58 protein-coding genes and 4 pseudogenes (2 of these 62 cut by a window edge) are annotated in these 54,497 nt (G+C 60.1%); 24 read left to right on the top strand and 38 right to left on the bottom strand.

Going from position 1 to position 54,497, the window contains the following annotated elements; all coding sequences use genetic code 11:
- A protein-coding gene (locus GA829_RS33745; RefSeq protein ID WP_195180137.1) for a MobC domain-containing protein crosses the window boundary here: on the top strand, nucleotides 1-58 show its 3' portion. It extends 350 nt beyond the left edge of the window; only the last 58 of its 408 coding nucleotides appear in the window; its start codon lies off the left edge, out of view; the stop codon is at nucleotides 56-58.
- 317 nt (nucleotides 59-375) lie between these two features.
- Entirely contained in the window at nucleotides 376-2,292 is a 1,917-nt protein-coding gene (locus tag GA829_RS33740; RefSeq protein WP_195180136.1) for a relaxase/mobilization nuclease domain-containing protein, read from the top strand.
- Between the two features lie 133 nt (nucleotides 2,293-2,425).
- On the opposite strand, the gene GA829_RS33735 is transcribed toward GA829_RS33740, so the two are convergent.
- The 14 genes from GA829_RS33735 to GA829_RS33670 form a co-directional block, all read right to left on the bottom strand.
- The gene (locus GA829_RS33735; RefSeq protein ID WP_195180135.1) at nucleotides 2,426-2,926 is read right to left on the bottom strand and encodes a GNAT family N-acetyltransferase; all 501 of its coding nucleotides are present in this window, start codon (nucleotides 2,924-2,926) and stop codon (nucleotides 2,426-2,428) included.
- Nucleotides 2,923-3,213 carry a type II toxin-antitoxin system TacA family antitoxin gene (locus GA829_RS33730; protein WP_195180134.1) on the bottom strand — a complete coding sequence of 97 codons (291 nt, stop codon included), beginning with the start codon at nucleotides 3,211-3,213 and terminating at the stop codon, nucleotides 2,923-2,925. Before GA829_RS33730 ends, GA829_RS33735 begins: the two co-directional genes overlap by 4 nt.
- Before the next feature lie 64 nt (nucleotides 3,214-3,277).
- Nucleotides 3,278-5,401: a type IV secretory system conjugative DNA transfer family protein gene (locus tag GA829_RS33725; protein WP_195180133.1), complete on the bottom strand. Its 2,124-nt coding sequence runs from the start codon at nucleotides 5,399-5,401 to the stop codon at nucleotides 3,278-3,280.
- 38 nt (nucleotides 5,402-5,439) lie between these two features.
- Nucleotides 5,440-6,465, bottom strand: a complete 1,026-nt coding sequence (gene virB11 / locus GA829_RS33720) for a P-type DNA transfer ATPase VirB11 (protein WP_195180132.1) — start codon at nucleotides 6,463-6,465, stop codon at nucleotides 5,440-5,442.
- Entirely contained in the window at nucleotides 6,462-7,925 is a 1,464-nt protein-coding gene (virB10, locus tag GA829_RS33715; RefSeq protein WP_195180131.1) for a type IV secretion system protein VirB10, read from the bottom strand. The genes virB11 and virB10 overlap by 4 nt, the downstream gene beginning before the upstream one ends.
- Entirely contained in the window at nucleotides 7,925-8,806 is an 882-nt protein-coding gene (locus tag GA829_RS33710) for a TrbG/VirB9 family P-type conjugative transfer protein (RefSeq protein ID WP_195180130.1), read from the bottom strand. Before GA829_RS33710 ends, virB10 begins: the two co-directional genes overlap by 1 nt.
- Nucleotides 8,719-9,432, bottom strand: coding sequence for a VirB8 family type IV secretion system protein (locus GA829_RS33705; protein WP_195180129.1), 714 nt, complete (start codon nucleotides 9,430-9,432; stop codon nucleotides 8,719-8,721). The genes GA829_RS33710 and GA829_RS33705 overlap by 88 nt, the downstream gene beginning before the upstream one ends.
- Nucleotides 9,433-9,508: 76 nt before the next feature.
- Nucleotides 9,509-10,552: a TrbL/VirB6 family protein gene (locus tag GA829_RS33700; protein WP_195180128.1), complete on the bottom strand. Its 1,044-nt coding sequence runs from the start codon at nucleotides 10,550-10,552 to the stop codon at nucleotides 9,509-9,511.
- A 182-nt stretch (nucleotides 10,553-10,734) separates the two neighbouring features.
- Nucleotides 10,735-11,469 carry a type IV secretion system protein gene (locus GA829_RS33695; RefSeq protein ID WP_195180127.1) on the bottom strand — a complete coding sequence of 245 codons (735 nt, stop codon included), beginning with the start codon at nucleotides 11,467-11,469 and terminating at the stop codon, nucleotides 10,735-10,737.
- A 9-nt stretch (nucleotides 11,470-11,478) separates the two neighbouring features.
- Nucleotides 11,479-12,636, bottom strand: a complete 1,158-nt coding sequence (locus GA829_RS33690; RefSeq protein ID WP_195180126.1) for a transglycosylase SLT domain-containing protein — start codon at nucleotides 12,634-12,636, stop codon at nucleotides 11,479-11,481.
- A complete protein-coding gene (locus tag GA829_RS33685; RefSeq protein WP_195180125.1) occupies nucleotides 12,620-15,022 on the bottom strand; it encodes a VirB4 family type IV secretion/conjugal transfer ATPase in 2,403 nt (800 codons plus the stop codon). The genes GA829_RS33690 and GA829_RS33685 overlap by 17 nt, the downstream gene beginning before the upstream one ends.
- The gene (locus GA829_RS33680; protein ID WP_195180124.1) at nucleotides 15,019-15,312 is read right to left on the bottom strand and encodes a VirB3 family type IV secretion system protein; all 294 of its coding nucleotides are present in this window, start codon (nucleotides 15,310-15,312) and stop codon (nucleotides 15,019-15,021) included. Before GA829_RS33680 ends, GA829_RS33685 begins: the two co-directional genes overlap by 4 nt.
- Nucleotides 15,313-15,315: 3 nt before the next feature.
- Nucleotides 15,316-15,639, bottom strand: a complete 324-nt coding sequence (locus tag GA829_RS33675; protein ID WP_258052416.1) for a TrbC/VirB2 family type IV secretion system protein — start codon at nucleotides 15,637-15,639, stop codon at nucleotides 15,316-15,318.
- A 5-nt stretch (nucleotides 15,640-15,644) separates the two neighbouring features.
- Complete coding sequence (locus GA829_RS33670) at nucleotides 15,645-16,247, bottom strand: lytic transglycosylase domain-containing protein (RefSeq protein WP_195180122.1); 603 nt, start codon at nucleotides 16,245-16,247, stop codon at nucleotides 15,645-15,647.
- A gap of 138 nt (nucleotides 16,248-16,385) precedes the next feature.
- Between GA829_RS33670 and GA829_RS33665 the strand changes: the two genes are divergently transcribed.
- The 5 genes from GA829_RS33665 (at nucleotide 16,386) to GA829_RS33645 (ending at nucleotide 19,930) form a co-directional block, all read left to right on the top strand.
- Nucleotides 16,386-16,988, top strand: coding sequence for a hypothetical protein (locus GA829_RS33665; protein ID WP_195180121.1), 603 nt, complete (start codon nucleotides 16,386-16,388; stop codon nucleotides 16,986-16,988).
- Entirely contained in the window at nucleotides 16,985-17,533 is a 549-nt protein-coding gene (locus GA829_RS33660; protein ID WP_195180120.1) for a thermonuclease family protein, read from the top strand. The genes GA829_RS33665 and GA829_RS33660 overlap by 4 nt, the downstream gene beginning before the upstream one ends.
- Nucleotides 17,530-17,694 (top strand): hypothetical protein, encoded by a 165-nt coding sequence (locus tag GA829_RS33655; protein WP_195180119.1) that lies wholly within the window; start codon nucleotides 17,530-17,532, stop codon nucleotides 17,692-17,694. The genes GA829_RS33660 and GA829_RS33655 overlap by 4 nt, the downstream gene beginning before the upstream one ends.
- 69 nt (nucleotides 17,695-17,763) lie before the next feature.
- A protein-coding gene (locus tag GA829_RS33650) for an IS5 family transposase (protein ID WP_195179940.1) occupies nucleotides 17,764-18,521 on the top strand; the annotation gives its coding sequence in 2 pieces (ribosomal slippage) (nucleotides 17,764-18,103 and nucleotides 18,103-18,521; 759 coding nt in all).
- Nucleotides 18,522-18,616: 95 nt separating this feature from the next.
- Complete coding sequence (locus GA829_RS33645) at nucleotides 18,617-19,930, top strand: IS701 family transposase (protein ID WP_374940380.1); 1,314 nt, start codon at nucleotides 18,617-18,619, stop codon at nucleotides 19,928-19,930.
- A 133-nt stretch (nucleotides 19,931-20,063) separates the two neighbouring features.
- On the opposite strand, the gene GA829_RS33640 is transcribed toward GA829_RS33645, so the two are convergent.
- Together GA829_RS33640 and GA829_RS33635 are read right to left on the bottom strand one after the other, a co-directional pair.
- Nucleotides 20,064-21,404 carry an IS1182 family transposase gene (locus GA829_RS33640; RefSeq protein ID WP_195176772.1) on the bottom strand — a complete coding sequence of 447 codons (1,341 nt, stop codon included), beginning with the start codon at nucleotides 21,402-21,404 and terminating at the stop codon, nucleotides 20,064-20,066.
- A gap of 57 nt (nucleotides 21,405-21,461) precedes the next feature.
- Nucleotides 21,462-21,773, bottom strand: coding sequence for a hypothetical protein (locus tag GA829_RS33635; protein WP_195180118.1), 312 nt, complete (start codon nucleotides 21,771-21,773; stop codon nucleotides 21,462-21,464).
- A gap of 173 nt (nucleotides 21,774-21,946) precedes the next feature.
- On the opposite strand from GA829_RS33635, the gene GA829_RS33630 reads away from it, so the two are divergent.
- The 3 genes from GA829_RS33630 (at nucleotide 21,947) to GA829_RS33620 (ending at nucleotide 24,838) form a co-directional block, all read left to right on the top strand.
- Nucleotides 21,947-22,576 carry a response regulator transcription factor gene (locus tag GA829_RS33630; protein WP_195180117.1) on the top strand — a complete coding sequence of 210 codons (630 nt, stop codon included), beginning with the start codon at nucleotides 21,947-21,949 and terminating at the stop codon, nucleotides 22,574-22,576.
- 256 nt (nucleotides 22,577-22,832) lie between these two features.
- Nucleotides 22,833-23,816, top strand: coding sequence for a GHMP family kinase ATP-binding protein (locus GA829_RS33625; RefSeq protein ID WP_195180116.1), 984 nt, complete (start codon nucleotides 22,833-22,835; stop codon nucleotides 23,814-23,816).
- Entirely contained in the window at nucleotides 23,813-24,838 is a 1,026-nt protein-coding gene (locus GA829_RS33620; RefSeq protein WP_195180115.1) for a cysteine synthase family protein, read from the top strand. The genes GA829_RS33625 and GA829_RS33620 overlap by 4 nt, the downstream gene beginning before the upstream one ends.
- Before the next feature lie 70 nt (nucleotides 24,839-24,908).
- On the opposite strand, the gene GA829_RS33615 is transcribed toward GA829_RS33620, so the two are convergent.
- The 6 genes from GA829_RS33615 to GA829_RS33590 form a co-directional block, all read right to left on the bottom strand.
- Entirely contained in the window at nucleotides 24,909-25,640 is a 732-nt protein-coding gene (locus GA829_RS33615) for an amino acid ABC transporter ATP-binding protein (RefSeq protein ID WP_195180114.1), read from the bottom strand.
- A complete protein-coding gene (locus GA829_RS33610; RefSeq protein ID WP_195180113.1) occupies nucleotides 25,637-26,293 on the bottom strand; it encodes an amino acid ABC transporter permease in 657 nt (218 codons plus the stop codon). Before GA829_RS33610 ends, GA829_RS33615 begins: the two co-directional genes overlap by 4 nt.
- A 90-nt stretch (nucleotides 26,294-26,383) precedes the next feature.
- Nucleotides 26,384-27,127: an ABC transporter substrate-binding protein gene (locus GA829_RS33605; protein ID WP_195180112.1), complete on the bottom strand. Its 744-nt coding sequence runs from the start codon at nucleotides 27,125-27,127 to the stop codon at nucleotides 26,384-26,386.
- A gap of 152 nt (nucleotides 27,128-27,279) precedes the next feature.
- Nucleotides 27,280-28,557 (bottom strand): pyridoxal-phosphate dependent enzyme, encoded by a 1,278-nt coding sequence (locus GA829_RS33600; protein ID WP_195180111.1) that lies wholly within the window; start codon nucleotides 28,555-28,557, stop codon nucleotides 27,280-27,282.
- The gene (locus GA829_RS33595) at nucleotides 28,554-29,747 is read right to left on the bottom strand and encodes a M24 family metallopeptidase (protein WP_195180110.1); all 1,194 of its coding nucleotides are present in this window, start codon (nucleotides 29,745-29,747) and stop codon (nucleotides 28,554-28,556) included. Before GA829_RS33595 ends, GA829_RS33600 begins: the two co-directional genes overlap by 4 nt.
- Nucleotides 29,737-30,534, bottom strand: a complete 798-nt coding sequence (locus GA829_RS33590; RefSeq protein WP_195180109.1) for an IclR family transcriptional regulator — start codon at nucleotides 30,532-30,534, stop codon at nucleotides 29,737-29,739. The genes GA829_RS33595 and GA829_RS33590 overlap by 11 nt, the downstream gene beginning before the upstream one ends.
- 131 nt (nucleotides 30,535-30,665) lie before the next feature.
- On the opposite strand from GA829_RS33590, the gene GA829_RS33585 reads away from it, so the two are divergent.
- Entirely contained in the window at nucleotides 30,666-30,944 is a 279-nt protein-coding gene (locus GA829_RS33585; protein WP_195180108.1) for a helix-turn-helix domain-containing protein, read from the top strand.
- Between the two features lie 24 nt (nucleotides 30,945-30,968).
- Here GA829_RS33585 and GA829_RS33580 read toward each other — a convergent pair whose 3' ends face one another.
- Nucleotides 30,969-31,193 carry a helix-turn-helix domain-containing protein gene (locus GA829_RS33580; RefSeq protein WP_195180107.1) on the bottom strand — a complete coding sequence of 75 codons (225 nt, stop codon included), beginning with the start codon at nucleotides 31,191-31,193 and terminating at the stop codon, nucleotides 30,969-30,971.
- Nucleotides 31,194-31,321: 128 nt separating this feature from the next.
- On the opposite strand from GA829_RS33580, the gene GA829_RS33575 reads away from it, so the two are divergent.
- From GA829_RS33575 to GA829_RS33560, 4 genes are read left to right on the top strand one after another with little or no spacing between them, the layout of a single operon-like run.
- A complete protein-coding gene (locus tag GA829_RS33575) occupies nucleotides 31,322-32,071 on the top strand; it encodes an autoinducer binding domain-containing protein (protein ID WP_195180106.1) in 750 nt (249 codons plus the stop codon).
- Between the two features lie 39 nt (nucleotides 32,072-32,110).
- The gene (locus tag GA829_RS33570) at nucleotides 32,111-32,776 is read left to right on the top strand and encodes an acyl-homoserine-lactone synthase (protein WP_258052415.1); all 666 of its coding nucleotides are present in this window, start codon (nucleotides 32,111-32,113) and stop codon (nucleotides 32,774-32,776) included.
- Nucleotides 32,777-32,797: 21 nt separating this feature from the next.
- Nucleotides 32,798-33,460 carry a putative pterin-binding protein gene (locus tag GA829_RS33565; RefSeq protein ID WP_195180105.1) on the top strand — a complete coding sequence of 221 codons (663 nt, stop codon included), beginning with the start codon at nucleotides 32,798-32,800 and terminating at the stop codon, nucleotides 33,458-33,460.
- A complete protein-coding gene (locus GA829_RS33560) occupies nucleotides 33,457-34,770 on the top strand; it encodes a sensor histidine kinase (RefSeq protein ID WP_195180104.1) in 1,314 nt (437 codons plus the stop codon). Before GA829_RS33565 ends, GA829_RS33560 begins: the two co-directional genes overlap by 4 nt.
- Before the next feature lie 105 nt (nucleotides 34,771-34,875).
- On the opposite strand, the gene GA829_RS33555 is transcribed toward GA829_RS33560, so the two are convergent.
- From GA829_RS33555 to GA829_RS33540, 4 genes are all read right to left on the bottom strand, one after another.
- Nucleotides 34,876-35,628 carry a hypothetical protein gene (locus tag GA829_RS33555; RefSeq protein WP_195180103.1) on the bottom strand — a complete coding sequence of 251 codons (753 nt, stop codon included), beginning with the start codon at nucleotides 35,626-35,628 and terminating at the stop codon, nucleotides 34,876-34,878.
- A 504-nt stretch (nucleotides 35,629-36,132) separates the two neighbouring features.
- A complete protein-coding gene (locus tag GA829_RS33550; RefSeq protein ID WP_195180102.1) occupies nucleotides 36,133-36,531 on the bottom strand; it encodes a type II toxin-antitoxin system VapC family toxin in 399 nt (132 codons plus the stop codon).
- Nucleotides 36,528-36,794: an AbrB/MazE/SpoVT family DNA-binding domain-containing protein gene (locus tag GA829_RS33545; protein ID WP_059186960.1), complete on the bottom strand. Its 267-nt coding sequence runs from the start codon at nucleotides 36,792-36,794 to the stop codon at nucleotides 36,528-36,530. The genes GA829_RS33550 and GA829_RS33545 overlap by 4 nt, the downstream gene beginning before the upstream one ends.
- A 259-nt stretch (nucleotides 36,795-37,053) precedes the next feature.
- Nucleotides 37,054-37,560: a helix-turn-helix domain-containing protein gene (locus GA829_RS33540; protein ID WP_258052413.1), complete on the bottom strand. Its 507-nt coding sequence runs from the start codon at nucleotides 37,558-37,560 to the stop codon at nucleotides 37,054-37,056.
- Nucleotides 37,561-37,677: 117 nt separating this feature from the next.
- On the opposite strand from GA829_RS33540, the gene GA829_RS33535 reads away from it, so the two are divergent.
- The 6 genes and pseudogenes from GA829_RS33535 to GA829_RS37415 all read left to right on the top strand — a co-directional run bounded on the left by GA829_RS33535 (nucleotide 37,678) and on the right by GA829_RS37415 (nucleotide 41,166).
- The gene (locus GA829_RS33535) at nucleotides 37,678-38,280 is read left to right on the top strand and encodes a hypothetical protein (protein WP_195180100.1); all 603 of its coding nucleotides are present in this window, start codon (nucleotides 37,678-37,680) and stop codon (nucleotides 38,278-38,280) included.
- 51 nt (nucleotides 38,281-38,331) lie between these two features.
- Nucleotides 38,332-38,790 (top strand): hypothetical protein, encoded by a 459-nt coding sequence (locus GA829_RS33530; protein ID WP_195180099.1) that lies wholly within the window; start codon nucleotides 38,332-38,334, stop codon nucleotides 38,788-38,790.
- A 498-nt stretch (nucleotides 38,791-39,288) separates the two neighbouring features.
- Nucleotides 39,289-39,513 carry a hypothetical protein gene (locus GA829_RS33525; protein WP_195180098.1) on the top strand — a complete coding sequence of 75 codons (225 nt, stop codon included), beginning with the start codon at nucleotides 39,289-39,291 and terminating at the stop codon, nucleotides 39,511-39,513.
- A gap of 116 nt (nucleotides 39,514-39,629) precedes the next feature.
- Nucleotides 39,630-40,563: pseudogene (locus GA829_RS33520) on the top strand (Mu transposase domain-containing protein); the annotation flags it as partial.
- Between the two features lie 116 nt (nucleotides 40,564-40,679).
- A pseudogene (locus tag GA829_RS37420) lies at nucleotides 40,680-40,844 on the top strand (ATP-binding protein); the annotation flags it as partial.
- A complete protein-coding gene (locus GA829_RS37415) occupies nucleotides 40,798-41,166 on the top strand; it encodes an ATP-binding protein (RefSeq protein ID WP_308462359.1) in 369 nt (122 codons plus the stop codon). The pseudogene GA829_RS37420 and the gene GA829_RS37415, both read left to right, overlap by 47 nt.
- Nucleotides 41,167-41,303: 137 nt before the next feature.
- On the opposite strand, the gene GA829_RS33510 is transcribed toward GA829_RS37415, so the two are convergent.
- Together GA829_RS33510 and GA829_RS33505 are read right to left on the bottom strand one after the other, a co-directional pair.
- A complete protein-coding gene (locus GA829_RS33510; RefSeq protein ID WP_195180097.1) occupies nucleotides 41,304-41,657 on the bottom strand; it encodes a Rieske (2Fe-2S) protein in 354 nt (117 codons plus the stop codon).
- A gap of 11 nt (nucleotides 41,658-41,668) precedes the next feature.
- A complete protein-coding gene (locus GA829_RS33505; protein ID WP_195180096.1) occupies nucleotides 41,669-42,751 on the bottom strand; it encodes an amidohydrolase family protein in 1,083 nt (360 codons plus the stop codon).
- Nucleotides 42,752-42,878: 127 nt separating this feature from the next.
- Here GA829_RS33505 and GA829_RS33500 point away from each other — a divergent pair, with 127 nt between their 5' ends.
- Together GA829_RS33500 and GA829_RS33495 are read left to right on the top strand one after the other, a co-directional pair.
- The gene (locus GA829_RS33500) at nucleotides 42,879-43,736 is read left to right on the top strand and encodes a LysR family transcriptional regulator (protein ID WP_195180095.1); all 858 of its coding nucleotides are present in this window, start codon (nucleotides 42,879-42,881) and stop codon (nucleotides 43,734-43,736) included.
- A 96-nt stretch (nucleotides 43,737-43,832) separates the two neighbouring features.
- The gene (locus GA829_RS33495) at nucleotides 43,833-44,891 is read left to right on the top strand and encodes an FAD-binding oxidoreductase (RefSeq protein ID WP_258052412.1); all 1,059 of its coding nucleotides are present in this window, start codon (nucleotides 43,833-43,835) and stop codon (nucleotides 44,889-44,891) included.
- Nucleotides 44,892-45,057: 166 nt separating this feature from the next.
- On the opposite strand, the pseudogene GA829_RS33490 reads toward GA829_RS33495, so the two are convergent.
- Together GA829_RS33490 and GA829_RS33485 are read right to left on the bottom strand one after the other, a co-directional pair.
- Nucleotides 45,058-45,746: pseudogene (locus GA829_RS33490) on the bottom strand (IS6 family transposase).
- Nucleotides 45,747-45,847: 101 nt separating this feature from the next.
- Nucleotides 45,848-46,260 (bottom strand): annotated as a pseudogene (locus GA829_RS33485) (efflux RND transporter permease subunit); the annotation flags it as partial.
- Here GA829_RS33485 and GA829_RS33480 point away from each other — a divergent pair.
- Nucleotides 46,253-46,414 (top strand): hypothetical protein, encoded by a 162-nt coding sequence (locus GA829_RS33480; protein WP_195180093.1) that lies wholly within the window; start codon nucleotides 46,253-46,255, stop codon nucleotides 46,412-46,414. The pseudogene GA829_RS33485 and the gene GA829_RS33480 sit on opposite strands and share 8 nt — an antisense overlap.
- A gap of 110 nt (nucleotides 46,415-46,524) precedes the next feature.
- Here GA829_RS33480 and GA829_RS33475 read toward each other — a convergent pair whose 3' ends face one another.
- From GA829_RS33475 to GA829_RS33445, 7 genes are all read right to left on the bottom strand, one after another.
- Nucleotides 46,525-47,556 carry an IS110 family RNA-guided transposase gene (locus GA829_RS33475; RefSeq protein ID WP_195180092.1) on the bottom strand — a complete coding sequence of 344 codons (1,032 nt, stop codon included), beginning with the start codon at nucleotides 47,554-47,556 and terminating at the stop codon, nucleotides 46,525-46,527.
- Nucleotides 47,557-47,786: 230 nt separating this feature from the next.
- Nucleotides 47,787-49,397: an FGGY-family carbohydrate kinase gene (locus GA829_RS33470; protein ID WP_195180091.1), complete on the bottom strand. Its 1,611-nt coding sequence runs from the start codon at nucleotides 49,395-49,397 to the stop codon at nucleotides 47,787-47,789.
- A 131-nt stretch (nucleotides 49,398-49,528) separates the two neighbouring features.
- Nucleotides 49,529-50,257 carry an SDR family oxidoreductase gene (locus tag GA829_RS33465; RefSeq protein ID WP_195180090.1) on the bottom strand — a complete coding sequence of 243 codons (729 nt, stop codon included), beginning with the start codon at nucleotides 50,255-50,257 and terminating at the stop codon, nucleotides 49,529-49,531.
- 85 nt (nucleotides 50,258-50,342) lie between these two features.
- Nucleotides 50,343-51,596 (bottom strand): sugar ABC transporter permease, encoded by a 1,254-nt coding sequence (locus tag GA829_RS33460; protein WP_195180089.1) that lies wholly within the window; start codon nucleotides 51,594-51,596, stop codon nucleotides 50,343-50,345.
- Nucleotides 51,593-52,414, bottom strand: a complete 822-nt coding sequence (locus tag GA829_RS33455; protein ID WP_195180088.1) for an ATP-binding cassette domain-containing protein — start codon at nucleotides 52,412-52,414, stop codon at nucleotides 51,593-51,595. Before GA829_RS33455 ends, GA829_RS33460 begins: the two co-directional genes overlap by 4 nt.
- A gap of 157 nt (nucleotides 52,415-52,571) precedes the next feature.
- Nucleotides 52,572-53,633 (bottom strand): ABC transporter substrate-binding protein, encoded by a 1,062-nt coding sequence (locus tag GA829_RS33450; RefSeq protein ID WP_195180087.1) that lies wholly within the window; start codon nucleotides 53,631-53,633, stop codon nucleotides 52,572-52,574.
- A gap of 242 nt (nucleotides 53,634-53,875) precedes the next feature.
- Nucleotides 53,876-54,497 carry the 3' portion of a helix-turn-helix domain-containing protein gene (locus GA829_RS33445; protein WP_195180086.1) on the bottom strand. The gene runs 263 nt beyond the window's last position, so the window shows 622 of its 885 coding nt (coding positions 264-885); its start codon lies off the right edge, out of view; the stop codon is at nucleotides 53,876-53,878.

The following is a 54,497-nucleotide window of genomic DNA, read 5'->3' as shown; positions in this document are numbered from 1 at the left end:
AGAGGAGCTGAAGGTAATGGCGACCGGTTCTCGCAAGACGAAGGGAGCCAAGCCGTGAGCCGCCGTCTTGCCGGTTACGCAGCCGAAGTCGAGCGATATCTACGGGGCGCTTCCGACATGCGGCGTGAGGACTTGGATGGAGAAAACTTCAGAGGGGGCGGCCGAAGAGAAGCCGGCGAATTCCAGACGAAGCACATCAATGGACGCACTGGCAGCATCGGACGCGGGCCAGCCGACTCGACGGCGGGCGGTGGCGGAAGCGCTTCTCTTTCCACCCCGACGGGGATGACGGCGATGGTTGGGCGAACCCCATCCGGCTGGGCTCAGAGGTCTGGCGCGCCCGGACAATCGTCCAAGGCCACCAGCGCGCCAATCATGGTCTACGCCGCCACTCTCGCCGGGTTCCTGCCGGTAGAGGAGGAGGAAGACTGGAAGCGCCGCGGCGGTGGCGGCCGGGGCGCCGGCCAGCAGATTGGGACCGGCGCGGCGGCGCGGGCAGACTACCAGGCGCGGGCGGTGGCGGCACGAGCCGGCTCCGCAGCGGGCGCGCAGTCTGCCGTATTCAAGGTCATGCCCAATCCGCCATCGACCATGGAAGCCGCCGCGCGGCTGCTCAATTATCTCGGTACGCGTGAGAACGAAAAGGGCGAGAAGCACAACATTGAGGTTTTCGATGAGGATGGCCAGGTTCTGGCAACGCGCGCCGCACGAAAAGCGTTTCTGGAGACCTTTTGCGAGACGTTCGAGCCGCCGCTTGAAAACACCAATTTTATTGAGGTGCGTTTTGACCTGGCGGACGATGTCTCTGATGCTGTCCTGAGCGACGCGCTGAACAAGGCCTTTGGTTCGAAGCCGTTCATTTATGCCCAGGACGGTCAAACGGTGCAGGTCTACGCGCATACCGAAGAGCGGGCAGGGCCGCTTGCCAAGTTGCTTGCCGATGGTCGGGAAAACTCGCGCAGTAAGGCGCTCGACAGAATAGAGGCGAGGTTGTGCGAGGCCATGGGCGCTGCCGGCGTGGTGGCCAAGGCCGAGGTCACGGCTGCTGTCGGCCAGGAACGCAAGGCGCAATATTTCCTGCAAAAGTTCCTTCGCACGCACAAGGATGTGCGCCATGCGAATGGCGAGACCGTCCGCGGAGCGAAAAATCCCCCCAAGGCGGCGGCGTCGGTCTATGAACAATGGCGCCCCCAGCTTTCCGGGCGGGAGCGGCGCAACGCCTATCATCTGCTATTTTCGGCCAAGGCCGGCACCGACGCGAACGCCGTCATGGCGGCAGCGCGCGCCGTGCTCGAGGACCGGGCCGCCGGATACAAGTTCGTCCTGGCGCATCACAAGGACACGAAGCATGTCCATATCCATGCTATGGTCCAGGCTCGGTCCGCTGATGGAGAGCGACTGAAATTCTACAAGCCGGATCTTATGGCGTGGCGTGAGGCGTTCGCGGAGAAGGCGCGTGAGAACGGCATTGCTATGGTCGCGACGCGGCGCATGGATCATGCGATGACGCGGCCGTTCACGAAGGAGCATGCCGGTGCTTTCAGCCGTGCGCAACGTGATCCGCGCTATCAGGTCAGCGCGAAGACAATCGAGCGCGTGGAAGCCAAGCGGCAGCGCCTGATTGATCGGCAGGCGCTTGTCGTAAATGGCGATGCGATCGCCGCCGCATGGCGGAAGACTGCCACTACGATGCGCGCGGCTGGTGTGGTGGGCCAAGCGCTCACGGCAGCCGAGTCGATCAGAAGCAACCTTCTTCAGTTTCGTCGTGACCAGGCAGGGGAGGGGCAGCAGACCGGTTCTGCCACGGATCGCGAAGCCGACCAACGGGGGCAGGTGCCTTTCCTGTCCCACCCCGGTGTGAGAGAATTGAATGCACTGATAGGAGATTTGGACATGGCGCAGACCCCCCTGGAAATGCGGCGTCAGATGACCCGCGTCAATCAGGCGCTCGACAACATGCGCGAGACGCTGCCCCTGGCACATCAAGCGCAGTTCGAACAATATCGCGAAGAGGTCAACGACAAGATGCACGACCGGCTGGCTCGGCTGCAGTTCGAACGCCAGCAGCAGCGTCGCGGCGGTAGTGGTGGTGAGCCGATCCCCGAGCGCGAGGCGCGCGGGCGCGATCTTCCAGCCCGCGACGATTCCCGCCAGCCGGAGACGCCACGCGCCGGCGCGGGGCAAACCCCAGCGCAAGCCAAGGAGAAAGACGCCAACAAGCAAAAGGCCCGTCAGGCGGAGGAACAGGATCGCAAGACGCAGCGCTCAAACGACAACGACTACGAGCGTTGAGCTGGCGTCACGGCCGTTGGTTCTCAACAGCGGGAGCGCAGGCAGCAAATTGTTGCTCAGGCCTGCTCAAGTCGATTTCGTTGCCGCGAATAATGTTGAGGTTTATCGATGCGCCACATCCGACGCAGCATGATCAGGTTAAGGACAGGCTCGCTTTCAGGTCGGCGAGCGTGACCATCAGCGTCATTGGATCGAGCGGTGAGGGCTCGAAGCCTGTTCGCATGTAAAACGCTTTTGCCTCCTCCGAGAGTGCATGCACGATCATCCCACGAATTCCGATGGTGTCGGCGGCCTGGATGACGCGCAGGCCGGCATCTCTCACCAAGGCGCGGCCGAAGCCACTGCCCTGCCGGGATTGATCCACGGCAAGGCGTCCGAGGATGACTACCGGAATCGGATCGGGCATATTGCGGCGAAAGCGGCCAGGCGCGGCGTCGACAGTGATCGCGCTCGACGCCAAGGCATAATACGCCAGCCCGCGACGACCATCGCATGCAACAAATGTGCGGGACGCCCCTGTCGTCTGATTTTTCAGGGCGCGGTGCTTTAGCCAGTGATCCAGGCTTTCCACGCCCGACATGAACGATTGAATATCGTGATGCGCCGTCAACGGTTCCGGCGCAGCGACACTCATGCTTTCTCCCAAGGAGCCGAAGTCCGCATCGTCTCGCGCAAGCGCTCGTTGGGTTCGGGCGGCATGTCCAGTCGGGCCAGGAATGCGGCATAGGCTTCCGGGTTCGCTGCAATGACGGCCTGGTCAAGAAGCGCTTCTTCGGCCGCCATGCGCGCGGCTTCGAGGACGAAATCCGTTCGGTTTTTCCCCCGCGCCTTGGCGGCACGGTCGATCAGGCTCCGTTCTTCGGGCTTGATGCGGATATTCAGGGTTTCGCGTTTATTTTGCGGGGTGCTCAATGTGGCCATGGCTGGGATCTCCTATGGCTTCATCTAACACGAAATTGCGTAATGTCAATGTCATTACAGCAGCTCATCCGTCAACCACATCATTCAAGGTATCCTCGACGACGCCAAGATTGAGGTCGAACGTTTCAGCGTCGAATGCGTGGGCGCGGAAGGCTCTTGCCTTGTTCAGGATGGCGGCAACCGCCGCTTCCTTCTCCGGCGCTATTGTTGTTATTGCCGCACGGGCCGCAAGAGCTGAGAAATCGATGACCTCAGGATTTGCCGAGGCTGGAACAGTTGCCGCTTCCGACCGGCCATTGGCAGTCCCACGCCGGCGAGGCGGTGGTGGAGCCGCGCGCCCGACCTTGGCGGCAAATGTGGCGCCACGCCGTATGCGAGACTGAGCCAGGCCTGAGCGATAGCTGGGCGGCGTCGGCACGATGGGCGGTGTGGTAGGGGATGGGATCGAAGTTGACGGCACAGTAGGATTGGTTTTCTTTGAGCCGTCCGGAAATCCTGGCAGCGGCATGAAGGCGCGTTTGGCGAGCTGGCCATCGGCGAAATAGAAATTGCGCGTACCGAGGATCGGCAACTCGCCGCGCGGCAGGATGATGACCTTGTTCTTGTCGAGCATGCGGATTTCATCTGGGCGCATGAGTGGTCGGCGCACGTTCTTACGGTGGACCGAGCGCGTGTAATAGGTGTCGAATAGGGTCGCTTTGGTGCGCGTTACATCTTCCTGCGCTTCCGACGTTTCGCCCACTTGCTCGGATACATAACGAAGATCGTCGGTATCCTGGGCGCCGAAAAAAATCTGAACGCGCGCGGCGTTGATGAGCGTCACGCGTCCTTCCTCGCGGTAGATCTGGTCTATCGCCTTGAGCGATTGGACAAAGAACCACATTGAAACGCCGTTGCCGCCGAGAACGCTCGCCATCTCGGTGATGTTCTCGAGCTTGCCGAGGTTCTGGAATTCATCCAGCAGCACGAGCACCTGATGCTCGTCCGGGCGCGGCAGGCTTTCCGACATGAAATTCATCATCTGTGTGATGAGGACGTTGAATAGCGGGCCGAGCGACGCGATCTGTTCGCGCCGTACGTCCAGGTAGAGAGATACGCGATCCCGCTTGAGTCGGCGAATATCGAATGTGCTTCGCGACGTCGCCCGCATAAGCCTCTCATTGAGGAACGGGGCCATACCGGTGCGCACGCCGGCATAGATGCCGGAAAACTGCCGCTCGGACATCTCGAAATAGGGCAGCAGCGTTTGCAGCGTGAAGTGCGAGCATTCGCGCCGGCGTTCCTCGCGCAGCGAGCCGACAAATTCCAGGAGCGGCTGTTCGGCGCCGTTCATGATATCGAGGATGGTGGCGAAGGTTTTTTTCTCGTTCGGGATCGCCGGCGATTCCATGACGAAGGATGCTATGCCGGCGAACAGGAGGCGGGCGTCGTTGACCCAATAAGGATCTGCATTCGAGGGTGGACGCGGAAACAGCGCCGCGGCGATGTTGCGAAGATCGATGTCGCGCTGCCCCGAATCCAGCGAAATGAAATCCATCGGATTGTAGCACGCCGTGTTGCCTTCCGGGTCCGCCGGCGCGAAACGGACGACCTTGCTCATGGTCGAACGATAACCCGCGGTCGCCTCATAAGTCTCGCCACGCAGATCGAGCACGACGAGCGACTGCGGCCAGGTCAACGCGTTGGGGATGATGAGGGAAGCGCCTTTGCCGGAGCGCGGTGGCCCGATGACGAAGCCGCCGACATCGTCACCATCGACCCACAGTTTCTTGCCGCCGATCAGCTTGCGCTGCGTCACGCGGATCTTGCCGGAACGTCGATCACGGCCGGGCGACAGAACTTCGGCAAGCCTGCCGCCGGCCCGGCCGATGAAGATGCCGCCAGCTTTCGTCAGGCCGGCTTTCGAGACGTCGCTCATGGTCATGAAACGAGAATCATTTCGCTTCTTCGGCCGCATGAGGAATGCGCTGACCAGCGGCAGCATAAAGCCGAAGACGCTTGCCGCGAGAGCGTATTGCACCTTGCCGAAATCGCGTGCTTCCAGGTCGGCCCAGGCGAGGCGAAAGACCGGAAGAGGACTAGCGTTCAGCTGATCGAAGAGAAAATGCGAGCCGGTCCGGTGCCAATCCGCTGCGGCATAGGCGACCGTGAACAGCAAGGCGCCCAAGGCTACCGCCATGAGTGCCATAAAAATTGCTGTTGCGATTTTCTGCATGGATCGCCTCGCTAGATTGTCTCCGCCTTGGTGAACTTGATCTCGCTGATGCCGCGCCGTCCGCCTTCGGTGCGGACCATCTGGACGACCACCGGTATGACCTCGCGCAGGTAGTCGAGGATCTCGCTGCGTGAGAGCCCCGAACTGCCCTGCATGACCATCAGCGCCAGCCGCTCATAGGCGGACCGGGCGGAATTTGCGTGAACGGTCGTCAGCGAACCGGGATGCCCGGTATTGATGGCCTGGAGGAAAGCAAAAGTTTCGGCGCCACGCAGCTCGCCCAATAGGAGACGGTCGGGTCGCATGCGAAGGGAGGCCTCGAGAAGCTGTTGCGCGGAGACTTTGGCAAGGCCCTGGTCGCCTTTCGAAGCTATCAAGGTGACGTTGTTGGGAGCCGGCAGCCTCAGTTCGCGAGTGTCTTCGATCGTGATGATCCGTTCATGGGGCGGGATTTCCTTCAAGAGCGCATTCAAAAACGTCGTCTTGCCGGTCGACGTGCCGCCTGAAACGACAATCGAGACGCGGTTGCGCACTGCATATTGCAGGAAGTCGATCGGCGACGTGTCGTGCAACATCTCGACAAGTCGCTTTTCTTCGCCGGATAGCGCCAGGCCGCTGCCCATGGCCGTGTTGTCGAATGCGCCGAGATCCTTGTAGGCATCAAGGCTCATATCCCGGATGACCTGTTTGCGGATCGAAATCGCCCCGCCTTCGGGGGCCGCGGGCGGCAAGATGCATTGGATGCGTTCACCCGAGGGTAGAGTAGCCGACAGGACCGGCTTTTCTTCGTTGATGACCTGGTTTGTGGCCGAGGCGACGCCAGTCGAGATGTTGCGAATCCAGCCGTGCGTGATCTCGCGCCTGACGACGTGCTCCATTTCCTTCGCGCCGAGGCGCTCGATGAACAATTCACCCGGCCTGTTGATCGCAATCTCGGAAACCGAATCTTCGTTCAAATAGGGCCATATCGGTTCCAGATGAGCGCGCAGGACCGGGGCTCTCGCCCAAAGATCGGGGAGGGGATGCGCGGCATTCATTTAGCCGGGCTTCCATTGCCGGGATAGAAATGATCCTTCGGGGTCCAGTAGAGAGGCGTCGGATCGATCGGCGTCTTCGGCCGCCCACCTGCCTTCAGGCGTGCCACTTCTTCCTGGACGGGGTCGGCGTACAGATCCGAGAAATCGAGATCTCGACGCACCAGCACAACAACCGATGTGCCCTGGTCGACGTAAACTGTCGGGCCGATGTTTTGCGTGTCGCGAAACGCCTCTTGCGCGAGTTGCTGCAGGGCAGTCGACGATTTATCGAAGGCGATACTGCGCGCATCGCGCTGCGAGCCGTAGCCACCGTTGGTTACGGTCGTGGCCTGACCAGTCACCGGATCGATCGTCGTCACCTGGCGCTGTTGTCCACTCTGGCTGTTATCGGAAAGCGAGGACAGATATTCAGAGACACCGCCAACGACGGAAAGCATGATGGCGTTGCCGTAACGCTCAAGCCAGTGCGTATCGACACGGCCGCCCATGCCACCGCGCCCAAGCGCATCCGCACCAGGCGACTTGATATCGACAGAAATGCCATCCGAGCGAATGACCCTGTTCCAGACGATGAAAACTCGCTTTTGACCGCGCGCAAGCCCTGAACGGTATTCCCCCGTCAGGCGCGAGCCCTTCGGAATGAGAACCCGCCTGCCGTCGAGCGAAAGGACGTTCTCCCGCACGACAGCGCGCACGGCTCCCGGAAGGTCTGTGTTGATCGCCGTTTCCAAATAGCCGCGAATGATTGTTCCCTCAGGAATCAACGCGTCGGTGCGTCGGAAAACTCTGGCTTTGGCAGCGCCGGAAGAACTCGCCTCGGACTGCGCCAGGAATGCCTTGTTGGGATCGCTGTCAGCGCCAGGAACCGGGATGATCTGTCCGTCTGGCGCGATTTCGACCTGTGCCGCCGGGGCGCCGGCATCTGTCGAACCGGTTTCGCCATTCGTCACCATCTGGTTCGACCGCAGGCGTTCCCACACCGCTTTTTCACGCTCGGCGGCCTCAGCCTTGCGGCGAGCCTCTTCCTCAGTCGAGGCCTTGCGGCGTGCTTCTTCCTCCTCGGCCTTGCGGCGAGCCTGCTCGGCCGCCATTTGCGCCTCCAGCGCGCGCCGCTGCGCATCAAGGTCGGTGCCCTCCTGCACGGTCTGATCGACATTGTCAGCCTGTTGCGTGCTGCTCAGGTCGTCGGCCGGTGGCGGCACCACGATCTGGTCGATCGTGCCGTCGGCAGGTTGAGGCGGCTCGATCAACGCCGGCGGGTGGAACTCAGGCGGGTTGAAATTTTCCTCGCCATCGCCGCGAAGATCGCGCGATATCGGCTCCCGAGGCCAGTTCAGCCATATCAGCGCGGCTACGAGCACCAGGCCTAAGCCGATCAGAGCGATCTTGGTTCCCACACCCGCACCACGGCGCGCGACCGTCGGGCTGCCGTCCAGTTGCTTATAGTCGATCTGGGTCATCACCGCCCTCCGCTGGATCCGAACAGGGTGGAGCCGCGTGTTAGTTTCGTTGGACCGTAGACCTGCTCGACCGGATCGATGGCGTCCGGTCGTGCCCTGTTATAGAGGCAGAGCGTCTTGGCATCGGCTCGCAAAGTGAATTGCCGCGCAACCTTGTCGATGACGGTGTATTTGCCCTGAGTACGAACGTTGACCAACGACTCATGGCGCTTGTCGTCGACGACGAAAATGGCCGGAATGTCCCCCGTGAACTCCAAAAACACCTTCGAGCCGTCATCAAATACGGTGCGCGGCTTCAGGCTGTCGTCGCCCTTGTAGGCATAGTCGTAGTTGAGGTCGGCATAGTTCAGGTTTTTCAGATCCGGATCGGCGGCGCTCTCTTTGGCCTGTGAAAGCAGGCGCGCGTTTACATCCTCGTCCGGATATTTGAACCGAACCTGGAAGGATGCCCGGTCATGATCATTGTCAGTCGCCTGCAGCAGCAGGGAATAGACGCGCCGGTTTGTGACGACGTTGACGTTGGTCCACGCATCGCGCTCCAGGGGCTTGACGAACAGAAATCGCGATCCTCGTTTGGGGATGATCGACCAGCCTTTCGTGTCGCCGGCGGAGACGGTTTCGATGACTTCGTTTGGACTGAGCTCGACCATCGTGGAAATACCAAGAGCCGCGCGCACCGACGTCACGTCGTCGTTGTTGAAGGTGACGTATCGGATGCGGCCGTCGCGCGCGGCCGCGCCGTGAATCGTGCCGAGCAGAAGGGCGGCCGACAGCGCGAGGCCCGCGCGACGTCTCATTGCAGGCTCCCCGCGGCCGGGGCCGTTTCCTGGTCGCGGCGGTAATCCGTAACCTGAAATCCCAACGGGTTGTCGAAGCGCCATTCGTTCTTGAGCGGCGTTGAGGTGTAGCGGAATTTTATCACCGCCACCCAATTGTCGGTCACGGAAGAATTGTCCCGCCGCGTCGTCGTGGCAAAGCGCACCGAGGCCGTGTTGCGGTTAAGCAGGGAGACCGACTTGATCTCTACCGAGATGGTGACATTGCGGCCATAGATCTTGTCCAGCGATTGCGGATTCGCAGGGGTGTAAAGCCATGTCAGATCCTTGGACGCCGCGTCGGTCGAGTAGAGCTGCGCCAGGTCGTAATTCTGTTTCAGCTCACGAGAATCGTAGGTTTCGCGGGCGCGAATGTAGCGGACCAGATTTGCGGCTGTCACAGCCTCATTCTGGGACAAATCCCCCGGCTTGAGCGCGCGCACGATCTCGAGGTAGCCCGTCGATTTGTCGACCTCGACAACATATGGTTCGAACTGCCGGAGCGGCAGGATCAGCACGAGCGCCAGCAGCGACAGCACCGCAACCAGTCCGGAAATGCCGCTGACGATCCAGGCAAATGTACGGGATCGACGCATTGACCTGTGCGTGTCGTCCTCCCAGGTCGCGCCCGCCCTGTAATACCGCTTGTCGACGAGTTCGCTGCTGCGGTCAGCAGCTGTTTCCACTGGCATTGCCACGTTACCATTGCCTCGTTTGCGCGACGCATCCTGACACCAGCGCCGCGATCGGTGATCGTTGTTTTCTCGCCTAGGCCAGAGGTCTGGAGTTATCGCGTGCCCCTTGCTGGATGGCGGACCGAGCAGCGTCGTCCGCCCTTGCTGCTCGCGAAGATCGGAAGCTGTTTCCCACGAACTGCCGGGCGCCCCGAGCGGCGCGGCTGGCGGCCCATCGCGCACCGGAGTAGCGCACGGTGTTCCTGCCGAAGTTTCTATAAGGATTGTATGCTCCCACGGTGCTGAGATAGCCGCCGCCATTCAGGATCGAAGCAATCGAAGGTATCTGCATGAGAACGTAGATCCCGATGATCGTCACCAGCACCAGCGGCAGCACCAGCGACATTTTGCTGTCCATGGTCGCTCCGCCGGTCGTGGCGGTGTTCAGCGCCGCATTGACGAGCGAGAAGTAGAAACCGAGAAAGCCATAGATCAGGACTTGCTGGATCATCAGAAAGGTGGTGAGCGACAGGAAGCCTTCGCTCATGCGCGAGGACCATCGGTAAAGCCAAAGAATGATCCATATCGGCGCCAAGGCCAGAGTGATGAACAACATCACTTTGGCGGCGATGATCGCGGCAATGGCAAGCGCTGCGAAGATGATGGCCGACAGCAGGACGAGCAACGACAAGAGCGCGCCAAAAATGTCATAGAAGGATCCGCTGTACACCTGATTGGCGACGTCCTGCGCCCCTTGGTAGAGGTTGTCGATCAGCGCTGGAATTGCCGCTTGGTCGTTAAGCTGATTGCCGGTGGCCCGCGACACGGCGCCGACGATCACCTTACCGACCTCGTCGGGAATGCTTTGCACGAGCTGATAGATCGTGGCGGAAAATGTGCTCCATCCGGTCAGCAGCAGATAGATGATGACGGCGCGTCCGAGGCGATAGGCCGCTTCGATTGGCGAAATCGACTCTCGCCCGCTCAGGATCGAATAGCCCCACCACGCGATATAGAGGGTGAGCATGAGGGTGAAGACGTTGCCCATCGCATTGCCCAACTGCATATAGACGGTGCGAACGAAGTCCTCTCCGATGTTGTCAATGCCACCGAGGATGCTTGCGGCCAGACCGTTCATGGATCCTCGTCAATGATGCTGGCGAACGGCGTTGAATTGATCGGCTTCAGCGCGCCGCATTTGTCGGCGTGGGCATACGCCAAAGGCCCGCACGGCGCTTTCACTTCGCGATTTGCGCACCCGAAAAGCCCTGCGCCGAGCCCAATTACAACGCTTATGCGCAGCATCCACCTCGACAAGTGCTAACCCCCACTCTTGCCAAATTCCGCGAACGGATTGACGTTGCGCGGTGTCATCATCTTCTGCACCTGGCTCTGGCGAAGAAGATCTCCTTTCAGCTTCTCATTCAGGGCCGCGACCGCACCGTTCTGGACGCCGATCAGTTCGTTGACGGCGCGCGCGTTTTCAAGCTGCATTCGTGTGTTCTGGTCCACCGAACCCTTGACGTCCTGCGACTGCCCGATCTGCCCACTTGCGGACTGCAGTGACTGTTGGCGCTGGGTGACGCCCTGCGAGGCCTGCGAGGTCAACGCGCTTAGCAGCGAGGCCACGTTGACGCTGCCGCCGTAGGCTTTGTTGACGGCGCTCGTCTCTTTGCCGGCAATCTGCTGGAGCTGCTTCACCAGCTGGAGCCCGTTGATGACGGCACCGGCGATTTTCTGGATTTCGGGCGACAGGCCACCAAACGAAAGTGCGCCGCCGTTCAGGATCGATCCGAATGATGGAGCCTGGGCAATCGACATATTGCCGCCGAGACCCATTTGTCCGATTCCCAGGGAACCGTCACGACTGCCGCTGAGAGCCTGCAGGATTTCCTCGCTCTTTTTCAGAATATCCTTGTTGGAGTCCATGATGGAGTTGGTGTTCTCCGCATTCTTGCGGGCTACATCGAGATTGGCGCCATCGATGACGGCAATCTGTGCAAGGGCAGTGCTTGCCCAAAGCGCGATGCTGGCCGCAATCGCGAATTTCTTCATGTCAGCCTCCTATTGCTGTAGAGAATTGATGACACTGGCAGCACCAGCAGGGTCGGTGGTGATGATCATCGAGCGGCTGTCGGATGAGCTCGACCGCGCGTTCTCAACTGCGCATGGTAACCACCGGCCGCGATCGATCTTAAACCGTTCCAGTTCCGCGGGATTACAAGAGAACGGGTTTGGAGAACCGCTCTTCGGCCGCTGCACCAGCTTGGCCGACTGCGATGCCTGAACGTTCTGCATCGAAAGAATTTGAGCCAGCAACGCCGTGAAGTCCCCCGACTGAGCCAGGTACTGGTTGGTGACATCGGCGTTGATCCCACGAGCGGACGAGTTCAGCTCCCAGGCGTCCTTGTATTCGGTCACCTGGCCAACAGTGCCCGTCAGCGCGTCGATTGCCGCATCGTTGGCGCCAAGCTGCGATGAGCTTGCATCAAGGCCGCCAGCCGCCTTCCTCACCGTGCCCATGGCCGTGTCCTGGGCCGCGCCGCCCGCGCCGTCGGCCGTTACGATCGAGAATGGTGGCGGCGCGGCGGCCGGCGCCTTGCCGCTCGACACATAGTCGTTGAAGTAGCTGTTCCAACGGCCGACGCCGCCTGCCCACTCACTTTGCTCGGCTGCGTTCGATCCGTTGTAGAAGGAAGCGAGACAGCTGTAATTCGTCGCCCCGCATTGCTTCACGCCCATACCGAGATACTTGACGCCGCCTTCGACATTCTGCTCGTTCACGTCGCGGTCCAGTCCCATGGAATTGCCGGTGCCCTTGGTCAGCTGCATGACGCCTTTGACGCCGGTGTGGCTCCCGGCGCATGTGTCGAAGCGCGATTCCTGATAGGCGACGGAAAGCGCCAGGCCTTCCGGCACGCCGTACTTTTGCGCATAGTAGCGGATCATCTTCACGTTGCCGGCGTCGCGCTGCAACGCGTCGGCCGGTGACCGGCGAAACATCTGTGAGCGGTATTTGTTGGAATAGGTGCAGACGACGCTTTTCTTCTTGTCGGTTTCGTCCCTCTTGGCCTCATCCGACTTGTTGCTGTGCTGCTCGTCCTCTTGCCGCTTGTCGAGGTTCGGCCCGTCGATGACCGCGATTTGAGCGACAGCCACGGTCATGCTTCCTGACGTCGCGAGAGCCACGGCCAGGCAAGCGTTGCTAAGCCGCTTCGTCATGCTCGTTCTCCCATCCGCAGAAGTACGGCAGCCATGCCTCCGGCTCGTCGCCGAAGGTTTCCCGGAGCCGTGCGCATTCCTTGCTGTTGGCTTCGTTCGAGGACAAGACCTTGATGAGATCGGGCATCGCCGACAAATCGAGCTTCGCTACGATCGAGTCGCTGTCGTGCTTGACGAGGAAGGTGCGTGTTTCCTTCGCGGTCCGGCGCACGAACTCGAATTCCTTCGCCGTCAGCGAGAATCGCTCGATGTAGGAGTCCTTGCTGGCCTTCGGGTTGGGAAAGAAAATGTTGGTCTTCGTTTGCTCGATCAGCGACGACGAGATGGAGGAATTGACGACGTCTTCCGCTGTCTGCGTCCCAAAGCCGACCACGCCATTCCGGCGACGAATGGTTTTCAGCTTTTCGTTGATGAAGGCGGCGAAAACCTCGTCGTCCAGCAGCTTCCAGCCCTCATCGAGGAAGAGCATGATCGGCGAGCCGTCGATGACGTCTTCGAGACGATGGAAGATGTAGAGCAAGGCCGCCGAGCGCAGCTTTCGGTCGCCCAGGATCTTGGTCATGTCGAAGCCGACGACGGGTTTCGAGAAATCGACCAGATCGACAGGATTGTTGAAAAGCCAGCCCTTGTCCTTCGGGTCGAGCCAGGGTTGTATCCGCGCCGCCAGATCGTTCATGCCTGGCATCAGCGAACCCCGCAGCACTTCGGGCAGCAGGTCGAAGGTCCGCTGTTCGCGCGGGATCTTGTAGATCATGTCGACGGCGGCGTTGATGACGCGCATCTCCGCCACGTCCAGCGCACCGCCTTCCGGCGTCAGAATGTAGATAAGCAGATCTTCCAGGAACGAACGGTTTTCTGCCGTGTCATCAAGCTGCAATGGCGCGAACCCGGTCGGCTGGGAAGGCTCCATCACCTCGTAGCGACCGCCGAGCGCCCGAACGAAAATTTCAGCGCCGCGCATGTAGTCGAAATAGACACATCGCGGCCGCGGCATGATGCGCATGGCCTGCGCCATCAGGAACGACAGCACCACGGTCTTTCCCGAGCCGGTCGGGCCGAACACCGTGAAGTGCCCGACATCGTGAACGTGGAAATTGAAATAGTAGGCGGTCTGGCTGGTCGTTTCGAGCAAAGCGATAGGGCGTTTCCAATGCAGTCTCTCGCGTTGGCCGGACGGGAAATTGTGTCCGGAGAAAAGGCCGGCGAAGTTAAGCGACGAGATCAACGCACGTCGCGCGATGTAGCTGAAATTTCCCGGCAATTGCCCCCAGAAGGCCAGTTCCGTGTTCAGTGTCTCGCGAACCGGCACGATCGACATGCGCGAAAGCTCAGCCGTGATGTCGGATAGCGCACGGTTGAGCCCGGTCATGTCCGGTGCCAAGGCCATGACGCTCATGTGATGTTGGCCGAAGACGACTTCGCCGCCGGCCAGCTTGTCGGCGCCGTCGTGGACGGACTCCTCGACCGTCGTCCCCGCCTCGTCGGAACCCTCAACCTGGTTAGCGATGGTGTTGATCCTGCGCATGGCCGTTACACGGTCCTCGATCGCGAAACTCTGCGTCAGGACAAACTCGTGTGGCAGGCGCAAGAGACCGTCCAATGAGCCCGGAGCGGTGAACGGTGGGTATTCCTTGATCGACACCATGGCGCCGAGCTTGCCTGCGTCCGGCCCGCGAAGTTCCAGCGCGGATTTGCCGAAAAACAGCTGTCGTGTCGCCAGCACATCGCCAAGGCTCATGCGCGGCAAAGGCATTTCCACGTCGACGCCGCCGGCAAGGATCTTCGCCAAGAATTCCGAGGGCTCGGAAAAGAAGCTGTCGCGGCGCTTCACGACACCGAGAAGACGCGCACCATAAGCCGTGAAATCCTTGACGACGCCGTCGAGAACGTCATGCAGTTCGGCGGCGGCCTCTTCGCGGGTTTCTTCGCCCGCGGTACTGATGCGGAACGCGTTCAGCGCCTTGTCCACCCAGCCAACGCGGCCGACCATCGGTCGCCGTATGACCGTCAGATACGCCTCGTTGACGAACAGGTTTTTCGCCCCAAGCTCATCCATGTAGCGGGCGTCGAGCTCGGCCACGAAAGCATTGTCAAAGTCGCCTTCGATCTCCGGCGTGACGTGGCGACGGATGATTGTCGTGTAGACGGCAAAGCGAGAGGTCGAGAGATTGCGGAACGTCGTGTTGCGGTTGAACATGCGGCTGTTCAGCTCGGCCTGGTCCATCGTCTGGAAGGGCAGGCCACTGAGCTGGATGACGCCGACAAGAAAGCCGCTCTTCGTGACGACCAAATTGTCATCGACATGGCGAAGGTAGGGGATGTGCATCGCCGCGGGCTTTTCACGCCGGCGCTCACGGCCAAATTTCAAGTCGGCATTGAGGCTCATGGCGAATAGCTCCTCGCGCCCCAAAAACTGAGGTTAGCCACCGCCCCGCGTTTGGAGACGCGCCGTTCGAAAATATGAAACATGTAGGGGTCCCGCTGGCACAGATATGCGCTGACCAGATGCACCACGCCGAAAACGCCAAGGCCGAGCATGAAGCTGCTCGTGGCGATAAAGCCGATCACCGCAAGGATGCCGTTCAGTGCAAAAACTTCATATCGCACCCCCCACTTCATCGGCGGGCGTGTTAGTGGCAGGCTGACCGGCTCGACATAGACTTCTTCGTCGTCCATGCGTCAGCTACCTCCCGCAGTCGCGCGAACCGCATCCACCAACTGGGCGGCGCCGAAGATCAGTGCGATGCCGATGATGATGGAGAAAGCCATCATCCACGCCAGCCGGCCCGTCATAGCGAGGAAGCCGAGAAAACAGACCGCGATGATGGCGAATGAGCGCGCTATGCTGCCCTGCAGAACGCCGACGAACCACTGCAGCACGTTTTCGACTGGGGCCGCCGACTGTGCATATGCAGTGGCCGGCGCGAGGGCCATTCCGACCGCCGACGCCAAGGCCAGTTTCAGAGCAAATTTGCCAGCTTTCCTACAGTTCACCCTTCTCATCCTTTTTACTTGCCGAAATCCATGACATGACCATCCTGCCAAGCGTCCTCGCTTGCTGGCGGAACGGCCGCGAGCATTTCGGATTTGGTCAGGGCGGATTTCTTCACGACACCGCCGAACTTCCAGCGGTTCAGTATTTTCGCGATGTATTCTGCCGTCTCCGGATTTACCGGAATGCCCCGCGCCTTGTAGACGTTGTTGGGCCCTGCGTTGTAAGCCGCTAGCATCAGCAGCGGGTCCTGGAACTCGTCATAGAGTGACTTCAGATAGCGGATACCAGCCCGGACATTTGCCTCGGTATCGCAACGGTCGCTCACGCCGAGATCGGCCGCCGTGCCCAGCATCAGCTGCATGATCCCCAGGGCTCCGGCCTTCGAGGGACCCTGACTGCCGCCGAGATCGCTTTCGGCCCATGCAATCGCCTCGGCCAGATCGGCGTCGAACCCTTCCTCTTGCGCGATTGAACGCACAAGTTGGGAGACCTGAGCACGATTTACGGTCTTACACGCTCCCGGCGCTGGCGCCCCGACTGCCGCAAGGGCTTGCGCCGGCGTTGCAAAGGCGACTGCTACGCGATCTGATGCCAGGTCCCGGCCGTGCGCTGCCATCGGCATTGTCGCGCCAAAGAGGGTGAGCAGGAGAGCGAATAGAGTGTTCATACTGTCGCCAAAATTTAACACTTTACTATGGCTACACGCAGCCCTAGTAAAGTGTCAACAACTTATGCACCGCAAGGACGGATTTCGATGAAACAGACGGCCCTTTGCACGGTTTTGCTGCTCCAAGGCGCCGTGGCTTATGCTGCCGGCACCGATGCCCCGGGCGCCTTCACGCAGCCGTCGGAACACTACCTGCTGCAGTTTGCGAAGCCGGGCGAGAAGCTGTTCGTCTATGAGCGCTACGATGCAAAAGGCGCGCTCATTCGGCGCGACGCGGCGACCCTCATCGCGCCGGTTAAGGTGCCATCGGCGACCGAGCGCATCATCAACGGCGTGGCGTATCGACTGCGTGGCCTTGCGGCCTGCCCAAAACCCATAATTACCTACAAGACGCAGCAGTGGGATTGCACGAAGGCCACGCAGGACTATGAAGAGGCAATCTACAACGAACGTGCATCTGTCGTGCTTTGCAAAACGCTTGTATTGCAAAGCACGATGGGCGAACCCGACGCCGTGTCGTGTTTCTCTCTCGTGGGTGCGGGCAACGCCAACGACCCGTATAGCGTCGCCTACGACGATGACGAGATGGTGTTTTTCGGCATGGCCGCAATCGGACGCAACAAGGATGGCAAGTCGCTGCGCCCTGATCTGGAGCATTCCGCCGAGCTCGGTGGACAGTTCCAGGAATGAAACAGGCGAGCTTTGCAGTCCTGGCGGCATTTACTGTGTGCGCCTCGGCACAGGCGCAGGATGCCACCGATTCTCCGGTACCAACGCCCTTTGCGGTATCGAAATCGGCTCAACTGCTGACCGGAGATACCTGGCGTGACGGAGATCACCTTTTCCGCCTCTATGGCGTCCAGGCATGTCTTCGAGGCACGTCAGCCGAAGAGCCGAATGGGAACAAAATCGATTGCGGGAATACCTCGCTGGCGCACCTTGCTGCGCTGTTTGATAGCGCCGCGGTCACATGCCAGCCAATCGGCTACGCCCTCGACAGGGCAGTGTTTGTCGTGTGCGGCGCGCAGCTGAATGGCGAAACAATCGACGTTGGCACCGCGCTCATAGCGACCGGATATGCGTTTGCCGCAACGACAGCAAATGGCAAAGCCGTCAATGAGAACTACCTGGTCGCGGAAATCACCGCTAAGATGAAACGCATAGGTCTGTGGGACACAACGTTTCAGCATCCTGTGCAACTGCTGCTGCACCAAGGGTCGGGGAGACAACAATGAAACACGACGATGAAGCGGACAGATATTACTATCCCGTGGAAGGACGGGGTGACGGCGCTATTGGCGGAGCCGCTGCGTTCATGGCGATCATCTTGGTGCCGGCCGGAATCTATGCGGCCTGGAATACCGTGGCTTCATGGATTTCAGCGCTCTTCTCCTAGGGCCCGGACCCATAAAGGTGTTGGCATCGCTTGTGGTTTGTGATTCACGGATTCTGAAAGGGAGACGTGATGAATCGGGACCATTTCTGGCTGACAGAAGAGCAGTTTCGCCGCATTGAACCTCATTTGCCGACCGACACGCGCGGCAAGGAACGGGTCGACGACCGGCGCGTGATCAGCGGCATTGTTCATGTGCTGAAGTCTGGCGGGCGCTGGGTCGATGCGCCGCCGGACTACGGGCCGCGCAAAACGCTCTACAATCGGTATGTCCGCTGGGCCGCCAAAGGCGTGTGGAGCGATCTCTTTCACGCGCTTGCCAGTGCCGGCGGTCCGCCCGAGCAGGTTCTGATAGACTCTTCCGCCGTGAAGGCGCATCGCTCAGCTTCGGGCGGTAAAGGGGGGAGCAAAATCAGGCCATCGGGCGCTCGCGGGGCGGCCGCACGACCAAAATCCATGCCCTGACCGACCGCTATTGTCGCCCGATTGCCTTCATGCTCACCGGCGGCCAGGTCGCTGATTGCACGGCGGGAGGCGAGCTTCTGAAACATCTGCCGGACACCCGCATCCTACATGCCGACAAGGGTTATGATTCCGATGCGATCCGCCGCCAGATCGAGGCCCGCGGCACGATGCCGAACATTCCACCAAAGGCCAACCGGCGCTGGAAAAACTGCTTCTCGCCCGTACTCTACCGCGACCGAAATGCCATCGAACGCATGTTCTGCCGCCTCAAGGACTTCCGCAGGATCGCTACACGATACGACCGCCTTGCCGTCAACTTCCTCGCCGCAATCTGCATCGCAGCGACCGTCAGCTATTGGTTATGAGTCCGGACCCTAGCACTACTTTGGCATTTTTTAGCAACGGGTGAGTTTTTGTGATTCCCAAGAGGGGGTTTGCGTGATTCATGGGAGGTCGGCTTATGGAGGGCCGATCAATGGAGGTGGACTGGCAAGCCGATCTGGATCGCTGGCTCGGGCCGTTTATCGCGGCGCTACGGCACAAGACGAGGGCACGGATGTGTCCGGCCTATATCGCTGGGTTGATTGGTCCAGGAGATCGCAAGAGCGTTCAGCCGATGGCGGCGCGCACTGGCGAGGTCGGCTACGATCAGCTTCATCATTTCGTCGCTGCCGGAGTTTGGGACAGTGCTCCACTCGAGGCTGCCCTGCTGAAGGAGGCAGATGGCCTGGTTGGCGATGAGGCTGGCTTTCTTGTCATCGATGACACGGCGTTGCCCAAGAAGGGACGTCACTCGGTTGGCGTCGCGCCACAATATGCCTCGTCGCTTGGGAAGACGGCCAATTGTCAATCGCTGGTCTCGGTAACGCTGGCCTCGCGCGAGGTGCCGGTGATGGTGGGCCTGCGGCTATTCCTGCCCGAGAGCTGGACGGATGATCCTGAGCGCATGGCGCGGGCCCATGTGCCGAAGGATAGACAGACGGCTCTGACAAAGCCGGAGATTGCGATCGAGGAGATCGACCGCGTCATCGCCTCCGGTGCGCGTTTCGGCTGTGTGCTTGCCGATTCAGGGTACGGCTCCAGTGGGCCTTTCCGACAGGCTTTGAGCAAGCGCGGTCTGCTGTGGGCGGTGGGTCTGTCGCGACGCCAGAACGTCTATCCCGCCGACGTTGCCCTGATTTTCCCCGTCGCGAAGACTGGAAAGCCCCGCAAATACCACATCCCTGATCAGCCCCCGGTCTGTGCTGAAGCGTTGTTGGCCGCAGGGAAATGGCAAAGGGTCAGCTGGCGGCGAGGCACCAAGGGTCGGCTGACATGTCTCTTCGCGGCCCGCCGTGTCCGCGTTGCGGATGGCCATAAGCACCGCATGCTCGATAATCGTATGCAGTGCATGCCGGGCGACGAGGTCTGGCTCGTCGGCGAGCGCCGGTCGACTGGCGAGCAAAAATACTATGTGTCGAACCTGCCGGCCGATGCGAGCCTCAAGATGCTCGCTGCCACGATCAAAGCCAGATGGGTCTGTGAGCAGGCGCATCAGCAGCTCAAGGAGGAACTCGGCCTCGACCACTTCGAAGGCAGATCCTGGACCGGGTTACACCGACACGCCCTGATGACCATGATCGCCTACGCCTTCCTCCAAGCCCGCCGCCTCAAAGCAGCGGGCCGGAAAAAAAAGAGTCGGAGGACCGCCGCCACAACCGAGCATGCCGGCCATCAGGCAAGCCATCCTCGACCTCTTCGCACGGCCGCCACCCAGGCGATGCCCCCACTGTGAGAAACTCCTCGCCGACGCCGTCGAACCTAAAGTGCCAAAGTAGTGCTAGGAGCCCGTCCAGTTAGCGTTCCGGTCGGGTTCATTTCATTAAGATAGTCTGATTGCGACAGGCTCTCGGGTGACGATAGCCTAGTCAGGAGGCCCTGAGGAGGCTTCCCAGCTTCACGAGGTTGTGGGCGGTGCAGATAATCGCCCATTCGGCGCGCACGTTTGCCAGTCCCCGCAACAGGAACTGGCGGAAGCCGCGTGCCTGCTTGATCTGTCCGAACACCGCCTCCACGATCTGCTTTCGCAGTCGGTAGGGGGTCTCGAAGCCGCCGTCGGCGATCTTTTTTCTCATTGCCTGTGTCAACGGTCCGCCAACCTTGCCGTTGTCGGCGGTGGGGTGTTTGGCGCGTCCGGTGGCGATGTAGCCATCGATCCCGCGTTGGTCGAGGCTGGCGAGGTTGACTTCGCTCAGATAGCCGCTGTCGGCGGACGCTTGCTCCGGTTTGCGGCCGAGATTGGCTTGGATGCCATCGACCAGCGGCACCAACTGGCCCTGGTCGCTCGTGCTCGGCGTCAACCCGTGTGCAACGATGATCTGCGCTTTGCCGTCGACGGCCGCCTGCGCGTTATAGCCCTGGATGAAACCATCCTTGGTTTTGAGAATGCGGCTTTCAGGATCGGTGAAGTTGCGCTGGGCCTTCGCGGCGGGCTCGTCGGATGGCGCAGCCGCGGGCTTGCCGGTCTTCTTGCGGCCCTCGGCCTCGCGGCTCTTCTGCTTCTCGGCCTCGATGCGGCGCTCCTCGTCGGCCGCGGCCTTCGCCTCGGCCTCCAGTTCAGCCTTGGCCTGGGCGATCCTGGCGATCCGCCTCTGTTTGTCGGCGACCCAGCCGGGCAGTTCGTCACCTCGTTTGTTGCCGTGCAGATTGTCCTCTTCGGCATCCGCCGCCTCAGCGGCGGCCAGCCAGCGATCGACCTCCGCCTGCAACTCGGCTTGGCGCTTCTTCATGTGCTGATAGCTCATCGCCTTGTGTTTGGACGCGTTCGCCTTGATCTTGGTGCCGTCGAGCGCGACATGCCCGAGCCGCACCAGCCCGGCCTTCTCGGCCAGCTTCAACACCTGCACGAACAGCCCGGCCAGCTGTTTGAGGTGCCGCTTGCGGAACTCGGAAATGGTACGGAAATCCGGCGCATCCAGCGCCGCGATCATCATGAAGTCGGCGCGCTCGACGCACGCCTTGGCGATGCGCCGGGAGGAATAGAGGCCGCTCGCATAGCCGTTGAGCAGCAGCGCAACCATCAGCCGCGGATCGAACGGCGGCTGGCCAAGCGCACTCCTATAGCTGCTGGTAATCTCGCTCAAATCGAGGCTCTCCCGCACCAGATCCACGATGAACCGTGACAGGTGGTCCCTCGGCACAAAATCCTGCACGCTCGGCGGCAACAACTGCGGCTGATCAATCTTCCACGCGCGAAAATGCTTGCTCATGGTCGCAATTAGAATCAGACTCGTGCCAAATTGAACAGCGACTACTCGGACAGGCTCCTAGGACTGCAGTTTCGCGAAAGAACCGAGCAACGCGCGAAAATCCTCGACATCAACCTCGCACCAGTCATGAGCCGTCAGCCGTTGAAAGTAAGCAGCCTTCATTTTCATTTCCGCGATGGTGGCTACTGGAGCAATGGCAGCACGCCTTCGCACCGCGGCCTCTTCCGCCATGACCGCGTCCAGCCTTTGACCCAGCAAGATCGCGTCCGTGCCCTCGGCCTCCATCGCTCGCTTGCCGAGACATTCAAGCTCGGCGATGCTCTGACGATGTTCCGCAATCAGTTTCGCGACGCCGTCAGTTGCTTCCATCACTCCGGTGCTACAAACCAATCGACTAGCCATCGTCTTGCTCCCTGGCGTATATCGTTCATATACAAATACCAGTGAAGGCGACGAAATCTAGGGATGCTCACATCCCTAGATTGTAGTGACCAATTCTGAAATACTTGGCTGGGGCGGCTGCGTAGAAGGATTGGCTTCCGATGTTTCGTGCCCTGGTGGTCGAAGACCAGACGCTTATGCGTCTGGCTCTGATGAATGAAGTGCAAGCAAGCTTCGAAAAATGCGTCGTCCTTGGCGCGGAAACGCTGACGATCGCCACTACCGAGCTTCAAAACAATCATTTCGATCTCGTCGTCATCGACCCTGGCTTGCCCGGCTTTGATCCCACCTCACAAGGCGATCGCATCGCTGTTGTCGATAGGATCATCGAAGCTTCACCCAGGGCAATCCATGTTGTCGTCACCGGCTCCGACAACCGTTGCGAGGCAGATGGTTTCCGGCGAATCGGCGCCGCCGCTTATCTCGGCAAAACGGGCCTTGCGCCCGGCGTATTCAGCGACGTGCTGGACGATATTTCCTGCAAGGGATTTTCCTTGCGCCTGTCCCGCGCTGTCATGACCAAGCCCGATTACCGATTTTCAGGCCTTACACCGCGCGAGCAGCAAGCAATCGACATGATGGCGCAGCGCGCACCCGGCACGAAACGAAAGGAGATCTTTTCTCTCATGGCCGATCGCCTCGCCGTTGCGCCCGGCTCTGCCGAGAAATACTACAAGCAGGCTCGCGCCAAGCTCTTGCGGCAAGGCCATCGGATCCCGCAGGGGCTGTGAGCCAATCGAGCCATGGTCATCAATGGAATCAAGGTTCCTGTCGCACCACAGGTGGTTTCGCCGATTATCTGGCGAGCGCTTCAAAGCCAGAGCTATGAGCCTAAGGACATGAAGTGGATCTTCAGGGCGGTCAAGGCGCGCGACCGCCGCCTGCCGCCCGCTCCCGCGCAACGTAAAATACCTAGAATTGGCGACAGACGAACGCACCCAATTCCAAGCATTGTTCGACGATGCCTCCAGCGAAGGAGATGTCGCAATGTCAAAGCTCGACAAGGGCAAAGCCAAACCAGTCGTCAGGAACGGTTTCCCGGTTACAGAGAGCCGTGAGCATCAACCACTTTCCGTGGGCACAGCTCGGGCCAGCGCCCATCACGGCGAGCTTTTGCAAGGCGTCTTTGAGGACGGGGAGGGGCGTCTCCACAGGGGCCTCATCACGCTTCCTCTATCCTCGCAAGAATCGACGGTCACTTTCTGGCCGCGAGAGGAGAGGGGTATTCGAACGCGCCCCGAGAACCGGACAAAGGCCGCGCGAGCCGCAGAACTGACGCTTGGCCACTTGGGGCTAGGCGGAAAAGGCGGTGATCTCACAATCGAGAGCGCGATCTTGATCGGACACGGGTACGGCTCTTCCACCGCCGACGTGACAGCCACGATCCGCGCTGTCGCCGCTTCAGCAGGAACCATACTCCGTCAGTCAACGGTTGGCCGGTTGGCGGTTGCGGCTGAAGGCGCCAGCGATGCCATAGCCTACCAGGATCAGGCGATCCTCTTTGCCCATCGGGAGGGCCGTCCAATCGAATATTTCGGCGGCGAATTCCCGCCTCTTTTCGCGGTGGGATTCCGTGGCGCCAACGATCAGCCCGTGGATACTCTGGCGATGCGGCGAGCCCGCTATGACAGCGAGGAAATCGAGACGTTTCGGACCCTTCGCGGTTTGGCCTGTCGTTCTGTCCGGCTGCAGGATCCGATATTGCTTGGTCGGGTCGCGACGGTGAGCGCATGCATAAGCCAGAGACATTTGCCGAAGGCCCATTTCGACACGGTGCTTGCCTTGTCTCAATGGTTCGGCGCCTGCGGCGTTCAGGTCGCCCACAGCGGCACTTTGATCGGCATCCTCCTTGACGCGAACGCACCCAAGGCGATCTCCCGTGCCGGCGAAATCGCGAAGACGGCGATGGATGCAGGCTTTGCTGACGTCCAGGTGTTTTCGCTCAACGCGGAAGGCGCGCTCCGCCAATGATGCAGAATGGGGATTACCTGCGCGCCTTCGAAACTCCGCTGTTCGCCAGGCTGGCGCCTAATCTGAACGCGGCATGTTTCTCGCTGATGAAGTTGATGCCGGCGCGGTTCATGGTTGATCGCGCGGAAGCCACCGGCCGCCTTACGCCAGGCGGCCATATCGTCGAAACGACATCCGGGACTTTCGGCCTCGCTATTGCGATGCTGGCTGCTGCCCGTGGCTATGATCTCACGCTTGTCACGGCCTCAAGCCTGATCGACGTCAGGCTCACGCGGCGTCTGCAGCAGCTGGGCGCGAAGGTGGTGGCAATCGCCGATCCCAAGGGAGACGGCAATCAGCGTGGCCGCCTCGAACATCTTCACCAGATGCTCTCGCAACAGGCCGATATCTATTGGCCACGACAGTACGACAGCCCTGAGAACCGGCTTGCCTATGCGCGCCTTGCGGACCTGATCGTGCGTTCGTTCGGCAGGATCGATTGCCTGGTCGGCTGTGTAGGCACGGGGGGATCCCTGTGCGGCACCGGTGGCTTTCTCCGGGAACTCTTTCCCGAGCTCCGGATCGTCGCGGTCGATACCCACAGGAGCATCCTCTTCGGCCAGCCTGTCGGGCGGCGCATGCTGCGCGGTTTGGGCAACAGCGTTCTGCCGGAGAATGTGAGGCACGATATGATCGATGAGGTCCACTGGGTGGGGGCCTTGCCTGCCTATGCAAAGTCTCATGATCTGTTTCGGACGCATGGCGTCTTCATGGGGCCAACGAGCGGAGCCGCCGCTTTGGTCGCTGATTGGTTCGCACGGAAAAACCCCGATGCCGCCACCATCGCGATCATGCCTGATGACGGGCATCGCCATGCCGACACGGTGTACAATGAGGATTGGCTCGCGACATTGGAGGGCTGGCCTTTGGCACTGCCGCTTGAGCCGACCCACATCGATCAAATCAGACCCGCCGCGGAAACCGCGTGGACCCGATTTTCGTGGAACCGGCGAACGCTGCAAGCGGTGCTGAGAGATCAGTAATTCGGTGGTGGTGATTGTTGGGAAGCCGCGGCAGCCCCATCGTCTTCAAAGCGCCAGCCTGTCTTGGGTTTCACATGGGATGCGTCACGCGCCGCAGAAAATCACGAGTGCGGTCATGCTTCGGCTCGCGAAGCAGTTCCCTGGCCGGACCCTGCTCGACGATGCGGCCGCCATCGAGGAAGAGCACTGTGTCGGACACTTCGCGCGCAAACTGGATTTCGTGCGTGACCACGAGCATGGTCATGTCGTCGTCCGCCAGGACACGCATGACCTGCAGCACCTCGCCAACCATCTCCGGATCGAGCGCGGAAGTAGGCTCATCGAAGAGAATGGCTTGCGGCCGCATTGCCAGGGCACGTGCGATGGCCACCCGCTGCTGTTGGCCACCCGATAGCGACGAGGGATATGAATTCGTCTTTTCGGCGAGGCCCACACGACTGAGAAGCGCCATGGCCCGCTCACGGACGTCCTGCTTGTCCTCTTTCAACACATAAACAGGGCCCTCCATGACGTTCTCCAGGGCCGTTCGATGCGGAAAGAGGTTAAACCTCTGAAAGACCATCGATACACGGGTGCGGATCGAATGAAGATGCGGCGAGGCGGCGTCGACAACGACGCCATCGATGCTGATGCGACCGCGCTGATAGCCCTCCAGCCCGTTGACACAGCGCAGGAGCGTCGACTTGCCCGATCCCGAAGGACCTATCAGGCACACGACCTGGCCTTTGGCAATTTCCGCGTCGATACCCTTGAGAACTTCGTGACACCCGAACGATTTATGCACGTTGTCAAACGTAATCATCCTGCCTGCTCCAAATGGATCTCAACGCGCCGCATCAGGAAATTCAAAGGAATCGTCAGGCAAAGATAGAGGGCGGCGACGAGGGTAAAAACGGTCATATTGTCGAAGGTCGACGATGCCAGCATCTTTCCTTGCATCGTCAATTCCTGCACCGAGATCACCGAGACGAGCGAAGAATCCTTCAGAAGCATCACCATGTTGTTGGCGTAGGGTGGCAGCACGATCCGTAGTGCCTGTGGCAGCACGACACGACGCATCATCAAAGGGCGCCGCATGCCGATCGATTTGGCAGCTTCAATCTGTCCCTTGTCGACCGCCTCGATTCCGGCCCGGAACGTTTCGCCTAGGTAGCAGGAATGGGCGAGACCCAGACCGAGCACACCCGCCTGGAGCGCGGTCAGGTTGATGCCAATGTCGGGTGCAACGAAGTAAATATAAAACAACACGACCAACAGCGGGATGCCGCGCACGAATTCAACGATAAAGCGCGCCGGCAGGCACAGAGAGCGGATGCCTGACGTTCTCATGATCGCCCACACCAGCCCCAGCGCTGTTGCCAAGCATAAAGCAAGCGTCGTGGTCAGCACTGTCAGCCAAACGCCGTGGAGCAGAATTGGCAGATATTCCGCTGCGTTTGTAACGAATGTGCTCATGGGGGCTGCCTTTCCGAATACATCACCTGCCAGATCAGCTCGATCCAAATCGACCAGCTAGCTATCGTATTGCTGGACCGATGCACCGCCTCACAGTCCATATTTGGATAGGATTTTCGCCAATTCGCCGTTCTTCTCAAACTTGGCTATCGAAGCGTTCACCTGGTTCAGAAGCCGCGAATTGTTCTTGGCCACCGCCAAGGCAACCTCGCCCTCGTGCAGTGGTCGATACCCACCGACAAGACGAACACCAAGCTTGGGATTTTTCGAAATCTGGTACGCGACGATGGGCCTATCGCCAAAGCCGGCCTTGATGCGCCCCAGAACGACGTCACGCATCATGTCGGCTATTGAGTCATAAAGCCTGACCTGGCCGAACACGCCTGACGCCTGCAGTGCGTCGGCAAAGGTCGAACCCATCTGCGCGCCGACATTCTCGCCCTGGAGCTGATCGATCGTATAGTCGTTGCTGTCCCCGGCGGCGACGAACATCGCTTCACCGTAGGTGTAAACCGGAATACTGAAATCGATAATTTCCTGGCGTTTGGCGGTAACGAACATGCTGGCGGAGATGAGGTTGATCTTGCCGGTTGTCAGTGCGGGGATCAGGGCCGGAAAGGCGTTGATCTGAAATTCGACATCCGCCCCGATATCGACTGCTATGGCCGTGGCAAGATCTACCATGGCGCCGGTGGGCTTTTGGGTTGCGGCATCAACGAAAGTAAACGGCACGCCGGTTGGGGTAATTCCGACCGTAATGGTCTCCTTTGCGACAGCCGTTGAGGCTACAAGGATCGCTATTGCGGCTATGTAGGGGATGACAAACCTCGACATCACGGACCTTCTCCCTGTTTGTATTGACTGTGTTCATGCAAATGTTGGCCGCGACCTTGCGGCTGACGCTGCGGTTGACACGCCAGGCGCACCAAATGGACGCTGATCCGGCATGCCCATGGCTGCCGTAAGGTCGTTCGGCTACAATGTCCTCAGGCGGTTCCGTATCGCGACCGACTAGTGTCCTCGTCTTGAAGCAAATGCTCCCAGGCTTGTCCGGCAGTTTCAAACACGGCCTGCCGATCTTCCGACGCTGTTGACCGATCGAGATCCTTCAGGCCACTTGCTGTGACAATCGCGACCACGCGATCCGAAGCACCTATGACTCCCTGCCGCCTTAGAATTTCAATCGCTGCGAGCGGCGTGACCGAAGCAAGTTCGGCAAAGATACCCTCACTGGCCGCCAGTTGCTGCTGCAGCGCAATGAGTCCGGGGTTGCCGACGCGCACGGCGGTGCCGCCCGAAAGACGAAGCGCTCGCAACGCCTGGAAGGCACTTCGCGTGGTTCCCATCGACACTGCCAGCGTTTCGAATTCGGCCGGAGCTTCCGCAATCAAGTCTGTCTTGCTGGCGAGCGCTTCAGACAAGGAGCCGTAGATCTCGGCGGCGGCAAGGCGAGGAATTCGGTCAATCTTCCCCTGCTCAAGAAGGTCGGTGAAACCTTGGAACAGCCCCGCAAGGGCATCGCCGTAGCAGACCGGCAAAACGCACCAATCAGGCATCGAGCCGTGCATTTGCTCGAAGATCTCATATGCAAGTGTCTTATAGCCCTCTATTCCGGCGGGATGACTGCCAACGACAGGTGCCTGAAACGGCGAGGTGGCAAACCATCCAAAGCGCTCAACGCCTGCCGCCAGCAAGGGCCAGCGTTGGGATTTGTCCGCCATTGGGACAACCTTGGCCCCGTATTTCTTGATCTGCGCCAGCATCGCACCGGCGGTGCCCGCGAATGTGACGACGACGCATCGCAGACCTGCTCGTGCGGCGTAAGCGGCAAGTGAGGCGCCGGCATTTCCCGAGGAGGCGGTGGCAATCACGCGCGCTCCGGTTAAACGCGCCATCGATACCGCGACGGTCGAGAACCGATCCTTGTGCGACCAGGTCGGATTTCGACCTTCGTCCTTGATGAGAAGATTGGGGACGCCAAGAGCGCTGCCCATTGCCGTCGCAGGCAATAGTGGCGTCAGACCTTCGCCCAGGGATATCGCTTGGCTGGACGCGCAAGGAAGCATGTCCGCGTAACGCCACAGTGAAGGCAGTGCGGTTTGCTGTATCTGATGATCAGGTGCGAGCTTCTGATAATTGTAGACCATTTTCAGGTTGGCAGGCGCCACAGCAACACAATTGGGGCATCCTCGGGAGTCAATCTGCAGATCGAGAGGAAAGACATTGCCGCATCGAATGCATGAGAATCCGGTGGCGTGGCTCATAGCGGTACCACGATGAATTCGCCGTCTGTTTCCATCAAACGCTCGACCCCGCCAGCTCGAACGACAAGCATATCCTCGACCTGCAGTCCCCATCGGCCGATTTCGTAGTAGGGCGTCTCCACGCACAGCACCATTCCCTCTTCGAGAACCTCGCTGCTGCTCGGCGATAGCGTCGGCGCATCATACCCATCAAGGCCGATGCCATGGCCAACGTGGTCGCGCCTGTAATGCGGAATTCCTTCTCGCTGAACGACGCGCATGACTTCGCCAAAAACGTGTGACGCCGCGATGCCCGGTCGGATGATCTCGCAGGCGCGCTGGACACCGCGCAGCAACGCCTGGTGAAGGCGCCGGGCTTCCGGAGGCGGCTCGCCCAATGTTGCGATGCGGGCGACATCGGCGCGGTAATGGCGAAATCGACCACCGACATCGAAGCGGATGATCTCACCGATGCGCAACTTGCGATCAGACGGCTGGACATTCATGAGCGCGCTGCGCTCGCCAAAGCCGATGCATCCCAGGACCGGAAAAGCCCCATCTTCGATGGTCTGGACATGAAATGCGCGTGCGAGATCAAGTTCAGACGCGCCCTCCTTGGCAACGCCTAATGCGGCTCTGATCGAACGTTCTGCAATGCGAGCGACCTGTCTGAGCCGATTTATCTCGTCTTGCGTCTTGACCGCTCGAACCTCGCGCAGAAGCGCCGCCGCTGGCGTGATTTTGACGTTTGGCAAACGTGCCGCCAATACCTCTAGATTTCCGCTCGCAAGCCCGGTCTCGTCGATACCGATACGACCATTTCCAAGCTGCGCCTCTTGCAAACCCGCCACAAGGGCAGCGACGGCATCGCCGTGAGGCTGCAATCTGCGAAGCCGGAGATGTTCTTGGCCCACAGCGTCGTCAACAGCATCAGGTCCAAGTTCCGCATGGAACTCCCCAAAGCGGCGAACCCTAGCGGTACCCACATCTTGGTCGGCAACGAGATCGAGCGTACTCGTGCTGGTGATGATTTCTGGCGTACCCCGGTCGGAGGCAGGCCACACCACATAGGCTTGAGGGCCACGGCGAATCCACTGGGGGAGAGCCCAGAATCCGCTCATGTAAGTAACATTTTCTGGCGCCGTCGCTACGACTGCATCCAGCCCGGCGTCAGCCATGCGTTGCCGTAGCCTTGGTTCGTTAAGCAGCATGGCTGGAATCCTTGGTCTGATGGCTCATGAGGCCTCGATGGCCAAGGCCAGCAGAAATTCTTGTCGCGGCCGCCATGACCGTCTCGCCAACCTCGGCGATTTCGACGTGCGGTCCGACCGAGCGGGGATAGGCCACGCTTATTCCGGCAACAATTGTGCCCGACGCGTCGCGAACTGGCGCCCCGACCGCAATCAGCCCTGCAAAATTCTCGTCAATCGAAGTGGTGTAACCGACACCTTCGGAAGCATTGATCTGGACCACGAGCTTGCTGGTCTCGGTGACGGTTCTTGGCGTCAGCCGCTCGAGCGGACCTTGCCCCAAAACTCTGATGACGGCCTCGGCGCTCAATTCCATCAACAGGGCCTTGCCAAGCGCCGTGGAGTGCAAGGGGAAGGTCTCGCCCGGAGAGGATCGGATGACGACCGGGCTTTTGCTCTGTACGGTCAGGAGATAGAGGCCCCGATCGCCGCGCCTCACGGCGAGGAAAGCATTGATGCACCCTTCGGCAGCCAAAGCCTGGAGTTCTGTCTCGGCCAAGCCAACGAGGCGGTCCTTACGCAAAATATACCGCGCCAACGCCAGAACAGAATGGCCAAGCCGGTAGCGCCGCGTCTCCGCAATCTGCTCGACATAGCCATACTCGGCGAGTGTGTTGAGGGTGCGCTGCACTGCAGCCGCGCTCTGGTCGAGACGGCGGGCAAGGTCCCGCACGCCAATCGGCTCATCCGTATCCTTTAGCAGGTCCAGTACAGCGAGGCCGCGCTCCAACGAAAGATTGCCTGCCAAAAAGAATGTTCCTTATATAGGAATAGCGTTCCGATTTGTGACAAACAAAGCAGCAAAGCTCGGCGCTGTCAACGACGAATGTGCACTATAATGTGTCGTCCTAAAGTGTACGCCGTGGCGACCATCGTGCCATGGACCTACGTGTGGTTGTTGGCCTCAACGTGCAGAGGATTCGGCGGGAACAAACCCTGTCCCAGGAGGAGCTTTCGTTCCGTTCGGGGTTCACGCGCTCGTATCTGAGCGGTCTTGAAGCGGGGCGCCGCAACCCCACCATCCTCTCACTTGAAAAGATCGCCAGCGCTCTAGGCGCAAGCGTCGAAGACCTCATCCATCGACCGGTGAAGGAGACCACAGCTCGCGACAAGGCGGCGGCTGGTACGGCGACTGAGAAACGTAAACCGGCTTCCTGACCTCTTCTAGCCTTCCGACGACGCTCAAGGGCGCCGTGGGATGCTGCGCCGGATCAGGATTTCGACATCAACTTGAAGCGCCAGCGCCAGAACCTCCATGGTGTCCACGGTCGGCGAGTTCTCTTCGCGCTCGAGCTTGCCGACATAGTTGCGGTCAAGCCCCGCAAGATCGGCAAGTTGCTCCTGCGACAAGCATGTCGCTTGTCGCAGCAACCTCAGATTGCGTGCAAAAACTGACCTCAGCCTCATTGGGTGAGGCAGCCAGACCGCGCTTTATAGTGCCACCTACTATAGTAATCAAAAGCAGCGACACGGGTTGCGATTGAGCTGAAGTCACGTATCTCTTTGCCAACTCAACATGTCCGGACGATCTCGAAATGGCGAAGACGATTCAGTCCGTGCTGCAGCACGATATCGTTGAGATCTTTGAAGCCACGGCGCGTATGGACGGCGCTACCAGCATCAACGAAATCGTTCGGCAGTTACGGGCGCGGGTCCAGACATTTGGCTACGTAGCTTGTCTCATCACCGATTTGCCAAACCCAAGTACCGGCGCGCTCGATGAACATGTCCTTGTCAATGGTTGGCCTGCCGATTGGTACGACCACTATATGGCCGCAAGCTATTATCGTCACGATCCATGCGCTGCCTTGTGTCGGACCGCGATCGCACCATTCCTCTGGAGCGATGTTTCCCGAGCTCGAACCGATGCAAACGCACGGCGCGTGATGGACGAGGCTGCGGAGTTTGGGCTACGAGAAGGAATCTGCATACCGATCCAATGCCCGTTTGGTGAAAGCGCTGCCGTAACGCTTGCAGGCAGCGAGCTTGACCTGCGGCCATCGGCACGCTGCACTGTTCACGCCCTTGCCCGTCATGCCTATTCGGCCGCGCATCGGCTCGTCGGCGGTTTGCGCAAAGCACCGAAGCAGGCGCTCTCCAAGCGCGAATGTGAAATTCTGCAATGGGCCGCAGAAGGGAAGACGGCCTGGGAAGTCTCGAGGATCCTCTGTATTTCGGAGAGCACGGTCAAAACGCATCTGCGCAATGTGAGACAGAAGCTCGATACCGCCAACATAGTGCAGGCAATCGTCGAGGCGTTTCGCAGGCACGAAATCCAGCTTTGAACAATCGTCAGATCAGAGTATGGCGCCCGCGGGAGGCGCATGCTCCTTATCCTCATCCATGAGGACCCCAGGATGTTCAAGGTTCACGTCGTCGATGCCGCAAACGGTGCGGCTTATCGAGAGCAGCTCGATCAGTACTTCCAGTTGCGCCATCAGATCTATGTCGGCGAGCGTGGCTGGCAAGCGCTGCAGCGCCCCGACGGCCGGGAGATCGACGCATTCGATACGCCGGACGCGACTCATCTTCTCGGCATTTCCGCCGCCGGTCAGGTCGTAGCCGGCTCCAGGCTGGTTCCAAGTCTCAAACCGCATTTGATGAGCGAAGTTTTCCCGCAGCTGGTCAGCGGTCGCGTACAACGCGGCCAGGACATTTTTGAATGGACTCGCTTTTTCGTCGCGCGTCATTTGCGCGAACCAGGCCGGTCCTGTCAGGCTGCGGGTATCATTTATTGCGGCCTCTTGGAGCTATGCCTTCAACGTCAGATCAGCAATTTAACTATCGTCTGCGAAGATTACTGGTTCGAGCGTTTTGCCTCGATCGGGTGGCAACCGAAGCGGCTTGGTCTATCGACGGAAAGCGACGGCACGTCGATTGTCGGGATCATGGTAGACATCTCTCCCGCTGCTCTTGCTACGACTCGCCAGATCTATCGGATAAGCGGGCCTGTGCTTTGCGACGACGCGCGGATCAAGACTGTTGCCTAATTGCCGACGAGAATCGTGGGTTTGACAGGCAGACTTCCTAAAGCAAACACCGGCAAATCCGTTACTTATGAATGCGTGAAATCGAGCACCGTCACCCCGTTACGCGATCGCGGCCGCACGAATACGAGGATGTGGAAGATGTTGCCTAATGCTCGCGCCGTCATATTTGCCGTGGCCCTCCCGCTCGCCAGCGCCGCCGAGGAAATTCCGCTCGATCCGAACGAAGTGTCCTTTCAAGACGCCAGCGGCAAGACCAAAGCGGTCTTTTCGGTGAAGCAGCTGCGGGCAGAGTTTCCGCGACAGACCTATGACACGCGTACACCCTGGACAAGCGAGGGCGAAAAAATTGAATATCGTGGGCCGCTGCTTGCAAACGTGCTTGCCAAGGCTGGAACCACCGCCGCACAGGAGGTCAAAGTTGTCGCCTATGACAACTTCGTTTCCGACATTCGAATGGACGAAATCCGGTCCTATAATCCGATTCTGGCGGTCGAGCGTCGTTGCAACGAGAACGACAAGGCCGGCTCGCTTTGCCCCCCGGGCCAGGATTTCCGCCCGATCAGTATGGTAGAGAAAGGCCCCATCTTCATTGTTTGGCCCTTCGACCAGTTGCCCGCTTCATACGTTCCCGCAAGAAATTCGATCTGGGTGTTTTTCCCAGTCATCCTGCGAGCCACGCAATGAAGTTCTTCAACGGGCGTTTGCTCACTGTTCTGCCGTATCTCGGTATGGCTGCAGCGCTAGGGCTGAGTGCGTGGACATTCATCCAATCGGATCGCTACCGTCAGGAGACGGATTTCCTCAATCAGACTTTCGAGATTCAGTGGCGCGCGGCACAGATTTGCGAGCGCCTTATACGGGTGTATGGCTATCTTCGCATTGCCGACCAGACCGGCGAACTTGATGCCGACATCGATCGGCAAATGGCGCTGGTGAGCGTCAATGTCGCGCAGCTGGAAAACTTCCCCTATCTGAACTGCTTTTTTCCCGATCATGCCCCCGAGCTCCTGGGTGGGATTCGCCTGACCCTCGAACAGAAGATCGCCCCCCTTGTATCGGCGCGCAAAAACTACGCTGAAGCCATTGCCGACATGGCCAAGCTGGAACAGTCAATTTGCGAGATCTCGAGCCCCACCGTTGATCACAGCGCCACCTTGCAGCAGACCGCCAGCATCGACATTGCCGCCTCACGCAACTGGTTCATCTTCGCCATCGCGCTTGGCCTCGGTGCCACCTTCTATCTGGTTATCCATCAGCGCTATGCTCTGGCCAACCGCCGCGACCAGCATATGCGCTCGTTCACGTCGCTCTTTGCGCATACGACCCGATCGCGTGTTACAGCCCTGCGGCTGTTCCTTGAGCATTCGAAGCCAGATACGCAGCCAAGCAGCGAAATGCTTGAGGCTGCGCGCAATGCCGCGAGCGAACTGGAATCGATCACCAACAGTGTGCTCCAAATCGCCTATGCGCCACAAGATTCAAACAGTGTGCCGCTCGGCCGACTGCTAGAAGATATAGTGCGAGAGCGCGGCGGTTTGGTTCAAATCCGGATCGGTTCCAAAGCGAATTTGCACCCCGTGCCCTCGGCGCCGTTCGGGTTGGTGGTGAACGAGCTGATCGAGAACGGTCTGGTAGCTTCGTCGGGCGTCAAAAACGCCCGGGTTTTTGTCTCCGCGACAGTCAAGCGACACCCGTTCCTCCCGCGCGCCTATCTAGTGCTTGAAGTGGTCGACAAGGGCTTAGGGATGCCGCCCGCGATCGCTGCAAAAGCAACCAACCCGTTCTTTACAACGCGAGCCGGGAGCCATACTGGGCTTGGCCTGACCGCATGTTCGCAGATGGTTTCGACGCTAAGAGGAAAGCTCACCATCAACAGCGCTCCCGGCGTCGGTACAACCGTAGTGGTCAGAATTCCGGTGGCCTCCGCCGCAGCCTGTTTTTGGCAATCGTTTCGCAAGTATGGGCGAACAAATGAACACTCGTGGGGCGGATAGGTGTTAGTTCGCCTCGATCTAGAGCCGAATTGCGCGGTCTGCGGGAGCTGGCTCTTGCTTCGCGCGCGGCGACAAGCTGAACCGGCGTTGCCATCGATGGGCTTTTCATATCACCCGATCTGTGCGCTGGTACATCATCACCGACTTGTCGACGTCCTCTCGGCGATTTCGCGGGTATGGCTCAGCTTGGTCGCTGCCTGGCATGAACGCCCGCTGCAGCGCTTGGCCCATGCGCGTCAGATCGCCGAGCGCGGTACGCAGCTGAGGCCATGGGAACTCTGTGCAGTCTTCGGCGCTTTCACCCTCGCGCAGGACTGCATCGAGCTTGGCGGCCACGCCGGCGAGTGTCGTAGCAGGCGCTGCCATCAGGGACTCAACCAGATCTTGCTCTTGGTCGGCGGCAGCAAGTTCCTCCCGCTTGGCGGCGGAATAGCCGATGCGCCGGTCCTCCGCATCCCAACGCGCCTGGTGGGCAGCTAAATCCGCCTCCGCCCGAGCGCGCAGGTCCGCAAAGCTTGGGTTGTCCCCGAACAGGTCTTCGATATCACCCGGCCAGGAGACGGTGACGGTTACATTTTCGTCGGGCAGTTCGACTTCCGCTTTCGGGAAGCCGATGGCGTCGACCAGCCTGCTCTCAAGATGCTGCTGCTTGCGGCAGAGCGCGACGGTGCGTGTGTACGCGGACTGCCATTCTTGCCACAGCGCCAGTGCTGGATCGAAGGCAGTGTTGCCTGCGAGCTCGCCGTCCGCCGACGCGCCTTGCTGAAATTGCACCGCCGCCGCGGCCGCTCCTGCACCCGCCAACAACATCCTGCGCGTGACCGAAGGACGAACTCGTGTATTGTCGGAATCACCCATGATCCGAGCTCCCTATAGCCTGGGTTGTGGTTAGGCTGGCCAGGATGTTCCTGCATCCTGGTCAGCTGCTCTGCGTGCTCGGCCCAATACGAGGCAAGGTCCAGCATACAGACGATTGATAGAAAAAATATCAGTTCGATTGGTGCGGATGTCAATAGAAAATCTATCAAATCGCAATCCAACCGTTACAACACGGCAGGTGAAGGCCGCCAGAGCGTTGCTCGGGTGGTCCCAAGGTGACTTGGCGACGCATTCTCGCGTTTCGGAACCAACGATCGCGCGCCTTGAAGCTGAGGATGGACCACTGGGCGGCCGGACTGAGACTGTCACAAAGATCGTCTATGCCCTAACGCACGCAGGGATAGAGTTCCTTTCAGACAACGGCGGCGGCCCCGGTGTTCGGCTTGCGCAGCCCGATGGCGGCGCGCCACCATCGGCGCGCAATGGTTAACTTTGGTCGCTGCGCAACCGACAATCGCGGTCATGCGACACTCATAAAGACGGCTACGAAAGAAGTCGAACGGCATGTCCTTGCGCAGACAGAAGTTTAACGGCCTTGCGGTCGAAGGAAACGAATGTCTCGCCGCCCAGCCACTCGCCGTCGAAGGCAATCACGCCGTCCGCAAAATCACCGCCGGCCTCAAGCACTGCAAGCCCTGCCTCGACAGCTGGACGGTTGACGACGACATTCGCAGTGTTCGACAAGGCCCTGATTGCCGCCGCTATATCTAAGCGTGCGGTTTGATATTGTCGGGCCAAAACCCATGCAAACTCGCACAAGGCCTGAAGGCTAACGGCCACGATGTCAGCCTTCGCCAGGAGATCGACGGCTGCTTCCGCTTGTCGTTCATCGTCGGCAACATAGGCACGCAGTAGAACGTTGGTGTCGGCCGTGACTTTCATTCCTTGCTCGATCCCGCTGCAGTGCCCGCTTCCGCAATTGCCTCGTTGATCTCTTCAATGCTCAACACGCGGCCATTCGTCTTGCCCTTGAGAAAACCGTAGAGCTCCCTGAATGATCCCTTCGCCCGCGCCGCCTTCAATTCCGCCCGGCCGTCGGGGAGCAGATCAAGTTCGATCTTCTCGCCCGGTCTGATTCCCAGATGCTGCAGAACGTCCTTGCGGAAGGTCACCTGTCCGCGTGCCGTCACCGTCAATGTCGTCATCGTACAGCTCCAATTCATCGATACGCCTAGATAATGCAAATTTGCATTATCATCAATAGTAGACTCCCGGGTTCTCGAGCAGTTGCGCTCAGGCGGGTCAACAATCGGCGTCGGTCAGCCGTCCGTCAGTGATCAAATCGTTCCAACCAGTACGCGCGATACCTGTCTTGCGGAAGCTGCCGGGCAACGCATTTGCACCTGTTTACCCGCATTCAGATCACCTTGGGCCTCTTTCGCCGGTGATAAAGATGCCCGACCGCTATGGTAGATCAACTGCTGGCGGGATTTTTTCGGAAAACAGGAAGGCTGCTGGATCAAGTTTCAACGCCTTGGCGATCGCGGCAATCGTGTCCACGCTGACGTTGCCGCTCGCACGTTCCAGTTTCGTGAATGTCGCCTCCGCCACGCCGATGAGTGTGGCCATCTCATAGCGGTGCAAAGTACGTCGTTGTCGCTCAAAATCGATGATGTGCGCCAGCCGCTTGCGGATCGCATTGTCGTCCAACCGATGCGCCCATTCCGGAACTTTCTTACCGCCGACGAGCAGTCCTGCAACAGACACTTCCAAGCCGTTTGCCATGATCTGCAGCGTCGTCAATGTGACATTATTTTTCTGACGCACAGTCTGAATGTAGGTTCGATAGGCCAGTTTTTCGCCCTCGGGGGTCCGAAACAGTTCGGCCATGTGCATATGGGATAGGCCGCGTCTGGCTCGCTCCCGCTCAAGCGTCAGTGCAATGTTGGCGCGCAACGGGTTGTCGACCACGCCTCCATCGTCTCGTTTCATAAATCGATGTAGTCGCACAAACCTGCCTTTTCGATCTGTCCTTTTTCGCGCGGATCATCCATAGTAAACTGTCAAAATCTGCAGCGAGGAAAGGCTATGACCATACTCAAATACCTGCTGGGGGGTGCCGTCGCCATCGCGGGCGCCGCAGCTCTTCCATCCCAATCAAAAGCGTCGGAATGGGGCTGTCAGGTCCTCCTATGTCTTTCCGGCGACTGGCAAGGCACCCCCTCGTGCCACCCGCCAGTTTACAAGTTGATTGCGGCGATGGAAGCCCCGGGTTTTAATTGGCCGACCTGTCCGCAAGCCAACTCCAGCGCAGCGAGATTTGAGAAGTATGAGGATTGTCCGTCTGGCTGGCAAACAGTTGGCAATTCCGAATCCGATCGGCCGGGCTCAGGTCAAGAACCGAACATCTGCCGTATTGCAGCCGGTAGGCTCTCGTTGCCCGTCGTTGTCAAAAACGGCGCCCTCGGCGGGAATCGTGGAGACGGATCACGACAGGTCCAAATCGAAATCGACGGTAAGGGGGTTACGGCAACAATCCAGACCGCGGGGAACGATCGACGGCATTCCCTTGGTAATGGCCCCACCTACTACACCATCTCTCGACCGATGCGCGGAAAGCCTTGGTTCATCCAGTATGATGACGCGAAGGGCGTGCGCCAGAAAAGCTGGTTCAATCTCAACATGCCGTAAGCTAGGCGATCACCCACGACGAGGTTTGGAGAGCCAATCAGGAGGTTTGTGGTGTTCAAGGTGCTTCTCCTGTCCACTGTGATTATGAACGCAGCCGCAGTGTTGACGGCCGCTGGCCAGAGCGACAAGCCGCGATCAAGTGTGGACAATCCTATGTGGCCCGCTTCACTGAAATGGGACTGCAAGACCGCCGCCAAAATCGTGTGTGAGCGTGATGGCAGTTGCTCAGTGGCTGAGGACCACAGTGGATTTGTGCTGAACTACGGCAGCAACGAAGCTGAGTTCCCGGCCAGCAATGTCAGGATCAAACGCCACTATCAACAGACCGTGCAGGGGAGCCCTTTGCAGCAGGAAGTTAAAGTTGAACTGGCCGACAATCGCGTTCTTTGGCTGACGGCCGTGGATGCCAGCCGCACTTATTCGCAAGCGTGGGTTGGCGCACTGAGCGAGTTGAAGGGTGGCGCGGTACTGATGGAATCCGAGGGTGTCTATTGCATGCCGCACAAATGAGTTGCGCCGAGAGGTGAGGCGAGCGAAGGCCGATATGGTCTGGCTTGAGACTCCGGCCCCGGCGGTTCGGAAGAGTTCACGGTATTCCCGCCCAGTTACATCAGATGATGAGGTGATCTTAAGGAGCATAGATCTGTCGAACCCATAGCCATCGATTAGGCGTTACTGCTGAAGAACCCCCCGGTTGCCTCTCATTGACTGTTGATAAGACTTGGATCAGGCGCCATGCATACTTTGAATAACCAAGAAATATTAACTTCCAGTGATGAAAGTCGCGTAATCTATCTTATGGAACTTAACTAAGCCATTGAAATAAATATTTTATTTGGCGCGGAGCGAGACTTCCGTGCTTTCGAAGACGAACCGTCTCATAGCCCCTCAAGGCGTTGATCGAAAAGGTCAAGGCCGGAACAAGGGAATTAAGCCGAAAGAGCGGGGATTGGTGTTGGCTCCGGCAGCTACTTCGCGCGATTGGAAGCAACGCCATCCAAGCGCCAGATGCCACGCACCGTCGAGGTTCCACACCATCCCGTTTCAAGGTATGCAGGAGATCGTTCTTCCTGTAGCGAGATTCACGATGCTGGTGGCTCCATCGCAACCAACAAGTTCCAGGGCTATGCCACGACCGAAGAAACCGCCGACTCCAAAGCCGAACTGATCGGCCTGACCGCCGATATCGTTGCAGCCTATGTCGCAGCGCCGATGCTTGCTAGCTATAGCTAGCATAGAGCGCATGTGACCTCCTTGTTCAGTTGGTCAATAAGGTTCGTCGGTCAATAATTTACGGTGATTGCTACTGTGTCGCTGTGGACGCCAGCCGCTGGCGTCGGTTGCGGAGGCTTTTCATCTTTCTGGGCGGCGTGCCAAAGTTCGTGGTCTGCGATAATCTCAAGGCTGCCGTCACCAATCCCGATCGCTACGATCCCGGGCTCAACCGAACCTACGCCGAGATGGTGAGCCATTACGGCCGATCCTCGCGGCGCGGCCGAGACGCCCGAAGGACAAGGCGAAAGTTGAGGTCGCCGTCCAGATCGCGCAACGCTGGATATTGGCGCGCTTGCGCAATCACCGGTACTTTTCCCTTGCGGAGCTGAACGTCGGCATCGGTGGACTCGTCGTCGAACTCAACGACCGCAAGATGCGCGGCTTCGGCTCCAGCAGGGCCGAACTCTTCGCCGAGATCGACAAGCTCAAGCTGGGAGAACTGCCGGACCAGCCATGTCTTTGCGCGCTGGAAGAGTTGCCGCGTCGCGCCTGACTATCATGTCGAGATCGACGGGCACTGGTATTAGCCCTTACCGCCTCATCCGCGAACTCGTCGATGTGCGCATCGCCGACAAGACGGTCGATCTTCCACATGGTCAGAGGATCGCCAGCCACGCCCGTGCGCCCAACCGGCGCGGCCACACGACGGTTGCCGATCACATGCCGAGCTCGCATCGCCGCTACGGCAAGTGGACGCGGGGAGGAATGATCGCGGCCGGCGAGAGGATCGATCCCTCCACCGCCGCCTTCTTTCAGGCTGTCATCGCTGACTGGCCCCATCCCGAGCAAAGCTTTCGCACCTGCCTCGGCATTCTGTCGCTGGCCAGGAGCTACGACGCCGCCCGCGTCGATCCAGCCTGCCAGCGCGGCATCCTCATCAAGGCGCGCTCCGTCACCTCGATCCGTTCGATCCTCAAGAACGGCCTTGATCGCGCTTTCCTCAATGAGGCGCCCGACCACCAACCTCTGCACCACGGCAACATCCGCAGTCAGGGCTATTTCCACTGAACCCAAGGAAATCTCAATGCTCACGCATCCCACCCATGAACGGCTGATCACGCTCGGCTTGACCGGAATGGCCAAAGCCCTTCGAGGAACAGCGATGATCGCCGGATCTCGATGCCCTGTCGTTCGAGGAGCGCATCGGGTTTCTTGTCGATCGCGAGGCGGCCGAGCGCGACACCAAACGTCTCACGACGCGCCTCAAGTTCGCCGCGCTGCGCCAAAACGCATGCGTGGAAGATGTTGATTTGCGCACGCTGCGCGGCATCGACCGCGCCGTCTGCGCCAGGCGCGGCGCCGGCGACTGGATCGACCGCAACGAGAACTTGCTCGTTACAGGGCAACCGGCCTGGCAAGAGTTGCCTTGCCTGCGCGCTTGGCTACAAAGCCTGCCGCGACAATCGATCGGTCCTCCATCATCGAGTCCCGCGTCTCTTCGAGGCGCTCGCCCTCGCACGTGGCGATGGACGCTATGCCCGGCTGCTCAAGACGCTCGGGCGCGTTCAGCTCCTCGTCCTCGATGACTGGGGCCTGTCTGTTTTCAACGCCTCCGAACGGCGCGACCTTCTGAAGATCCTCGACGATCGCCATGGGCGCGCAGCGGCCTAAAATGACAACCCAGATGCGCCAGAGCCTGCGCTAAATCAGCTCGCCATCTGTCTCAAAAACTCTGACGACGGATAGGCTCGCACGACAGAGAGCGCCACTACGGTTTCGTCTACGCAGCAGTGGCGGCGCTACCTACGTCAGACGTGTATATATATGTCGTCGCCCTCAACGGAGACTTCGAAACACCGCGTGCGGACCTTGGGATCGACCAGGAACTCTCCGGTTCGTATATCGAATTCCCATCCATGCCATGCGCAACGGACCACCTCCCCGGCACGCTCATAGACGAATTCCGTCTTGTCGGTTTGGCGGGTGGTTCCGCACACAGGTCCCTCGCAAAGCGCGGCGCCCCTATGCGGACAGACGTTCAACAGGGCGTGGTATCCGTCATTCAGCTTGAAAAGGCCGATGGAAAGCTTACCGAGAACCACGATCTTGGCTGCATCCGACGGAACGTCCAGTGCCTTGCAGGCATATTGCTTCGTTGTCATGCCTGCTCTCCTTATTCTGCAGCCATCGCAGTCGGGTGAGGGATGCGCCTGTAGGCGTCGAGCGCATTGAGGCCGAGCACCTTTTCGCGCCAGGCGGGCGGAATATGGAGCTTGGTCACGTCGTCATAGTCCCAGTGCGGGTAGTCGGAAGCGAAGAGCAGGGTGTTCTCACCGTCCATGGCCTCCAGCGTTGCCCACAGGTGCTGGATGTTCTGCGGCTGTTCAAGCGGCTGCGTGGACATGCGGATGTTGGATTTGAAGTATTCCGACGGCAGTCGCTTGAGCCACGGCGTCTCCTTGCGAAGCGCCCGGTAATTCGAGTCCAGCCGCCAGAGCACCGACGGAACCCAGGCCACGCCACACTCAATGATAACGACCTTGAGGTCCGGCCATCTTTCGAAGACACCCTGTGCGATCAGCGATGCCATGTGCGTCATCGCCGACTGCGGCAGGATCGCGTGGGTTTCCCAGAAAAAGGTCGAGGGGCCAGCGCCAATCGGATTCGCATTCAGGCCACCCTGGCCGCCGAGATGCATCGCGAATGGGAGGCCCATTTCGGCGCATGCCTCAAAGATGGGATGATAGAAGGGATCGCCATATGGCCGCTGCGCACCGTGGCTGACCAGGACCTGGACGACACGGGGGTGCGAACCAAGTCGGCGGATTTCCTCTGCCGCCAGCTTGGGGTCTTGTGGCGCGACGACTATCGATCCCCAGAATCGGCTGTCCTTCGGGAGCCAGTAGTCGATCATGTAGTCATTGTATGCCTTGCATAGCGCATTGGCGTAGTAGGGATTGGCAAGCGTGGAAGCTTCGATTGGCTCGTCACTAGTCAGGATCGCGACATTGATATCGTACTTATCGAGGTGCTTTTCCTTCATGATGAGATAGTTGTCATCTTCTTCGACGGGGTTGATGTCGTGACGCGCAAAGCCTTCCGGGTGGAACCAGGGGCGATGACCATGCGGAAACGCTCCACGCGGTCCAGTCTTTTCACCACGGACGAACATGTCCTTGAACAGCCCCTCCATATAGGGCTCAAGCACGGTGGCGCTGCACCAGTAATTATGGCAGTCGGTGTCGAGGATGAACATCTTGCTCTCCAATGCGTCGCCGGGCCGATTGATCGGCAGGTGGGTATGAGGTCCAACCTATTGACCTAAGATCAATCGGAAAATATCGGTCTATTTCCATTATTGATCGGAAAAGGCGATAGAGCCGATGAACATCCCTCTGCTGCTCACGTTCCTCGATGTCATGGAAACTGGGAATTTCAAGCGGACAGCCGAGCGCATGAACATCATGCAGTCGACAGTCAGCGCCCGCATCCGTCAACTGGAGGAGACGCTCGGAGTACGACTCTTCGAACGAGGGCGCGGTGGTGCCGAGCCAACACCTGCCGGGAGGCGTTTCGAGGGACACTGTCGGTCTTTCCTCACGATGTGGGGACATGCTCGCCGCGATGTGCTGAGCGGTGCCGCAGCGCGGAGACGCCGTCTCCACATCTCGTGTCAGTACAGCCTTGTCAGAGCATACCTGATGGACTGGATCGACAAGCTCAGGAGCGAAGAGGGCGATCTCGATCTACATGTCGAGATCAATTTCTCGTCCCAAATTCAGCGGGACATCCTCTCGGGCGAGACGGACATCGGCATCATGTTCGCGCCGCAACTGACGCCTGACGTCCAGATCGCCGACCTTGGAGCGGCCGAGTTCATCATGGTCTCGACGGACCACGAAGCTTTGGCGGACGTGGAGATCAGCCGCTATATCAAAGTGGCCTACACCAGTGCATTCGAACGTGCGCTGGACGAGGTGCTTCCGGAATTCGCGTTCCCGAGCATGGTGATCGGAAGCGACGACCTGGCCATTGAACTCCTGGGGCGACATGGGGGCACGCTGTACCTTCCCCGGTTCGCATTCGCGGGCGCGCAAAGCAAGGTCTCCGGTATAAGGATTGTGCAGGACGCACCGACGATACCACAACCAGTCTTTTCTGCTGTGCACATGCGTCGCCGACGAGACCCGGTTGTTGTTTGGGCGCTCAAGTCACTAAAACAGGTCATCGACCATCGATGATCGAATTTATCGATTGAAACCGAATTTTTACCGGATCAATTCAGATCGCCGAACTTGATATCCATGTCGCACCTATCGGAGATGCGTGCGATGCTAATGGATACTGCGTTTCGCTATTCCCTGTCTGCCGCCAACCGCCAGCCATGCTATCGCGGCGGCCCATGCACCCTCGTGTGCAAGGCCGTGATGGAGGAGACGCACGACAGCAAGACCCTCGTGTTCGAAGACAGCCAGAGCCGTAGCTTCGATTTCAAGCCCGGTCAGTATGTCACCTTCAAGTTCCGGATCGATGGCGAGCTATGTCCACGCGCCTACTCGATCTGTTCGACGCCGACCCGGCCGCATAATATCCAGATCACCGTCAAGCGGGTTCCGGGAGGCCTGGTGTCCAACTGGCTTAACGACAACCTGCATCCAGGAATGGAGGTCGAAATCGCCGATATCGGCGGCCATTTCAACTATCTCGACATTCCATCAGCCAAGCCGCTTTTTCTCTCCGGAGGATCGGGGGTGACCCCCGTGATGTCGATGCTGCAATACATCACCGATGTCGTCGATCGGACGGATGTCGTCTTTGTCTATTTCGCAAGGTCGCCGAAAGACATCATCTTCCGCGAGCAGTTGGAGTTCATCGCCAAACGCTTCCGGAACGTCAAAGTGCATCTGGTCGTGGGCGACGACAGCGAGCAGAAAGACTTTGGCGGAACGACTGGCCAGATTGGGGCAGAGTTAATGCGGACGCTCGTTCCTGACCTCGCCGAGCGTGAAATTTTCATGTGCGGTCCAGAGGGCTTCATGAAGGCCGCAAGGGCCATGGCCGAGGAGGTATCCGTCGCGGCCCTGCACGAGGAGAGCTTCGGCGAGAAGATCGTTGTCGAGGACACGGATGGTCTCGGCGGCGAGGTGTATTTTTCGCTGTCTGGCAAACAGGGGGCCTGTGCCCCAGGCGAGACCTTGCTGGAAGCGGCGTTGAACGTTGGGATTTGGATCGACAGTTCTTGCCAGCAAGGCGTCTGCGGAAGCTGCAAAGTGAAAATGACCCAGGGACACGTGGACATGGACGACCTGGGCGGCTTGTCCGACGACGAGAAAGCCGAAGGCTACGTCCTTGCATGTTGCAGTCGGCCGCGGGGCGCGATATCTCTCGAAGCTTGAATGAGCTTGTCATTTTTTGCCGTTACATCGGAATAGCGCGTGCTTGGGGTTACAAAACGCTATTTACTGTCATGGGCGGTGATGTCAGGTTAACTCCGCGGGGAGTATTTTGGGTTCCGTCGCAGATATTCGGCAAGGCAACAGTCAGCTATCTGCTGGACGCAATTCAGGCGGCGTTTGCCTCGAACTGCTCTTTGAGCGATGGGGCTGGGTTGAAGGCGAAGCGGCCCTGCCGCTTGCGCATCATGTGAACCATCTCGATGCCGGCGAATGTAACGGCTGGTCGCGAACGCCTTGAAGCCCAGCATCGGTCGCACCCGTCGCTTGATGCGCCGATGATCCTGCTCGATCCGGTTGTTCAAGTATTGGCTCTTGCGGATACGGATCGCCCTCAATGCTCGGCGCGACCTATCCCTCAAGCGGCTCTCGGCATCGCAGGAGATAATCGCTTCCCGATTGGTCTGGCTACCGTCGATGACAATGCGGTCCGGCCTGCCATGACGCTGCAAAGCCTTGCGCAGAAAGCGTTTTGCTGCCGGCAGATCACGATGTTGGCTGAACCAGAAAACGGTATCGCCGACGCTGTCGATTGCGCGGTAGAGGTACATCCACTCGCCACGAACCTTGATGTAGGTGTCATCCATATGCCATTTGCTGCCAACCGACCGCTTCCGGCGATTGAACTGCGTCAGCAGTAAGGGAGAAAAGTGAACCACCCAGCGATGGACCGTCGAATGGCCGACGCTGGTGCCGCGCTCCGCCTTCCTTCAGGTCCCGCAAGCTCAAGCCATAAGCCCGATACCACTGAACGAACAGCAAGATCACTGATCGGTCGAAATGACGGCCCTTGAACATGACACGGTCTCCAAAAATCGGAGCGTTCTCATCGCAGATACGAATTACCGCAAAGTTTGCAACAGAACCTGCCCACCACGTTCTATGGATGCGAAACTTCCCTACAACACCAGCTCCGCTGTCTTTACCGACATCTCAAACTCGTCGACTGCCCGAAGCTTCCGTGCCAGCCCCCAGCCCTTGACCAGGGCGTAGACCGCCGGGATGACAACGAGCGTCAGGATGGTCGACGAGACCATGCCGCCAATCATCGGCAGGCGATGAACCCGACCGCGACCGCGACCGAGGTGTTGAAGCCCAGCCACCACATCAGCCAGATGCCGCCGACCAGGGCGAATGGCAGCGACAACATCACGATCAGCGTCTCGGTCAACCTGCGGAAGTTGAGGAAGAGCAGTAGGAAGATGAGCGCCAGCGTAAGGGGCACCACGATCATGAGGCGCGCCTTGGTGCGCTTGAGATACTCAAACTGGCCGCTCCAGCCAATTGAGTAGCCGGAGGGCAGCTTGACCGTGCTGGATCAAAAAACGTATGGCTCGCCCCGCCTGCAAGCGATTTTTGACGGCATCTCAGTCTGCGCCAACGTATCCGGTCTCGGGGCAATGATCGTCCCCGGCCAAGATGGAGCTTACGCGCGTACCGATCCTCATAAAGACGTCGGCGTCTAACGCCATTTTTTTGGTCAGGATGTCGGCACACCGTTCGACTGTCAGGCCATCTTTTCAGTCCACTCACAGACAACGCCGGCCTGAAGGTCTCCCTTCCGGCCGATCTCTGATTATTCGACCGACGGCAACGCCGCCATCTGGAACGGACGCCCGCTTCTCAGCACCGCCCAGATGATCCTGGCCATCTTCGCCGCTAGCGCGACGACAGCCGTGTTCATATGAGTTCGCGACAGCAGGCCTCGAAGCCATTCGCCCAACAGCGTCTTCCCTTTGGCAAGGGACGCCAGCGCTGCTCGTGCTCCATGGATCAGCATCCTACGAAGATAGCCGTTGCCGCGCTTGCTGATCCCCAGAAGCTTAGGCTTACCTCCGGTCGTCATTTGTCGAGGCACGAGTCGAAGCCAGGCCGCAAGGTCACGGCCCCGGCCAAACGTCTCGGCCTTTCCGACCGACGCTACGAACGCGGTCGCATTCAATGGGCCGATCCCCGGGATCGTCGAGAGCAGCTTCATTGATGCGTCCGTGCGAGCGAGGGTCGCGAACTCCGCGTCGAAGGAGACGATGCGGGCATCGAGGGCGCGCCACTCGGCTCGCATGTCCTCGATCAGAACCCGGATCCGACGGCCGATCGCCATCTCTCCGGCGAGAAGCTGTTCCAGTCGGAGTTCAAGCTTGCGCCGCCCCTTGGCAATCATGATTCCCCGCTCGAGCAAAATCGCCCGAAGCTGGTTGATCAGAGTCGTGCGCTCGCCAACCAGCCGATCTCGAGCCCGGTGCAGGCTCTGCATGTCGAGTTGCTCGTCGCTCTTCAGATCGACAAAGCGCATCGTTGGGCGGGTCGCGGCTTCCGCTATCGCCTCGGCATCCCGATCGTCGTTCTTCTGCGCTTTCACGTAGGGACGAACATATTCGGGAGACATCAGCCGTACATCGTGGCCCTGCTCACGAAGCTGCCGGCCGAGATGATGGGCGCCGCAACAGGCTTCCATCGCCATCACGCAGGCCGGCATTCCCGCCGCCAGCTTCACCACGCTGTCCCGACGCATCCGGCGCCGCAACAGCACGTTCCCGGCTTCGTCCAGCCCGACAACGCTGCAAACGTCCTTTCCAAGATCTATACCAAGAACCTTGATCTCATTCATCGGCTCAACTCCGTGCCAGACTCATCGACGACGCAATCATGCGCCGAGGGAAAGGGGCGAGCCATTCCATAAAGAAGACTTTGTGGCTTCGAGATCGGCGATCAGCCAATTTGGCGGAAAACCCATTGGAATGCTTGCCGCAATCAAAGTCTGACCTCGCGACTAGTCCCCAGGGATGTGCCCGTGTTCGCCGGGTCGTGCAAAGGCACAATTTAATGCAGACGTGATGGTCAACCGCGGATCGCCCTTGCCGCCTTCTGCAGCAGTTCGAAAGCGGCGAACCGCCTGTCGTGCAGGGCTTCTGGCGATCCGCCTGCCGGACGATAGATCTGGCCCATCGTGGACATTCCGGTCATCGCCGATATCAGATCCGGGTAGTGTCCGGCGGCCACCGCGCCCAACATGGCGGAGCCAAGCAACACCGGTTCTGGAGAGGTCGATCCGGCGACCGTCAGCCCTGTCGTGTCTGCCAGAAGCTGGCGCACCAGTTCGCTCTGTGCGGCGCCGCCGCTGACGACGATGGTGTCGATGGCCAAATTTTTCTCGGCCATCGCTGCCACGATCTGGCGCACGCCATAGCCAAGCCCGCACAGGCCGGCGACATAGAGCGCGACCAGGCTGTCGAGGGAAGTGTCCATGCCCAGCCCGGCGATCAGGCCCTTGGCTTCAGGGTCGGCGAAGGGCGAGCGGTTGCCGAGGAATTCGGGAACGACATGCAACCCGTCCGCAAGGTGGGCCGCCGAGGACAAATCGGCGGACTGCTCTGCCGCCTGCTGGCCAAGCCATGCGGCAAGGCTGACGCCTTGCGCCTTGGCATGGGATGCCGCTTCGTCCGTGGCCGGGTGGAAGCTGACGAGATGATCGATGGCAGCACCCGCCGCCGATTGGCCGCCTTCGCTGAGCCACAGGCCCGGCACCATGGAGGAGAAATAGGGCCCCCAGACGCCGGGCACGAAGGCCGGCTCGCTGGTGCTCGCCATTGTGCAGGCCGAGGTGCCGAAGACATAAGCCATTCTCGACTGCAACGTACCGGCATCTCCCTTGCCACCGACAGTGCCTACACCGCCGGCATGGGCATCGATCAGCCCGGCCGCGACCGGCGTTCCCGGCAGCAGGCCGAAATCGGCGGCTGCATCTCCAGTCAAGCCGCCGGCAAGGGCGGTGCCGCCCTCGACGATCTCGGTGCCGATCCGGGCAAAGCCTTCTTCGGCGAGTGCGCCAAGGCCGATGGCGCGGAAATACGCCTCGTCCCAGCGCCGCTCATGGCCCAGATAGGTCCATTTGCAGGTGACAGTGCAGATCGAGCGCGCCAGGCTGCCGGTCGAGCGCCAGGTCAGATAGTCGGTCAGGTCGAAGAAATGCTCGGCCGCGGCAAAACTTTCGGGCATGTTTTCGCTCAGCCACAAAAGCTTGGGCGTCTCCATCTCCGGCGAGATGGCGCCGCCGACATAGTCGAGTACGGCGTGCTTGCCGGCATTGATGCGTTGCGCCTGGTCGCGGGCGCGATGGTCCATCCAGACGATGATGTTGCGCTGACTGTTGCCCGAACGGCCGACGGCGAGTGGCACGCCGCCCTGCCCGACGACGACCAGCGAGCAGGTCGCGTCGAAGCCGATGCCGGCAATGTCGCACGGACCAAGGCCGGACTTCGCAACCGCCTCGCGTACGCTGGCGCAGACCGCGTGCCAGATGTCCTCGCTCGACTGCTCGGCGATTTCGCCGGGCTCGATGAACAAGGCGATGTCGCGCTTAGCCGAGGCCAGCATGGTGCCGTCACTGTCGAACACCCCTGCCCTGGCGCTGCCGGTGCCGACATCGATGCCGAGGAAGTGGGAGGGCATGGGGGAACCTCGAGGTGGGGAATAGGCAGTAGGCAGTAGGCAGTAGGCAGTAGGAGATGGTCAGTCGTGAACGGTCGGTTGCAAGAGCCTCTCCCCTATTCCCTATTCCCTACTGCCTATTCCCTACTGCCTCACAAATCATTGCTCTGCGGCAGGATCACCAGATCGCGGATGGTGATGTTCCGTGGGCGCGTCAGCATGAACAGCACGGCTTCGGCGACCTCGGCGGGTTGCATCAGGCCGCCGGCCGCCAGCTCCTCGTCGAGCTTCTCTTTTGGCCAGTCGCTGATTAGTGCAGTCACCACGGGTCCCGGCGCCACGGCGCCGACGCGCAGGCCATGCTTGGCGACCTGGCGGCGGACCGTGTGGACGAAGGCCTGCACGGCATGTTTGGACGCGGTGTAGATCGGCTCCCAGACGACGGGCACGAGCCCGGCGATCGAGCTGGTGACGATGATGTCGCCGGTCTTGCGCCCGACCATGTGCGGCAGCACGGCGTGCACGGAGCGGAACACCGAATTGATGTTGAGGTTCAGCATGCGGTCCCAGGCATCCGGATCGCCGCCGAGGATCTCGCCGCCGACATAGGCGCCGGCATTGGCATGGAAGATGTCGAGCTGGCCGGCCTTCTCCAGTATCTGCGGCATCATGGTGGCGACGCTGGACGGCTTCATCAGATCGACCACCACCGGGATCGCCTGCGGCCCAAGCTCCGCGCAAACTTCTTTCAGCCTGTCCTCGGCACGGTCGACCAACGCGACCCGTACTCCGGCGGCGATCAGCGCCCTGGCACATTCCAGGCCGATGCCTGATGCGGCGCCGGTGATCGCCGCCACCTTGCCTGTTAAATCCTGAGCCATGTTGGTCCTCGTTGTTCGTTGGGTGTGATTGTCTGGCATGGCCGCGAAGATCGGTTGTCGATCTTCGCGGCATGCTTGCGGGGGTTCAGGCCCGGCCGTGGGAAACCCGCGAGCGGCGCGCCAGGGAGTCGACGATGACCGCGATCGCCAGAACGGCGCCGGTGATCATGTAGCGAAGCGACGACGACAGATCGAGCAAGGTCAGCCCGCTGGCGATCGACTGGATGACGATGATGCCGAGCAGCGCCGAATAGGCACTGCCGCGGCCGCCGAACAGGCTGGTGCCGCCGATAACGGCCGCCGCGATGGCGTTGAGGTTGACGTCGCCGGTGCCCGCCTGCTGGCTGGCCGAGGCAAGGCGGGCGGCCGACAGCACACCGCCGAGGGCGGCGAACATCGAGCACATTGCAAAGGCGCTGAGATAGATCAGCCGCACCTTGATGCCGGCGCGCCGCGCCGCCTCGCGATTGCCGCCGACGGCGGTCATCGAGCGGCCCCATTTGGTGCGGGTCAGCGCATAGTTCATCGCCACGACGAGGCCGACGAACAGACCGAACATCCACGGAATGCCGCGCGCCTGGTTGAGGTAGGCAACGATCAGCTCGAGCACGATCGTCAAGGACGCGACCTTTACGAGCAGGCCACTAACCGAGGGCGCCGACAGATTGACGGCGCGGCGGCGGTTGACGGTGCGCAGGCCGGTGATCAGCATGACGATGCCGGGAACAGCAGCTAGTCCGAAGGACACCCATTTGGGCATGACCAGAAGCTGGCCGAAATTCACCAGGTTCGAGCCGTAGGGCAGATTGATAGAGCCGGTGGAGCCGAGGATGTAGAGCTGCAGGCCGAGTACCGCGAGCAGGCCGGCCAGCGTCGAGACGAAGCTCGGCATGCCAAGCCGGTTGAACAACAGCGCGTAGAGCGAGCCTATCAGCCCGCCGAAGGCGACAGCGGCAAGGATGGCGAGCGCCACCGGCCAGCCCTGGTTGACCCACAGCGTGCCGACCAGGGCAGAGGCAAAGCCGCTGATCGAGCCGACGGAGAGGTCGATCTCGCCGACCATCAGCACGCAGACGATGCCAAGCGCGATGACACCAACCGTCGAGCAGTCGAAGAGCAGGTTGACGAGGTTGCTGCTTGAAAGGAAAATGGGGTTAATGCTGGCGAAAACGGTCCAGATGATGACCAGCCCGACGACGACCGGCAGCGATCCAAGGTCGCCTGACCGAACGCGGTCTAGAAAGGTGTGGATCGTGCCACTGAAGCCTGTCGCTTGCTTCACCCGCACGTCGCTGCGGTCGAGCGCCGGAGGTACGTCTTGCTTGATCTCGGCGCTCATGGCTGTTGCTCCTGCTTCTGCTCGGATTGGGCCTGGCGCCGTTCAGCGCGGCGCGACACCGCGTTGTTGGAAGCGCCAGTGATGGCGCTGACCAGTTCCTGGTTGGAGGCGTCGGGAGCGAAGACGCCGTTGTTGCGGCCGAGCCGCAGCACGACGATGCGGTCGGCGACGGCGCGCACGTCTTCCATATTGTGGCTGATCATCAGCACGCCGAGGCCGCGCTCGCGCACCCGGTCGATGAGGTTCAGCACCTCCGCCGTCTGGGCAACGCCAAGGGCGGCGGTCGGCTCGTCGAGCAGGATGACTTTTGGTTCCAAGAGCAGCGAGCGGGCAATCGCCACGGTCTGGCGCTGACCACCCGACAGCGAGGCGACCACCTCGCGCACGCTGGGAATGCGCGCCGACAATTCGTTGAGCAGCGTCCAGGCGCGGATTTCCATCGCCACTTCGTCCAGCCGCATCGGATTGAGTTCCTTGCCGAGGAAGATGTTGGCGACGACGTCGAGGTTTTCGCACAGCGCCAGGTCCTGGAAGACTGTGGCGATGCCAAGCGTCAGCGCGGCACTCGGGTCGGGCATGGTGACGTGGTTGCCGCGGAAATTGATCGTTCCCGAGCTTGGCTGGTGGACGCCTGCAAGGATCTTGACCAGCGTCGACTTGCCGGCGCCGTTGTCGCCGACCAGCGCCACGACTTCGCCCGCATGCACGTCGAGATCGACGTCGGTCAGTGCCGAAACCGCGCCGAAATGCTTCGAGATCCCGCTCAGGCTGAGCACCAGCTCGCCGGTCGAAACCGGTCCTTCGAGAGTGTCGGTCATGGATGGCAAACCTTTCCGGATGGCGGCTCAAGGGTGGTCTTCGGCGTCCGGCCGCGATGGCGGCCGGACGTGTTCTTGTTTGACCATGATCTAATCCGAAACCCGATATCCACTTTTTGCTGCGCTGATCGTCGGTTCGTGACCGTGGTCGGTGCGATCACTTGATGCCGAGCTTCTTGCAGCCTTCGACGTAGCGGTCGACGCAGAGTTCGGCGGCCGTGTTGATCTTCTTGTCAATGATCTCGGCCTTGAGGTTTTCCTGCGTCACCACGGCCGGCGTGAACAGCTGTGATGGCGTGTCATATAGCTTCATTTCTGCTTTCGGCGTCTCGCCCGACAAAAGCTGCACGGCAACTTGAGCGGCGGCCGCCGCGACGGTCTCGCTCGGCTTGGAGATGGTGTTGTACTGGTCGCCGGCGATGATCAGCTGCAAGGCCGCGATCGTCGCATCGTTGCCGGTGATTGGCGGCACCGGATCGACGCCGGCTGCCTTGAAGGCCGCGATGGCGCCACCACCGGTGCCGTCATTGGCTGCGACCACGCCGAGGATCTGCCCGGCGAAGCGGGTGATCTGGCCGCTCGCCCACTGCTGTGCCTTCGGCGGCGCCCATTCCGGCGTGTCGTATTCGGCCAGGATCTTGTAGCCGCTGTTGTCCAACCCTTCATGAATGCCCTTCTTGATCAGGCCGGCGGCCGCGTCGGTGGGCGAACCGTTGATCTGCAGCACGCCGCCCTTAGCGGGATCGACCTTGAGCGCCTTCAAATGCGCGACGAGGGAGTCGGCGATGGCCTTGCCGATGCCCTCATTGTTGAAGGAGACGTAGAAATCGGCCGGCGTGCTGGGAACCGGTCGGTCATAGGCGATGACCTTGACGCCCTGGCTCTGCGCCAGCTTGACCAGCGAGGCGGCGGCGGTCGAGTCGACCGGGTCGAGCACGATCGCCTTGGCACCCTGCGAGATCACCGAATTGAACTGCTGCTGCTGGCGCGAGACGTCGGCGTCGGCATTCTGGTAGAGCACCTTGCAGCCGGGGCAGAGCTTCTTCATCTCAGCGACGAAGCCGGGATAGTCGTGCTGCTCGTAACGCGTCGAGGCCTGGTCAGGCATCAGGAAGGCAACGGTGGCGTCAGTGACGGGCGCGGCAAAGGCCGCGGTGCCGCTCAGCAGACAGAGTGCCAGCGCTGCTGCGCCGGTCGATTTCCAAACAAATCTGGTCATTCGAATGTCTCCGTTTCAAGGAATGGTTTCACTATAGCCTGACGCGCATTTCCACGCCCAGGCACTTGACTGCAAGTCGAACAGTTGAGAGGATTCTTTGTCTGAAACATCGGCCCTATCCGCTTGGATCAGTGGTCTATATTGCTGGATTTCAGGACAAGCGATCTCCAGCACGGGGCGCCTCCAACGCACCCCGCGTTTCTTCCTTCTGCAAATATCTAGGCTCCTCCCGGTCCTCCCTGTTAGGCGGCAATCTCCGCGCTTATGTTTTCCGCCAGCAAGGCCCGGAAGCGCGAAGGCGACATGGCCTTCTGCACCAAGAACTGGCGGTTGAAATTCGAGATGTTGTTGTAGCCGGCGGCGTAGCAGATCTCGGTGATCGACATCTGGTCTTGGCTCATCAACAACTGGCAGGCGAGATTGATGCGCAGCCGGTTGACGTACTGGACCAGCGCCATGCCGGTGTGGCGGCGGAAGCTGCGCGAAAAGGCGCTCGGGCTGCGGCCGGCAATGGCGGCAAGGTCGCTTTCGCTGAACGGCTCGGTGAGATGGGCGTTGATGTAGGCGAGCGCCTCGTTGACGCCGGCCGACATGAAGCCGGAGGGATCAGGCAGATAATTGGCGCTGGTCAGTGGCCGGACATCGGCGGCGCGGCTGAGGATATCGACCAGCGTCATGAACAGCGCGATGCGGCGCACGCCTTGCGCCTCGACCAGTTCGGCCAGCGCCGGTCCGGCAAGCTCTGCCGTCGCAGCCGAAAACAATGCACCGCGGCGGCTGAGCTCCAAAATGTCGGTGCAGCCGGCAAGTTCGGGAAGTGCGGTCGTGGCCTCGGCGATAAATTCTTGCGAGAACTGGACGACG

Origin of the sequence: Mesorhizobium sp. INR15 (assembly GCF_015500075.1) — a bacterium.
In the GTDB taxonomy this organism is placed as follows: Bacteria; Pseudomonadota; Alphaproteobacteria; order Rhizobiales; family Rhizobiaceae; genus Mesorhizobium.
This window is presented reverse-complemented; position numbering and strand designations above follow the sequence as displayed.

Excerpts from the sequence above, each read along its gene's own strand:
- GA829_RS33725 (WP_195180133.1), bottom strand. The coding sequence starts at position 5,401 with ATGGCACTCATGGCGGTAGCCTTGGGCGCCTTGCTGTTCACGGTCGCC.
- GA829_RS33705 (WP_195180129.1), bottom strand. The coding sequence starts at position 9,432 with ATGCCAGTGGAAACAGCTGCTGACCGCAGCAGCGAACTCGTCGACAAG.
- GA829_RS33730 (WP_195180134.1), bottom strand. The coding sequence starts at position 3,213 with ATGGCCACATTGAGCACCCCGCAAAATAAACGCGAAACCCTGAATATC.
- GA829_RS33470 (WP_195180091.1), bottom strand. The coding sequence starts at position 49,397 with ATGCCCTCCCACTTCCTCGGCATCGATGTCGGCACCGGCAGCGCCAGG.
- GA829_RS33680 (WP_195180124.1), bottom strand. The coding sequence starts at position 15,312 with ATGGACGACGAAGAAGTCTATGTCGAGCCGGTCAGCCTGCCACTAACA.
- GA829_RS33645 (WP_374940380.1), top strand. The coding sequence starts at position 18,617 with ATGGAGGGCCGATCAATGGAGGTGGACTGGCAAGCCGATCTGGATCGC.
- GA829_RS33510 (WP_195180097.1), bottom strand. The coding sequence starts at position 41,657 with ATGACAACGAAGCAATATGCCTGCAAGGCACTGGACGTTCCGTCGGAT.
- GA829_RS33575 (WP_195180106.1), top strand. The coding sequence starts at position 31,322 with ATGGCGAAGACGATTCAGTCCGTGCTGCAGCACGATATCGTTGAGATC.
- GA829_RS33475 (WP_195180092.1), bottom strand. The coding sequence starts at position 47,556 with ATGAATGAGATCAAGGTTCTTGGTATAGATCTTGGAAAGGACGTTTGC.
- GA829_RS33460 (WP_195180089.1), bottom strand. The coding sequence starts at position 51,596 with ATGAGCGCCGAGATCAAGCAAGACGTACCTCCGGCGCTCGACCGCAGC.
- GA829_RS33535 (WP_195180100.1), top strand. The coding sequence starts at position 37,678 with ATGACCATACTCAAATACCTGCTGGGGGGTGCCGTCGCCATCGCGGGC.
- GA829_RS33665 (WP_195180121.1), top strand. The coding sequence starts at position 16,386 with ATGAAACAGACGGCCCTTTGCACGGTTTTGCTGCTCCAAGGCGCCGTG.
- GA829_RS33735 (WP_195180135.1), bottom strand. The coding sequence starts at position 2,926 with ATGAGTGTCGCTGCGCCGGAACCGTTGACGGCGCATCACGATATTCAA.
- GA829_RS33550 (WP_195180102.1), bottom strand. The coding sequence starts at position 36,531 with ATGAAAGTCACGGCCGACACCAACGTTCTACTGCGTGCCTATGTTGCC.
- GA829_RS33495 (WP_258052412.1), top strand. The coding sequence starts at position 43,833 with ATGGATACTGCGTTTCGCTATTCCCTGTCTGCCGCCAACCGCCAGCCA.
- GA829_RS33545 (WP_059186960.1), bottom strand. The coding sequence starts at position 36,794 with ATGACGACATTGACGGTGACGGCACGCGGACAGGTGACCTTCCGCAAG.
- GA829_RS33605 (WP_195180112.1), bottom strand. The coding sequence starts at position 27,127 with ATGTCGAGGTTTGTCATCCCCTACATAGCCGCAATAGCGATCCTTGTA.
- GA829_RS33690 (WP_195180126.1), bottom strand. The coding sequence starts at position 12,636 with ATGACGAAGCGGCTTAGCAACGCTTGCCTGGCCGTGGCTCTCGCGACG.
- GA829_RS33670 (WP_195180122.1), bottom strand. The coding sequence starts at position 16,247 with ATGGCAGCGCACGGCCGGGACCTGGCATCAGATCGCGTAGCAGTCGCC.
- GA829_RS33610 (WP_195180113.1), bottom strand. The coding sequence starts at position 26,293 with ATGAGCACATTCGTTACAAACGCAGCGGAATATCTGCCAATTCTGCTC.
- GA829_RS33630 (WP_195180117.1), top strand. The coding sequence starts at position 21,947 with ATGTTTCGTGCCCTGGTGGTCGAAGACCAGACGCTTATGCGTCTGGCT.
- GA829_RS33710 (WP_195180130.1), bottom strand. The coding sequence starts at position 8,806 with ATGGCGCTTCGACAACCCGTTGGGATTTCAGGTTACGGATTACCGCCG.
- GA829_RS33505 (WP_195180096.1), bottom strand. The coding sequence starts at position 42,751 with ATGTTCATCCTCGACACCGACTGCCATAATTACTGGTGCAGCGCCACC.
- GA829_RS33685 (WP_195180125.1), bottom strand. The coding sequence starts at position 15,022 with ATGAGCCTCAATGCCGACTTGAAATTTGGCCGTGAGCGCCGGCGTGAA.
- GA829_RS33570 (WP_258052415.1), top strand. The coding sequence starts at position 32,111 with ATGCTCCTTATCCTCATCCATGAGGACCCCAGGATGTTCAAGGTTCAC.
- GA829_RS33740 (WP_195180136.1), top strand. The coding sequence starts at position 376 with ATGGTCTACGCCGCCACTCTCGCCGGGTTCCTGCCGGTAGAGGAGGAG.
- GA829_RS33600 (WP_195180111.1), bottom strand. The coding sequence starts at position 28,557 with ATGAGCCACGCCACCGGATTCTCATGCATTCGATGCGGCAATGTCTTT.
- virB11 (WP_195180132.1), bottom strand. The coding sequence starts at position 6,465 with ATGAATGCCGCGCATCCCCTCCCCGATCTTTGGGCGAGAGCCCCGGTC.
- GA829_RS33500 (WP_195180095.1), top strand. The coding sequence starts at position 42,879 with ATGAACATCCCTCTGCTGCTCACGTTCCTCGATGTCATGGAAACTGGG.
- GA829_RS33675 (WP_258052416.1), bottom strand. The coding sequence starts at position 15,639 with ATGAGAAGGGTGAACTGTAGGAAAGCTGGCAAATTTGCTCTGAAACTG.
- GA829_RS33450 (WP_195180087.1), bottom strand. The coding sequence starts at position 53,633 with ATGACCAGATTTGTTTGGAAATCGACCGGCGCAGCAGCGCTGGCACTC.
- GA829_RS33525 (WP_195180098.1), top strand. The coding sequence starts at position 39,289 with ATGCCACGCACCGTCGAGGTTCCACACCATCCCGTTTCAAGGTATGCA.
- GA829_RS33455 (WP_195180088.1), bottom strand. The coding sequence starts at position 52,414 with ATGACCGACACTCTCGAAGGACCGGTTTCGACCGGCGAGCTGGTGCTC.
- GA829_RS33660 (WP_195180120.1), top strand. The coding sequence starts at position 16,985 with ATGAAACAGGCGAGCTTTGCAGTCCTGGCGGCATTTACTGTGTGCGCC.
- GA829_RS33615 (WP_195180114.1), bottom strand. The coding sequence starts at position 25,640 with ATGATTACGTTTGACAACGTGCATAAATCGTTCGGGTGTCACGAAGTT.
- GA829_RS33555 (WP_195180103.1), bottom strand. The coding sequence starts at position 35,628 with ATGGGTGATTCCGACAATACACGAGTTCGTCCTTCGGTCACGCGCAGG.
- GA829_RS33640 (WP_195176772.1), bottom strand. The coding sequence starts at position 21,404 with ATGAGCAAGCATTTTCGCGCGTGGAAGATTGATCAGCCGCAGTTGTTG.
- GA829_RS33585 (WP_195180108.1), top strand. The coding sequence starts at position 30,666 with ATGGACCTACGTGTGGTTGTTGGCCTCAACGTGCAGAGGATTCGGCGG.
- GA829_RS33700 (WP_195180128.1), bottom strand. The coding sequence starts at position 10,552 with ATGAACGGTCTGGCCGCAAGCATCCTCGGTGGCATTGACAACATCGGA.
- GA829_RS33620 (WP_195180115.1), top strand. The coding sequence starts at position 23,813 with ATGATGCAGAATGGGGATTACCTGCGCGCCTTCGAAACTCCGCTGTTC.
- GA829_RS33560 (WP_195180104.1), top strand. The coding sequence starts at position 33,457 with ATGAAGTTCTTCAACGGGCGTTTGCTCACTGTTCTGCCGTATCTCGGT.
- GA829_RS37415 (WP_308462359.1), top strand. The coding sequence starts at position 40,798 with ATGTTGATTTGCGCACGCTGCGCGGCATCGACCGCGCCGTCTGCGCCA.
- GA829_RS33655 (WP_195180119.1), top strand. The coding sequence starts at position 17,530 with ATGAAACACGACGATGAAGCGGACAGATATTACTATCCCGTGGAAGGA.
- GA829_RS33465 (WP_195180090.1), bottom strand. The coding sequence starts at position 50,257 with ATGGCTCAGGATTTAACAGGCAAGGTGGCGGCGATCACCGGCGCCGCA.
- GA829_RS33695 (WP_195180127.1), bottom strand. The coding sequence starts at position 11,469 with ATGAAGAAATTCGCGATTGCGGCCAGCATCGCGCTTTGGGCAAGCACT.
- virB10 (WP_195180131.1), bottom strand. The coding sequence starts at position 7,925 with ATGACCCAGATCGACTATAAGCAACTGGACGGCAGCCCGACGGTCGCG.
- GA829_RS33625 (WP_195180116.1), top strand. The coding sequence starts at position 22,833 with ATGTCAAAGCTCGACAAGGGCAAAGCCAAACCAGTCGTCAGGAACGGT.
- GA829_RS33595 (WP_195180110.1), bottom strand. The coding sequence starts at position 29,747 with ATGCTGCTTAACGAACCAAGGCTACGGCAACGCATGGCTGACGCCGGG.
- GA829_RS33580 (WP_195180107.1), bottom strand. The coding sequence starts at position 31,193 with ATGAGGCTGAGGTCAGTTTTTGCACGCAATCTGAGGTTGCTGCGACAA.
- GA829_RS33635 (WP_195180118.1), bottom strand. The coding sequence starts at position 21,773 with ATGGAAGCAACTGACGGCGTCGCGAAACTGATTGCGGAACATCGTCAG.